Origin of the sequence: Flavobacterium sp. UBA4197 (assembly GCF_002379575.1) — a bacterium.
GTDB classification, from domain to species: domain Bacteria; phylum Bacteroidota; class Bacteroidia; order Flavobacteriales; family Flavobacteriaceae; genus Flavobacterium; species Flavobacterium inviolabile.
The window spans coordinates 175,329-232,999 of sequence record NZ_DFUB01000009.1 but is presented as its reverse complement, the minus strand read 5'-3'; the positions used below and the strand labels follow the sequence as shown (position 1 = coordinate 232,999).

Here is a 57,671-nt window from a genome sequence, read left to right as displayed (position 1 = left end):
TCAGTTTTGTTTTCGGACAGAATAATTTTATTATCAATTTCTTTACCGGGCAGCATTTATCACAACAAATGAATGGCAGTCTTTCAATTCCAAAAAGCACAAATGAAATCATATTTTCTTTATCTGCTAACAGTAAAGAAGAAGTTGAGCTATGGGTTGAAAAAGTCAGGTCTGCCAATGGTACCCTATTTTCCGAACCCCAAAATTTTGAACAGGGTTACACCTTTGGTTTTGCCGACCCGGATGATCACAAATTCAATGTTCTATATTGGCCGGGAATGTAAAACCGGCCTGCTTTTGTAAACCGCATCAAACATCTAACAAATAAAAAAACAAGTTATGCTACGAGTTTATATCCCAATTATTTTTTTCGCCGTTTTTATCGGTTGGATTTTATACCGACTGTTGGTAAAAAAAGACTTAAAACAGAATCTAACCACTTTGTATATCGGGTTAGCTTTTACAGTAATCTGGATCCTGATTTATTATTTCCTGCTTAAATAGCAGTAAAATCATTACCGGAATTAACACGAAACGGCTACCTTCCTTCTGAAACTGTTTTAACTGCCCTGCCCTACTATACCATCTCCTATTTTCCAGTCATATTTTTTTGACTAATTGACTGGCTTTTCATTTATACCGAACTTTGCTGTTCATCTTATCAATCAACATCCGGATAGTTTATACCGAATAGCAGTCCCAATCAATAGCTACATGAAACCTTTTTTAATCTTAATAATCCTGCTTGCCAACTTTGGTTGTCAGTCACAAACCAATAAAAAAATGAACGAAAACAACAACAGTAATCCGCTTTTGTGTAATCCGGAAACCGGTGTTTGTGAAATACCCGGCACCCCACAACAGCAGCACAATGGCTATGCACCGGAGCAGCAAAAACCGGTAAAAATCATTTATTTCACGGATCCGATCTGTTCTTCCTGCTGGGGTATTGAGCCGCAATTGAGAAAACTCAAACTGGAATACGGAAACAATATTGAAATCGAATACCGGATGGGCGGTCTTTTGCCCGACTGGAACTATAACAGCGGCGGTATCAGCAAACCATCGGATGTGGCACATCACTGGGATGAAGTCAGCGCGTATTATGACATGCCGATCGACGGAAATGTATGGCTGGAAGATCCGCTGAATTCTTCTTATCCGCCGTCTATTGCTTTTAAGGCAGCCCAAATGCAGGATGAGCAGAAAGCTGTTGCCTTCATGAGAAAAATCAGGGAAATGGTCTTTCTGGAAAAGAAAAACATCACAAAATGGGAACACATCAGCAAAGCTGCTACCGAAACCGGATTGAACACCGTACAGCTCAAAACAGACTATGAAAACAAAGCAAAAGAACTGTTTCAGGCAGATCTGGAACTGGCCAGACGACTTGGCGTCAGAGGATTTCCGACCTTATTTTTTATGGACAGCTCAAACAATCCGCAAACGGTATACGGCTTTAAGCCCTATACAGCATTTGAAGCCGCAGTACTGAAAGCTTTTCCAAAGGCAGCGAAAATGAATTATGATACTACCTGGACCGGTTTATTCGGCAAATATCCCACACTGACAACCCGGGAATTTTCGGAACTGTCCGGATCATCAAAAACAGAAAGCGAAACGCTATTGCAAAAGCTCACTAATGAAGGGACGTTAAATAAGATCGTCACTAAAAACGGAAATCTCTGGATAATCAATAATACCAATCGCTAAAAAAGATTCCCCGTTAAGATATTCAGCATACCGGACGCACCACATTCAGAACCGGATTATCCACTAAACACCAACAATTTAACAGGTTTCCTAAAAACTATTTTCAGCAACCGATAATTATAGTATCTTTGCGCACTATTATAAAAGCCATTCCAATATCGAATGGCTTTTTATTTTGTCACTTATGAACATGAAAAAAATTGTTGAGTACAGAAAGTTACTTGACGTTACCAAAACCGCTACGCTAAAAGAGCTGAAAACCATTTACCGAAACAGCATGAAAGACTGTCATCCTGATAAATTCAGTAATGATGAAGAACTGGCTGCTGCCGAAGAAAGAAGTAAAGAAATTATTGCAGCCTATCATTTTCTGGTAAGTATTGCTCCGGAAACACAGGAAAAAGACAAACCGGAATATATTAAAACAACCAGCACTTCAAACATTTTAGAGTTCTATATGGACAACAGTGTTTTGTACATTAACTTTTTAGACGGAAGTCAGTTTGAATATTTTGGTGTTCCGAAAGCGACCTATATCAAAATGATTAATGCCGAATCGCCAAGCCGTTTTGCCAGAAGACATATCTATAATGAGTTTTTATACAGAAGCGCCAGCAAATTAGTGGCTGCAGAATAACCTATAAAAAAAACCTCCACAACTGTTGGAGGTTTTTTTATATTATTTACTGATCCTATCAGCTGATTCTCTGCAATTCCGGGTTGACAATTTGTTTGATCTTCCCCACTCCCATAGTCACGGCTCCTTCACAAAATTCAAATTCCATTCCTTCCGTCAGTGCGTTTTTAAAAAAGTCGACAGCCACTACCTTAATAGCTGCATCTACCCTTTCGCCCGGAAAAACCAATTCTTTATTGATAAAATACTGCGCACCGGAAGTCTGTTTTTCTGCAAAATCAAATTTAACCTGCGGCCTGTATCCCGATGCTGCTGCAGTTGTCCGGTCTCCATGCTCGGTTGTCCGGTATTTTAATACTGCGATAAAATCTACTTTACTGGTATCCGCTGCTGATTCCAAACTATCAAATATTGTTATATCCATATTGCTATCCGGGGTGTTTTACGTTATATCCTATTGTTTTTTAATTGTTTATATTTTCAAATATCGCAAATCTGATGTATTTCCATCACATTATGGCGCTTTTTTTTCAATTTCATTAAAATCAATCAGATAGATAACGGTAAAATCGCGATAACATTGCAGGAAACCTGTTATTTAAAATTGTTCTCACAAAAACGAAGGGTTTAAAAAAAAGATACCCGATCCCTGCTTTTTACGGCATTGAATCGGGTTGTCATCGTAGTAATACTTATCGCAAATTTACCGCTACCACGCTTCCATCTTTTTCGACTTCTATAAACTTTTCCATTCGCTCATGCTGATCTTTGTAATAGGTCTTATTTCTGTAATAATTAATATTCCCATACGGCGTATAACCCGTTCCGGTATATTCCTGACCGTTCCGCGCAAATGTTGTCGACATCATTGCCTGCAGGAAATATTTACCCGGTTTCATTTTTTCAAAAACAAAACGTCCGTATTCATCTGTTTTAGCATCAATGCGGTAGCGAAATGCCGCATCAGACATATACACAAACGTTTTTTTGTTTTCCTTTGATTTCCGCATTTCATACCAGGCCTCAAAATAAGGGGTTACCGGGAAAAGCGACACCGTCAGATTAGTTCCGTATACTTTCCCGCCCATCAGCGGTTTAATCCCATAAACACCTTTTTGCCTGGTAAACAACACGCCTTTAATCGTCGCCTTGCCATAACCAATTGCTTTTTTAGCCTGGATACTGTCAAAAACAGCTTCCGGATATAAGGTTGTGATCTTATTTTTATTGGCTTTCCGGTCGGCCTCTTTTACAGCACTACAGGACCATCCCAAAACCAGCAGGGTGATTAATAACAGGGCATTAATTTTTTTCATGCTCAATATTTTAGCAACCACTTTCTCTTTGGTTTTAATGTGATGTTGTTGAAGACAATGCTTCTCCTGTTGATACGTTTTCTTTTACCACAGTTCCGTTTACAATAATCTGTACCGTAAGTGTTCCGGTTTGTCCGGATGTCACAACATGTCCGTTTGCTCCAAATGTAACTGCCGGAACAGAGGAAGGCATGTTTATTTCAGGACTTTCCCATGTGGTGGCATTTACAGCAGAATTTAACTGCGGATCACCCTGTGCGTTCGTATGAATTACCGTTGAAATTAAGGCGTTATCAGACGTAAATGCTTTGTATTTTACAACCCTGTTGCCTCCCGTTGTTGCAGCCGGTCCGTCGTCGCTGCCTCCACAGGAAGTTACCGAAAGACCTAAAGCTAACACGAATACCAATGTTGAAAATATTTTCTTTTTCATAATTTACAGTTATAAATGGTTTAACAATCTTTTACTTAACAAAAGTAGCGGCTTGCCAAAAGTGTCACAATCGCAGAAAACGAGTAATTTTTTCTACTGGTTTTCCGGTATTTTTAAATGGCTGCTTATAAATTCCCCTGTTTTTTTGTAATCTTTGACTGGAAATCCATTTTTCAAAAGTACTGCCCACAGGAAATTTGTATTTTGTTACCCCTTAATTTTTTATCATGAGCCGGATTGTTTCTCTCAAAAAAATAATATTCTTTATTGGTCTCTGGTTGTGTTTTTCATCGCCGTTAGGAGCCCAGCAGCTATTACCTGTAAATGAAAAAACGTATGCCGACAGCCTTTCCCATATTATACAGTCCAAAACAACCGACAGCGTCCGGGCAAATGCCAATCTTTTACTTTCCGATTACTGGCGCGCAAAAGACACCCTTAAAAGCAAATCTTACCTCACAGCGGGAAAACGCCTGTCGGCTAAATATCCTGTACTCAAAGCAGCAGCTTATTTTTACGAAGGCCAGTATTACAGCAGCCTGAATCCGGAAAAAGCCAAACTGTTATTACAAAAAGCTACAAAGGCCTTAGCTGTTTTTAAAGTCCCTTTCAGTAAAGAAATCGAGGCTGCCGCCTGGTATAACTATGCTATTACAGTCCGGAATGAAAAAGGCGACAGCTTTTTGATCAAGACATTACTCGAAAAATCCATTCCGTTAGCTACCCAATCCGGGAAACCGGAAAAAACAGCACATTATTATTCGCAGCTGGGAATGCTTCTCATGTATAATGCCCAGTTTGACAAGGCGGAAATCTATTTTAACAAAACCATCGGATTATTGGCAACCCAACATCCGAAATCGACCGTATTAATGCTCGCCTATTTGGGTGCCGCCAGCAACTATATCTACAAAGCCAACACTGATGAAGCGAAAATAATGCTGGACAAAGCCAAAAAGATACTGGAACCTTATCCGGAATCGTCCCATTATCCGAACTACTACTATACAGAAGGGCTGTATTACACTGCCAAAACATATTACAACAGCGCACTGAAAAGCCTGGACAACGGTATCCGGCTTGCAATAAACAACAATCAGAAAGTACTGTTACAAATGCTTATTTTCAGAAAGTATAACATTTATCTGGAGCAGAAAGAGTTTAAGAATGCCAAACAGTTACTCCTTTCCGTATTAAAAGAAGGAACTCTGGCTGCCGATGTGAACAATCGCAAAATGTTTTATACCCAGCTGGCAACCGTTAATGAGCACCTCAATGATATGGGCGAAGCCTATCTGTGGCAAAAAAAATACAGCAAATTAAGCGACAGCCTTAACGAAAGCAACCTGAAAGAGCGAATTAACGAAATGGAAATCCGCTTTCACAACGCCGAGAACCAAAAGAAGATTACGGCTTTGGAAACAGAAAAAAAACAGGTGGCCATGTCTGCCAAAAACCATCGTTTGTTTAGCTGGTTACTGGCTGCCATTTCCCTGTTCTTCCTGGTCATTGCAATGCTTTCGTTTGCTTTTTACAAAAATCAGAAAAGACTTTCCCGACAAAAAGAGATCAACCATTTACAGCAGCTAAAAGAACTGAAGCAGCAACAGTTGCTCTCCAATACAGAAGCCATGCTGGAAGGCGAAGAACGGGAGCGCCGCCGGCTGGCGAGTGACTTACATGATGGCCTGGGCGGTATGCTGGCCGGAGTCAAAATCAAATTGTCCGGTGCAACTGCTCACAAAGACCGCACACCCGATCCGGATGAACTGAACAAAATTACCGGACAGCTCGACAATGCCGTTACCGAGCTTCGCCGCATTGCCCGCAACATGATGCCGGAAACACTACTGCGCTTTGGTTTGCAAACCGCATTAAAAGACCTTTGCGAATCCCTGCAAACCAGCTCCTGCACTATTAATTATGAAGTCTTTAATATCGACAGCAATATGCCGCTTTCTACCCAGGTTATTATTTACCGGATTGTACAGGAAGCGTTGTCGAATGCTATCCGCCATTCGGAAGCCAATGTCATCCTGGTACAATGCAGCCAGAACGGCAACCTGTTTTTTATTACCGTGGAAGACAACGGAAAAGGGTTTGACAGCAGCATACTGGAACATAAAAAGGGCATCGGAATTACCAATATTGAAAACCGTATCAAATATCTTAGCGGAAAAATGGAGATCAATACCGCTCCAAACGAAGGAACCGCAATAAATGTAGAACTATATGTCTGAACCCGCTAAAATAATACTCGCCATTGTTGACGACCATCCTATCGTTATTGAAGGGTTAAAAACACTACTCAAAGGAGAAAAAAATATCACCGCTGTAAGCTTTACCAACGGAGCGTCTTTTCTTGACTTTTTACAAAGCAATAAGGTTGATATTGTTTTGCTTGATATTATGCTTCCGGATTATCACGGTATTGAGCTGTGCAAAATAATAAAGAAAGCGGCTCCCGAAACGGTAATACTTGGATTGAGCAACCAGTCCGAACGCAGCATTATGATGCAGCTGCTTCAAAACGGTGCCGGCGGTTACCTGCTTAAAAATGCCGATGCCGGCGAATTGCTGGATTGTATTGCTGAAGCACTGGAAGGCAAACTGACCTTCAGCAAGGAAGCCAAAGAAATCATGCTGAAACCTTCCCAAAACGAATGGAAGGCCATTCCGACACTTACTAAAAGGGAAAAACAGATTCTGGAAAAAATTGCAAACGGCGAAACCACCGCCACCATTGCCGAAGCGCTCTTTGTGAGCCCGCTAACGGTAGAAACACACCGCAGAAACCTGTTGCAGAAATTTGGCGCTAAAAATGTAGCAGAACTCATTAAAATGGCTGTGGAGTACAAGCTGCTCTAAAAGCCGCTTTTGTTTAAACAAGGCAGGAATTAAACGCATTCCTGTCCGGTATTATTTCAGTTGCCGGTAATATTCTTTTTCCGCGATATCAAAATGTTCGGTGGCATACCGCAACATCGTTCCGGGCATGGCCGCCGCATATACGTCTAAAAAGCGTTTCAGGCGGGTTTTATCGGTTTTTCCGGCCTGCCGGAGCCATCCGCCCACCGCTTTATGAATAAGGTCTTCCCGGTCGTTAACCAGAATAGCGGCAATGGCAAAAGTATCGTCTGGCTGTTTATTTCTTAAAAAGTAAGCGGTGCTCACTATTGCCGTACGCCTTGCCCACATATCGTCCGACTGTGCTAATTCGTATAGAATATCCCTTGGTTTATCCTCAAGATAGCGCCCGATTACATACTGGCAGCTCACATCTACCAGATCCCAGTTATTGATCCGGTCCAGGCGGCGTAAATACAATTCAAACATCGCCTTCCTTTCCGGTTCGGTTGTTTTTTTACTCCGTCCCTTTTTATCCATAATGCTCAATGCTCCTGCCCGGATTTCATGTATCGGGCTGTCCAGCAACAGCTCCACCTCGTCCAGCGGCAAAGCCATAAAGTCCGCTGCAATTTTAAAGAGTTCTCCCATGCGTATGCCCATAAAAACATCACCGGCACCATATTCTCCTTCTCCGGTTTTAAAATACCGCTGTAATTTTTCTTTTTCCGTATCCGACTGGTGAAGTTGTAACGCGGTTATAAAGTCTGCTGCTGTCTGGTTTTGCATCGCTTTGTAGTATCGCTTTCAAATATATAAAAACTACAGCCCCGATTATCCTTTGCTACCCAATAAAAAAGAGTGCCTTCCGACACTCTTTTCTAATCATGCTGAGGTACCCCGCCCGCCTGAACTAACTCCCCAATTAGCCAGACAATAATAAACACCACCCTTAAGTTGAGAAAGACCCTCACTGTTTGTATCTATCTTTATCCTTAAGGTACCTCATAACATACTAAAACCAATAAATTGGCCATGTCACTTTTCAGAACCACATTCCGAAAAATCCAAATGAAAAAAAACTATGAGCATTTTCAAATTTTTCAGTTGATAGCTCCTTTAATTCCTAACAAATCAAGGAGCATCAACATTAACAAAAAATTACCTTATGTAAGGAAAACAGGAAAACCATACTACTTTTCACTTAACGCAATTAACCTGTTTCACTTGAAGAACAATTCAAAGTAAAAGCAAAATGGACTAATTTGGATACCTGTCCGGTACGCATTTATACGCAACGCGCTTAAAAAAACACAATTGATTATTTATCAAACATATACAAAACGAACATTTCTCAGATTTGCGTGTCCGCGTATGGATTTGCGTGTTTTTGCGTATTGGAATTGCTGCTTTTCGGGTGTTTCTTAAAAAGCAAATCCGCAATATCATTACACAAAATCAACACTATAGCCCAAAAAAAGAAGCATTATCTATCAAAACACAAATAGCATTGTTAATTTTTTTAACTTTGACTAACCAAAAAACAAAAAACATGGAAATTAATTTTTTAGCATTAGTCTTAGCGGCACTATCCACACTTGTTGTTGGATTTATCTGGTACAACCCTAAAGTATTTGGTACGATATGGATGAAAGAGGCCGGAATGACCGAAGAGAAAATGAAAGGAGCCAATATGTTTGTTATTTTCGGAATGGCAATTGTATATGCTTTCTTTATTTCTTTTATTTTACAAATCCTTACGATTCATCAGTATGGCGCACTGGGAATGGTTGGTGGAGACCCCAGCCTTGCCAAACCTTCTTACCATGCTTTTATGGCCGATTACGGGGATGCTTTCCGTACTTTTAAACACGGCATGCTGCACGGTTTTATTTCCGGACTGTTTTTTGCACTTCCGGTTGTCGGAACCGGCGCCTTATTTGAAAGACGCTCGTGGCGCTACACGTTAATTGCCGGAGGTTTTTGGGTAATTAGCTGTATGATTATGGGTGGTATTGTTTGTGCTATGAAATAGAAAATTTTGTTTTAACATTTATTTTAATACTAATCGCTCTACATTTGTGGAGCGATTCTTTCTTTTGTGAATACAGACACTACGTACAAAATTTATCCGGCTGTTTCAGAAGTCCCAACAAACTGGGATACTATTGCCCATTCCAATATATTTCTTTCTACTGCTTATTTAAAAGCACTGGAAAAATCGGCTCCGGCAAATATGATCTGCCATTATATCGGTTTGTTTCAGAATCAAGAACTGGTCGGTATTGCGCTTTCCCAGTTTTTAGATCTCAATAAGGTAGGTTCATTCGGAGAAAGGGATAACTGCCTGAAAACTTCCGTCCGGAATTTTGTTTTTAAAAATTTCAGCTCACATGTATTGTTCATTGGCAACAACATGCTCACCGGGCAGAATGCCTACGCTTTGCTTGATACAATTAGCAATGCAGACGCTGTTGCACTGCTTTTCCAGGCATCGGAAGCACTGAAAGAGATCTTCCGCAAAAAGCGGTTAAAAATCCACTTAACGGTTTTTAAAGATTTCTCCGAAACGGAAACGGAATATTTTAAGACCCCGGATTTCGCTTCTTTTTATCGTTTTACGACCCAGCCGAATATGGTTTTCGATATTCCGGAATCCTGGCAGCATGAAACCGATTATATTCAGGCGCTGACAAAAAAATACCGGGACCAGTACAAACGATCTCACAAAAAGGCGGAAGCAATCCAAAAAAAGAAATTTTCACTGGATGATATTCAGGCTCATAATCCGGTTATTAACCGCCTGTATGAAAATGTGGCCAAAAATGCTCCTTTTAATACGTTCTTTCTGGCTGACAATCATTTTTATAAGCTGAAAAAACTACTCAAAGATCAATTCCTGTTTTACGGTTATTTCCTTGACGACAAGCTGATCGGTTTTAATACGCTGATTAAAAACGGAACTGCAATAGACACCTATTTCCTGGGTTATGACGAGGAACATCAACGGGAAAAAATGCTGTATCTGAACATGCTTTATGATATGGTAGCCTATTCCATTAACAAAGGGTTCTCAAAAATCGTTTTTGCCCGGACTGCCCTGGAGATCAAAAGTTCCATTGGTGCCAAACCTCAGGAAATGTACGGCTATATCAGGCACAGCAATCCTTTGGTAAACCGCCATATCGCCCGTCTTTTCAAATCGCTGGAGCCGGAAACCCTCTGGCAGGAACGAAATCCTTTTAAATAAAAAAAGAGGCTGTTTTCACAACCTCTTCTGTTTTTTTTAAGAGTTCACTTCTATTTCCTCCTGTACTTTTTCCCATTCTTCCAGGAACTGGTCCAGATCTTTTTTCTTTTTCTCATAGGCTGCGAAAAAGGAAGCATCCTGCATTAATTTTTCATAATTATCCGCCAGTGCCTTATCATCTTTCTGGATTTCTTTTTCCAGCTGCTGAATCTGGCTTTCAATTTTACTCAGCTTATTCTGCAGGCTTTTATTCTTTTTCTGTTCTTCGTAAGACAGTGCTTTATTTTCTTTCTGAACCGTTTCCTTTACCACATCTTTCTTCTCCACTTCCCGCATGTTCTGCACATTGCGCTGTTCCAGGAAGAAGTTGATATCGCCTAAATATTCGCGGATCTTCTGGTCTTTAAATTCATAAACAATGTTAGACATTCCCTGCAGGAAGTCACGGTCGTGCGATACCAATAACAGGGTTCCTTCAAATTTCTGTAAAGCGGCTTTCAGTACATTCTTGGATTTAATATCCAGGTGATTCGTAGGCTCATCCATTACCAACACATTAATAGGCTGTAACAGTAATTTACAAAGCGCCAAACGGTTTCTTTCTCCTCCGGAAAGTACTTTTACCTTTTTCTCCACATCATCGCCTCTAAACAGGAAAGCTCCCAGCATGTCACGCACTTTGGAACGGTTGGAATCTGTTGCCGCTTCCGTCATGGTATCCAATAAGGTTTTTTCACCATCTAAATACTCTGCCTGATTTTGCGCGAAATACCCCAACTGAACATTATGCCCCAATTTGATGGTTCCGTCATATTCAAATTCATTTACGATGGCTTTGATAAAAGTGGATTTCCCTTGTCCGTTCTGACCAACAAAGGCAATTTTACTGCCCCGTTCTACCAATAGCGATATTTCTTTTAAGATGGTTTTCTCACCGTAACTTTTCGTAACATGTTCCGCTTCAATCACCACTCTGCCCGGTGTCATCGAAACCGGAAAGGAAATGCTCATTACAGAGTTATCGTCCTCATCCACTTCGATACGTTCCACTTTATCCAATTTCTTGATTAAAGACTGCGCCATCGAAGCTTTGGAAGCTTTGGCACGGAATTTCTCGATCAGCTTTTCGGTTTCCTCTATTTTTTTAGCCTGGTTTTTTTGTGTAGCCAATTGTTTCTCGCGGATTTCCTGACGTAAAACCAGATATTCCGTATACGGCTTATTAAAATCGTAGGCTTTTCCTAACGAAATCTCAATGGTTCTGTTCGTTACGTTATCCAAAAACATTTTATCGTGGGAAACGATCACCACTACTCCCGGAAAGCTTCGTAAAAAGTTTTCCAGCCAGATGATACTTTCAATATCCAGGTGATTCGTTGGCTCATCCAGCAATAAGATATCGTTTGTTTGCAATAACAGCTTTGCCAGTTCGATACGCATTCTCCAGCCTCCGGAAAAAGTATCCGTCAGCTTGTCAAAATCCTCCCGTTTGAACCCCAGTCCTAACAGGATTTTTTCGGTATCGCCAATATAGTTATACCCTCCCAATATTTCATAATGGTGGGTAACATCGCTTAATTGTTCTATTAATTCCGAATATTCCGCGCTTTCATAATCGGTTCGCGTTGCCAGCTGATGGTTGATTTCTTCCATCTTGAATTCGGCATGCTTGATCTCTTCAAAAGCCTGATACGCTTCATCCAGAACCGTTCTTCCTTTTACAAAATCGATATCCTGTTTTAAGAATCCTATTTTTACTTCTTTCTCAGTAGCAATGCTACCGGAATCCGGCGCCAGCTCCCGAGAGAGAATTTTTAGCATCGTTGATTTACCGGCTCCGTTTTTTCCAACAAGTCCTACTCTGTCCCCCGCTCCCAATCGGAAAGTTACTTCTTCAAATAAATAAGTACCCCCAAAAGAAACTGATAAATTGTGTATATTTAGCATAATTTTATTACAAATGTTACAAAGGTAATTTTTTAAAAGATGTACCTTTACTAAAATTTATGCAAATGTTAAAAAAAGGATCCAAACTCAATAGTATTTTAACAGGAAGTTGTCCTAAATGCCAGGAAGAAAGCATGTATGTGGATAAAAACCCGTATAAATTGAGCAGCGTATTTAAAATGCATGATAAATGCAGCCACTGCGGCACCTATTATAAAATAGAGCCCTCATTCTTTTACGGAGCCATGTATGTGAGCTATGGAGTGGGTATTGCTTTTGGAGTGGCCGCTTTTGTGATCACGTATCTTTTTTTAGGTCTGAGCCTGAAAACGGCATTTATAGCAATCATTGCTACTTTAATTGTTTTTATGCCTGTCATTATGCGGTTGTCCCGGAATATCTGGATTAACTTTTTTGTGCATTATGACAAAGATTGGAAAAACAACATCCATTCATAATATTTTAGGAATCCAGACGGATTCCTAATTTTTTATAGCAGCGTTTAATATCGATCTGCGCATCCAAAGGGATGTTGTTTTCGATAGCATCGTATAAGGATTTTGCCAAAACAGGCCCCAGCATCACGCCTCGTGTGCCCAGGCCATTCAGGATATGAATATTGTTATGAATATGATGAGTACCCACTAACGGACGCCGGTCTTTTACCGTAGGACGAACACCGGCAAAATGTTCTACAATCTCAAAATCGCAGTCAATCAGTTCTTTCAGATTATCCAGTAATTCCTGCTTACCGGCTTCTGTAGGCAAATCGGTTTTATCTTCCCAATTGTAGGTGGCGCCCACTTTAAAAAGATCATTCCCTACAGGCAGGATAAAAATACTGGATTTTAAAACCACGTCAAGGTTTAAATCCGGTGCTTTAATGAGCAGTAGTTCTCCTTTGGTTCCATCCAACGGCAGCTGTTTGAAAAACGGATTATGGACCAATCCGAAGCCATCAGCAAAAATGATATGTTTTGCTTTCAGACCGCTATAGGAAACACCTTCTTCCAGGAATTCAATTCGGGAATAGTCGAAACGTTCTTTCCGCACCCAATTGTTCCGGTTTAAAAACTCCAGGTAGGAATCCAATAGTACTTTGGTATCGACATAACCGGTCATTAACACTTCACCAAAACCGAATTGAGAGGTAATGGACTGGTATTCCCGATGTATTATTGTTGTGGAAAGAAATGATGCCAGATTTGGTTTATCGGCAGCCTGGAACCAGTTGTTCTGTTCTTCAATGGAAGCAAACTTCCTGTAGATCGGAATCCTAAAGTCAAATTTAGCCGCTATTTTATCTTCTATAGCCGCATAAAAAGGCAATCCGTAATCCAATTGCTGTTTAGCATTCCAAACCTCACTAAATCGCTTTAAAATAACCGGGTTATACAAGCCTCCGGCCACCCGCGAAGAGGAAGAAGAGTTATCTTCAAAAACCATAATGGTTTTACCCTGCTGCAAGGCGGTTTCTGCAAAACAAATTCCGGCTATACCGGAGCCAACAATCAAATAATCTACCATAGTACAAAAATAAAAAACTCTTACCCAGGAAGGTAAGAGTTTTTCATAAAATTGGAGAAATTATTTTTTAGTAATTCCACATATCTTGTTCAAAGTTGCGGATTTTTTCTTTTACACGCTCAGATTCCAATAACTGCATTTGAGCATTTTCTTTTACATATTCTTCAATTTGTCTATCGCCGTAAACATTTTCTTCTCTGTAGATTACTCCACTAAAGCGTCTTGAGTTTAACAGGTGATCAAACGTAATCGGCATTGCTGAGTTTTTATCATTGAAGGCCTTGTTTGCATGTAACACATCTCTTGCAGACGGGAAGTAAACCCAGAATAATTCGATGTATTCTTTCTCCTCTTTGTCCATCGTATAAACATCCGGTACAATAGGACAGATTCCTAACATTCTGTATTTTAATTCACCTTGACGGGTATCAAAATACCAATAACCTACAATTTTATAATCAGAAACGTCCATTGCTCTGATTTCGGTTTTGTTGATATACTCTTCCGAAATTTTCGCTCCTGCTTTTTTCTGTTTTGCGGTAAAGCTGTTGTATTGTTCTTTACCAGCATCTGTTGTATCAATTCTAAACAACGACGCTTCGATATCTTTTAATGTTTTTTTAGTTGTAAAATAACTATCATCATAGATCTCAGTAAGCTTATTGCTTTTAATTCCTTCAACCAGAACATCGTAAAGCGGTCTTCTATCCGGACCTAAATTTCCTTCTACAGGATAATATAAAGGAAAATTAACTCTTTCATCAAGGTCAACAATTTCCCAGATTTTCTTCCCCATTAAAACATCACGATCATCAACATAACCATAAGGTAACGGCTTGTCATTATCAGCGTTTAATTGTGCTGCGGTTTTTTTACCGATATCAGCCGGGGATTTTGCATTCAAAAGATTAGACTGTGCAAAAGTTGCAATAGAACTAAAAGTAAATGCAATTACTAATGAAAAATTTCTCCAATTCATTTTTTATTCTTTATAAACTATTAAAGTAATTATAAACTCAAACTTGGTCGTTTTTATTGTACTTCAAATGTACAAGGTGCAACTCTTTTTGGCATTTGATCTAATCCAACGAATTTAGCTTTGATCTCAGAGATAACTACAACATCACCTCTACCCGCTTTAGCAATAGCAGCTTTAGCTCTTGCATCCATTTTGTTACCTGATACTACAATTGTAGGCTGACCTGGCACTTTAATGTTAAATTGTGTTACGTTAACAGAAACCGGGAAATCGAAATCTTCTAATTCAGCAGAGATTGTACAAACCTCTAAGTTCGATTTAGCTCCTTTAGCAGCAACCTCACCACGGATTTTTCCAGTTGGAGCAGGTAAACCTTTGATTCTGAAAACTTCTTTACTACTGAAAGATTTTCCATCAGGCATAGTAGCGCTAACATTAATGGTTACATCGCTTCCAGCTCCTGGTGTAAGGTTATATTGACCTGGTTTTCCAGTAGATGCCATTCCAGGTGCAGATGCTTTAACTTTATCAGAAGAGATACCTGGTACAGAAACCGAAATAGGGTTCGATACACCACGGTAAACAACTTTCATTTTGTCAGCAGATACAATTGCCTGGTTTGGTTTTGGAACCACAACGTAGTTTCCTGCAATTTCGATTTCAACTGGTTTGTTGTCTTCCATGAAAGTAAACTTACCTTTGATATCTTTTTCACCAACGCTACCAGCAGCCATTTTGAAAATAGCAGAACCATTTTCGATAGATGTTGAAGCACCGTTTACAGAAACTGCTTTTGGAACTGTAGACTCGTCATAACGACCTAATACTACACGTCCTGTAACTTGCTCTCCCTGAAAGAAAGCTGATTTATCCATCATTACGAAAGCTTTATAGTTTTTCATAGACGCAGCCGCCATTGCAGTGTTACCCATGAAAGCATTATATAAGCTTGCTTCAATTCCTTTAACGTCATTTTGCATAGCCGTTAATTTTGTTAAAGAAGCGATAGATGGGAATCCTTTATAATGATAATCTAAGAATTTTTTAGTAACTCCTTCTCCGTCTTTTACATCAGCTGTATTGAATTTAGAATCAATCTCTCCAACAATAGCTTTGTATTTTGCGTCGTTTCCAATTACAGTTTTCATATCAGCTCTGTACTTGTCGATAGCAGCTACAATTTCTTTTCCTTTTTTAGAATAACCGTCACCTTCAAACCAACCTTCGTCGATTTTGTCACCTTTATCCATTGCCTCATAAGGTAGTTTTCCATTCTCACCTTTTTCAATTCCTGTTGTTACATCAGTTTTAAGTTTACCGATATAATCGTAGAAATTTTTAGTGATAACAGCTACTTCATCAGCCATTTTTTTTGCAGCACCGAATTGAGACGGGTTATCAGCTGCTTTAGTACCAAGTGCGCTTAAAATCTGTGAATTCGTTTCTACTGCAGCAGAGTTTGCTGTTTCGAATTTTTCATTCATCAAACCAAAAGCTGATAGAACTTCTTTTGACATGTTTAATGCCAACATCGCGATGAAAACCAAGTACATCAGGTTAATCATCTTCTGTCTAGGGGTTAATTTTCCTCCTGCCATTTCTTCTAATTAGTTTTTAAATAGATTAATAAATGCAACTAATTAGTTTCTGTTGCTCATTGCAGAAAGCATTCCGCCATATACGTTGTTTAAAGAAGATAAATTTGCAGTCAATGATTGCATTTGATCTTTTAATTTCAAGTTGTTTTCAGCAACTTCTTTGTTAATTTCAGCATTACGGGTAGCGCTTTCTAACTGAACTTTATACATACTGTTTAAAGATTCCATTTGAGCAGCTGCCATTGACATTTCTTCAGCATATTTTTTAGTAGAAGCAACTGAATCAACTGTTGGAGCAATTCCTTTAGCTGCAGCTTCGAAGTTTTTGATGCTGTTTCCTAAGCTAGACATTAACTCACCGTCAATTTTAGCTTCTTTTAACATGTTGTCTAATTTTTGAGATAAAAGACCTTGAGCTTCTGTTGGGTTTTCTGCTTTTTTAACGTCTCTTTTCTTAGCGTCTCCACCTGCTAATTCAGGGTAAACCAATGACCAGTCTAATTCTTTTTCAACTGGATCGAAAGCAGATAATGCGAAGATAAATGCTTCAACTCCAAGACCGATAATAAGCATCGCGCTTGCACCTGGCCAGTGCATTAATTTGAATAACGCTCCGATGATTACCACTGCTGCCCCCATACCATAGGCAAAATTCATAACTTTTTTAGGTAGTGCCATAATAAAATAAAATTTTAGTTAGTTAAGTTAATTATAATTAAAAATTGGTTAAATTTTAAAATTGAGTTAAGTTGAATGATTCTGATAATTAGTTGGGTCTGTTTCCGGTTGCCTGAGCTCCCATGTAATCCTGAACTGTTCTGAATCCGATGTAGCTTCTTGCCGTATCTGCATATTCGAAGTTACGGGTACCTACCTGTAAGTAGTAAGAAACATCTTTCCAGGATCCACCACGTACCACTTTACGTTGGTTTTTAGCATCCGGTACATTTGGATTCATTGTCGATACATAATCATAAGCTGCAGCATCATAAGATGAATCTGTCCACTCGGCTACGTTACCAGACATGTTGTAAAGGTTGAAATCATTCGGCTCGTATGATTTAGCTTCAACAGTATATAAAGCACCGTCTGCTGCATAATCTCCACGGCTAGGCTTAAAGTTTGCCAAATAACATCCTCTATCATTGTGAGTATACGGTCCACCCCAAGGATAAGCTGCAGATTCCAGACCACCTCTTGCAGCGTATTCCCACTCTGCTTCAGTTGGTAAACGGAAAGAGTTTACCTGATCTCTTCCTTTTTTCTTTTTGATGTAAGAGTTTTTATTTAATGTTCTCCAAGCACAAAAAGCTTTAGCCTGTTTCCAGCTAACTCCAACTACAGGGTAATCCCCGTAAGCCTGGTGCCAGAAATAGTCATTATGCATTGGCTCATTATAAGAATACGCGAAGTCTTTAATCCAAACGGTTGTATCCGGATAAATCAACTGGTTTTCTGTTTTAATGAATTTACCTCTTTTAGATCTGCTGCTTGTAGTGCTCTTATCTTTAGCAGCCGCCTGAATGTCCATCCAGGTATAACGGAATTTTAACTTCGACACGTCGAAAGTTCTCAAACCGTTGTATGATTCACTCGCTGGTAAATAAAGTGAATCCATTACCTCAACATAATACTCATCCGGGTATTTCTGAGGGTCAGCATGCAACTTCACTTTTCTGTTAAGACGTCTTCCAGCATACGGATCTTCATCTGTACCTACGCTGTAATAATTCTCATACATATATTTGTCGTATGCAGACATTTTTGCAGGATCCTGGTCACTGAAAGCAAAGTCACCGATGCTTCCTCCTTTGTTACCACCAGTACCTGGCTTCATCCCTTGCTCATCAGCTAAAATAGCCAATCTCACACGGATTGTAGAATCTTTTACCCATTCGACAAATTGACGATATTCACTATTCGTAATTTCCGTCTCATCCATGTAAAAGGAACGAACTGTTACCGTTTTTGTCGGTGCGTCCTGAACGTTAGCTAAATCATCATCTGACTTACCCATGATAAAAGCGCCACCAGGAACTAAAGTCATACCATACGGCTTTTCCGGATGCCATTTCTTTCCTTTAACTCCTACCAGCTCACCTCTGTCGTTAGAACCACAGCTGAAAAACAATGATACAACAGCTGTTAATGCAATGAACTTCTTCATATAAATTTGGGTTAATAGTATTTATATTTTTAAGGGCGTAAACCTATTTATTTATTTTCTAAAAAACAAAGATTTTATTAAAAAAAACTTAAAAAAAACAATAAAACACAATTTAGGCTTTAAATAACCGTTTTTTAAACAATTATACCATATTTTTCTTTTGCGCCTTCCACCAACGCTCTGGAATCTCATGGTTTGTGGCACCTAGATAATCCTCATATGTGCAAGGTAATAACGTGTTTCTTTTTAATTTATTGTTAAAACTTGTTAAAAAAGGTATTTCTATCCACCAACGCTCCGTTTTATCGCTTTTATAGAAGATTAACTCTTCGTCTTCCAGCGGCACGATATACTTCAAATAGTCCTCACGGCTGCCAAAAGGATATTCTTTCGAACGGTAGTGAAATCCTTCAATAAAATACCAGATAATCTGTCCGATTAGAACGGCTTCACTCTTCGAATTATTGTGGTTAAAAACACCAAAAGAAGTTACCTTATCGCTAATTCCCGCATAACGCGAAAGCACGCAGATTTCCTTACCGTTAAATCCATTCGGAATAAACTGTGTGAAGTTCCCGGAATCGCTTGATTTTACCGATGTAAGATCAAGACTTACCAGATCGGCATCCCTGAAAACTGGTTCTGCAATGGTTGAGTTATTACAAATCTCACCCAGGCGGTAGGCATCGAAATACAGTTTTTCAATCAGATCAATTTCTTCCTGTGAGTTAAAATAGGTCTGATAACCGACATTACTATAGTTAAACAAATTATTAGGCTCTTCCACGATCATTTTGGTCAGAAAAGAATGCGCCGCTAATTGCTCCTCGTCTTTTTCAAAGTCAAACTTACTGTCAATTGCCACTACATTTACCATTTGTTCCAACTGGTCGTAGGCTCTGTAAATGGCATAGGTCAGGTCCTGAGAACCGCCTATAACGATCGGGATAACACCGTTTTTTATCAAATGTGCCACCGCAGTACGCAGCACATAATAGGTATCTTCAGAAGAACTTCCTGCCACCACATTTCCTAAATCTACGATCTGTGCATCCCAGTTTCCCGGGAAAAGGCTGTAAAATTCTTTTCGGATAGCAGTCAGATCCGTATGTTCATTATGACCTTCAAAGCCTCTGTTTTCATGCACTCCGATAATGGCAATGGCAGCGTTTTCAATATTCGGAAAATCCGTTTCTGTATGAAAAACCACTTTTCTCCCCAACGTTTGCACGTTAAGGCCCTGAATAAATTCTAAAAAGTCAGCATCAACCGGCTGAATATAATCAAATGCCATTTTTATTTCTTTTTAGTAGTTGTTTTTTTAGCTGCCGGTTTTTTCGCCGCAGTCGTTTTCTTCGCTGCTGTTTTTTTAGCCGGTGCTTTCTTCTCAATCAACTCCTTCACTTCTTCCAGTGTCATTTTTCCGGCATCGACATCTTTGGAAAGCTCAATCTTAACCTTTCCTTTCAGGATTACAGAACGTCCCCATCTTGCTTTTTCAACACGGATTCCTTCTTCTTCCCAATTGTGAATTACCTTATCGATATCTTTCTGTAATTTCTCTTCAATCAGCTCCACAAGATCCGATTGTGATAAATTATCAAAATTGTATTTTTTATTAACGTTGATAAACATACCGTTCCACTTGATAAAAGGTCCGAAACGGCCCACTCCTTTTTGTACCGGCTCATTTTTATACGTCCCGATAGGAGCATCTGCCTGTTCTTTCTCTTTGATCAGTTCCATAGCGCGCTCTAACGTAACATCCAAAGGTTCTTCGCCTTTTGGCAACGAAATAAAAGCACTTCCGAAACGCACATACGGTCCGAAACGACCGTTATTTACCTCTACTTCTTCTCCTTTATAGGTACCTAAATTTTTAGGCAGTAAAAACAGGTTAAGCGCTTCTTCCAGCGTTATGCTTCCGATATTCTGCTCCGGACGCAAGCTTGCAAATTGTTTGTTATCGTCATCGACATCGCCAATCTGAGCCATCGGACCGAATTTCCCTAAACGAACACTCACCGGTTTACCGGATTTCGGATCCGTTCCCAGGATCCGTTCCCCGGATTCTCTCTCGGCGTTTTCTTCTACATTTTTAACGGTAGGATGGAAATGATTATAAAAATCACGCATCATCATCGCCCAGTCTTCATTTCCGGCAGCAATCTCATCGAAGTCCTGCTCTACTTTTGCCGTAAAATTATAGTCTAAAATGGTTTCAAAATTCTTAACCAGGAAGTCATTTACAATGATACCGATATCGGTAGGAACCAGTTTCCCTTTGTCAGAACCGAAGTTTTCTTTTAATTCCTGACTTTTTACCTCACCGGCTTTTAAGGTTAACAGGGCATATTTACGCTCCTGACCTTCAAAGCTTCCTTTTTCTACATAATTTCTATTAATAATCGTAGAAATTGTCGGCGCATAGGTAGACGGACGTCCAATGCCAAGCTCTTCCAGTTTTTTAACCAGCGAAGCTTCCGTATAACGTGCCGGCGGACGGGTGAAACGCTCCGTAGCAGTGATATAATTGTTGGTCAGCTTTTCATTTACTTTTAAAGCCGGCAACATTCCTTCCTGTTCTTCTTCCTCATCGTCATGTCCTTCCAGATACACTTTCAGGAATCCTTCAAAAAGCAATACCTCTCCGGTTGCCCCGAATATTTCTTTATGATTGCCTGCTTCGATCTTCACATTCGTACGCTCTAATTGCGCATCACTCATCTGGGAAGCCAATGTTCTTTTCCAGATCAGATCATACAAACGTGCCTGGTCTCTGTCAATATTCACAGTATGGCGCGACATATCCGTCGGACGGATAGCTTCGTGCGCTTCCTGTGCTCCTTTGCTTTTGTTAGCGTAATTTCTGGGCTTGCTGTATTCCTTACCATACGATTTGATGATTTCTGCTTCTGCAGCAGCCATCGCTTCCTGCGACAGGTTCACACTGTCCGTTCTCATATAGGTAATTAATCCGGCCTCATACAGACGCTGCGCCATCATCATTGTAACACCAACCGGGAAATACAGCTTTCTTGCCGCTTCCTGTTGTAATGTTGATGTGGTAAAAGGAGCTGTTGGTGATTTTTTAGTCGGTTTTGTTTCCAGGTCCGATACTTTATACTGGGAACCGATATTTTGTTTTAAGAAAGCTTCCGCTTCCTGTTTGGTTGCAAAGTTGTGTGGTAATTTTGCTTTAAAGGTTTTTCCGGCTTCGTTTGCAAATTCAGCAGTAACGCTATACGATCCTTCGGCTTTAAAGCCCTGGATTTCACGCTCACGCTCTACAATTAAACGTACGGAAACCGACTGAACACGTCCGGCAGATAGTCCGCCTTTTACTTTTTTCCATAAAACAGGCGATAATTCATATCCTACCAAACGGTCTAAAACTCTTCGCGCCTGCTGGGCATTCACTAAGTTATAATCAATACCTCTCGGGTTCTCAATTGCCTTTTGTATTGCCGTTTTGGTAATTTCATGAAAAACAATACGTTTTGTTTTGCTCTGGTCCAATTTCAATTCTTCTGCCAAATGCCATGCAATAGCTTCTCCCTCACGGTCCTCATCGGAAGCCAGCCAAACGGTTTCTGCCGACTTCGATAGATCTTTAAGTTTTTTAACCAGAGCCTTTTTATCGGAAGAAACTTCATACTTTGGTTTGAAATTATTTTCAACATCCACCCCAATTTCTTTAGAAGGCAAGTCGGCTATATGCCCGTAACTTGATTCTACCTGATAATCCTTTCCTAAAAATTTTTCTATAGTTTTTGCCTTTGCAGGCGACTCAACGATCACTAAATTCTTTGCCATACTTCTACTGTTTGTCCGGCAAAAGTATATGATTTTTTTAAATATTACATTTTTGGTTTTCTAAAACACAATTATTTTATGAGGATACAACACCTGTAACAGGCATAATCTTCTTTTTCTTTAAGAAATAAATTACGGCTTCTGTCTTAAAACAAACCCGGTTTTTAAGGCATCGTTTCCACCGGCCGGCATTAGCCAATAAAATACTATATTCCAACAGTATAAATCTAAAAAGCGCTGTTACAATCCAATTTCTCCCACTGTAAAAACCGCATCCAGGCCTGGTTTTTCACGGTCTTTTTCGTTTCTTATTTCTAAAATATACAGAAATAATCAAAAAAATTAACATTTAAAATTTTGGAGCCACGCACTTTATGATGATTTTTGATAAAACAATTCTCACTTATTACTAAAATAATCACGATATGCACTCTTTTTTAAATCTTATAAATGATTTCCTAAATAAAAATCTGCATTTCTTAGACAAAGAGGATTTAAACCTTCAGTTGTTATCCCATGAAGATTATCCGAGTTTTCGTTCGGTTTCCGACACTTTCGACTATTTCGGAATAGAAAATCTGGTAGCCAATGTGCCGGTGGATGCTTTGGAACAGTTACCGGAATATTTTATGGCTTTAATCAACGTGGACAAAAAAGACGTTATTGTTTCCGTTCACAAGACCAAAAGCCATATTAAATGCAAAAGTGCCGACGGTAAAAAATCGGCCTACAGCTATCCCGATTTTAAAAAGATCTGGCCCGGAACGATAATCGCTGTTGAAAAAAACGAAAAACCGGAATCCAAAAGAGAAACGTTCGCACTTCTTGCCTTCGGCTGTGCGCTGGTGTTGTCCTTATTATTATTTGTCTTTCCGTTTTCCTTACCGGTTACAGCATTAGGAGCGCTTTCTGCTTTAGGTATTTTTTTAAGCGTCCTTATTATTAAGGAAGAACTCGGAATTCACGATAACCTGTCTTCCAGAATATGCAGTTCCCTTAACGAGAAAGGAAGCTGTTCCAAGATCATTACCTCATCGGTACAATTTTTAGGGGTGATTTCACTGAGTAATGCCACAGCGGTTTTCTTTATTTCACAATTCCTCATACTGCTTTTTGCCGGTTTTGACAGTATCTTTTTTACGGCACTTTTACTTTCCTCCATACCGGTATTGCTTTTTTCGCTATACAGTCAGGCGTTTATTCTAAAACAATGGTGTGCTTTGTGCCTGGGTATTGTTTTAATATTACTGGCCGAAATTGCAACCGTTTTTAGCAACATCGCTCCTTTTGAGATTAATAGCAGCTATATTCTTAAAGCACTCCTTATTATAACACTTACCTATTTAGGGGTCTTTTATGCCAAAGCGCTTTTAACCAAAAGTATTGCGCTTAAGAAAACAAAAATCGATTTCCTGAAATTCAAACGAAATCAGGGTTTATTTTTCACTTTACTTCACAAGAAACAACTGGAAAAGAACAACAGTATTCCGCAGGAGTATATTTTAAGTTTTGGGTCAAAAAACCCGGTATTAACCATAAACGCCGTTACCAATCCGCTTTGCGGCTATTGTACGGATGCCTTTAAGGCATATTACAATCTTTTGGAAAAACACGGAAACGATATTCAGATCAATTTTGTTCTCAGTGTTCCGTTTGAACGAACGGATAATGTCGCGACAAAAATCGCAGCCAGTTTTTCGGAAGCCTATTCCGGTAATAAAGACACCGCGCTCTCCATTTTAAAAGAATGGTTTGATGAAAAAGATATTCCGCAATGGGAGAACAGATCTGTACCGGTTCCTCAGCACACACTGGATTTACTGACCGCGCATCGAACCTGGTGTGACAACCACAGTATTCATTATACACCGGCAACTTTTATAAACGGTTACCATTATCCTGCCGAATATACCTTACAGGAGTTTTCTTTATTTGCTGAGCAAATGATCGAACAGCTTCGTGAAGACACGGTTTTGGTTTATCAGAATTAAGGATTTTCACCAACAATTTTGACACGATCAGTACAATTCATAAATATTTAAAAGAAGAAATCACAATTGACCACTTTCCTTAACAATATTTATATATTTGTCAATACAGAATTATCCTCAAACCAAAGAAAACAATAATTATATCTCACATCTTGTGCAATAATTTCAATAAATAATGTCGCAATTCCCATTCTACAAACAAGCCGATTCCAAAGACTGTGGTCCCACGTGTCTTAAAATAATTGCCAAGTATTACAAGAAAGTCATCAACATTCAGGAATTAAGAACATTAGCGGAAACAACCCGTGAAGGAAGTAATCTTTTGTCGCTGAGTGATGCGGGAGAAAGAATCGGATTTCGCACCTTAGGGGTTAAAATTTCACTGGAGCGCCTGCAGGAAGTTCCGCTTCCCTGTATCCTGCACTGGAATAACAACCATTATGTTGTACTGTATAAAGTCAAAAAAAACAAACTTTATGTTTCCGATCCGGCACACGGTTTATTAGAATATGACAACGAAGAGTTTTTAAAATTCTGGATCGGCAATAATGCAACACCTTCAACAGAAGAAGGGATTGCGCTGTTAATCGAACCGACTCCTAAGTTTTACAATACCGAATTTGACACCAACGACAGCAACAGCGCTTTTGGCTTTGGCTTATTGTCGCGTTACGTCCTTCGCTATAAATCCTTTTTATTACAGCTGATTGTCGGATTACTGGCGGGCAGTATACTGCAGCTGATTTTTCCTTTTATGACACAAAGTGTCGTGGACGTTGGTATTCAGAACCAGAACATCCACTTCATTTACCTGTTATTAATCGCGCAGCTCTTTCTGTTCTTCGGAAAAACTGCCCTGGAATTTATCCGAAGCTGGATTTTACTCCATTTATCGACACGTATTAATATCTCTTTAATATCCGACTTTTTCATCAAGCTGATGAATCTGCCGATCTCCTTTTTTGATGTCCGGATGACCGGAGACATCATGCAGCGAATCAGCGACCATCACCGGATTGAACGAATACTGACCACCTCCTCTTTGAGTGTGTTATTTTCGTTTATCAACATGCTTATCATGGGTGCCGTTCTGGCCTATTATAACCTGACAATCTTTATGGTATTCTTTGTTGGCAGTTTTTTCTATTTCGGCTGGGTTATCCTATTCCTGAAAAGACGTGAGGCATTAGACTACAAACGCTTTTCGGAAGTGAGCCAGGAACAAAGCAAAGTAATTGAGCTCATCAACGGGATGCAGGAAATCAAACTGCACAATGCCGAAAAGCAAAAACGCTGGGGCTGGGAATACATACAGGCACGTTTGTTTAAAGTTTCAATGAAAAGCCTGGTGCTGGAACAAACGCAGAGTATCGGTTCCAATTTTATCAACGAATTAAAAAACATCCTGATTATCTTTTTGTCGGCTAAATTAGTTATCGACGGACAGATCACTCTGGGGATGATGATGGCGATAAGTTCTATTGTAGGAAACCTTAACGGACCGATCGTACAGCTGATCGGATTCATCCGGGAAGCGCAGGATGCCAAAATATCGCTGGCGCGTTTATCGGAGATTCATGACAAAGAAGACGAATCGCAGGATGAAGACGAAAAAACACATGACTTCCCGAAAGACGAAACCCTTTCCATTAAAAATGTGTCGTTCCGATATACCGGTTCCGACCTGCCGGTACTGGAAGATGTCACCTTAACCATTCCGGCTAAAAAAGTAACGGCCATTGTAGGGGTCAGCGGAAGTGGTAAAACAACCTTAATGAAAATACTGCTGAAATTCTACGAACCAAACAGCGGTGAAATATTACTGGGCAGAACCAACCTGAAAAACATGTCACAAAAAACATGGCGGGCACATATTGGCGCGGTAATGCAGGAAGGTTATATTTTCAATGACACTATTGCCAATAACATTGCTTTGGGTGCCGACAAGGTCGACAAGGCAAAATTATTATACGCAACCGATGTTGCCAATATCAGGGATTTTATTGACGAACTTCCTTTGGGTTTCAATACTAAAATCGGGATGGAAGGTATCGGAATGAGTACCGGGCAAAAACAACGTCTGTTAATCGCCCGTTCCGTATATAAAAATCCGGAAATGCTCTTTTTTGACGAGGCGACTTCGGCATTGGATGCCAATAACGAAAAAGTAATCATGGAAAAACTAGATGTGTTTTTTAAAGATAAAACGGTAGTGGTTATTGCCCACCGTTTGAGTACCGTTATGAACGCCGACCAGATTGTCGTTTTAGACAAAGGCCGGATCATCGAAGTGGGAACCCATGAAGAATTAGTCAGCTTAAAAGGCAATTATTTTGAACTGGTAAGAAACCAGCTTCATTTAGGATCATAAAAAGATATTGCAACAAACAAAAAGACACAATGCCTCAAAAAAAGAGAACCGATTTAGAATTAAGAAGCGAAGAAGTACAGGAAATACTGTCTGAAGTGCCACATTGGATGATCCGATGGGGAAATATCGTTATACTTACTATTATTGTATTGTTAATCATACTGGCATGGTTTATCCGTTATCCGGACATTATTACAACAGAAATCGCGATAACCACCCAAACACCGCCTGAAAAACTGATTGCCCGTTCTACCGGTAAAATTGAAAAGATATTCATTGAAAACCGCAAAATGGTCAAACAGCATACGCCTCTGGCAGTTATTGAAAACACTGCAAATTATAAAGACGTATTTCTTTTAAAAAGCATCACGGATTCCCTGAAGATGAACAACAGCTTTAGCTTTCCGTTCGAAAAATTAACCGCCCTGCAGTTGGGTGACATTTCCAGCGTGTTTGCCATATTCGAAAAAGACTATGCCACCTACGAACTGAACAAAGACTTACAGCCTTACCGAGTGGAAGACACTGCCCAGCGATTTGAATCGGTGCAGCTAAAAGAACGTATGGAACTTTTAACCCAGCAGGTTTCTATTGCCCAAACCGAATTACAGCTGAAGAAAAAAGAACTGGAACGCTACAAACGCCTGTACGAAAATGGCGTTATTGCCTCACAGGAATGGGAAACCAAAAACATTGATTACCTTCAGAATGAGAAAAACATCAAAAGCCTGAATTCCCAGATTTCCCAGATTCATTCCTCCTTAAATGAATTGAACCGAAGCAACAAAACGACCAAAATAAACGAAACAAAAGACCAGATCACTTTCTTCAGAAACATGGCACAATCGTACAATCAGCTGAAAAAAGCGATTAGCGACTGGGAACTGGCCTATGTGCTTCGTGCTTCCATTCCGGGAGAAGTGTCCTATTTACAGATCTGGAAAGAGAACCAGACCATCACAACCGGTGATAATGTTTTTACCGTTATCCCGGATTCCAAATCCCGCTATATCGGAAAAGTAAAAGCCAGAACAACCAATTCCGGTAAACTGAGAATCAACCAGAACGTGAACATCCGCTTGTTAAACTATCCGGACCGCGAATTCGGGATTGTAAAAGGAAAAGTAAAATCCATTTCCTTAACGCCGGACAAAGAAGGTTTCCTTTTAATTGATGTCTCACTACCAAAAGGACTGGAAACATCCTATAAAAAGAAGATCATCTTCCAGCAGGAAATGAGCGGAACGGCAGATATTATCACGGAAGATTTACGATTACTGGAACGATTGCTGTACCAGTTCCGGGACATCTTCAAACGTTCCTGATCCCCGAAAGCGCTTTTCATCCTTTTTTAAAAGCTTCGCCAACAGCAAAAATCAGATTAAAATTGATGTTAAACAAAGCTGTCATCTTGTCAGAAAACAAAATTTAATAGTATCTTTGCCGATTAGAAGATTTACACTCTTATAGCGATATATGGAAAAGGTTATTGAAGAAAACAAGCAAGGTACCAGTCTTGTTTTAGAACAAAAAGAAGGAAATACAAAAAAGCTCTTTATCGAAAGTTACGGTTGTGCGATGAATTTTTCCGATAGCGAAATTGTCGCGTCAATTTTAGCTAACGAAGGATTTAATACGACCCAGAAACTGGAAGAAGCCGATTTGGTTTTGGTAAACACTTGTTCGATTAGAGATAAAGCAGAACAGACTGTTCGTAAACGTCTGGAAAAATACAATGCCGTAAAAAGGATTAATCCGGGAATGAAAGTGGGTGTTTTGGGCTGTATGGCCGAACGTCTGAAAAATCAGTTCCTGGAAGAAGAAAAAATCGTTGATATGGTTGTTGGTCCGGATGCCTATAAAGACCTGCCAAACCTTTTAAAAGAAGTCGAAGAAGGCCGTGACGCCATCAATGTAATCTTATCCAAAGATGAAACCTACGGCGACATCTCCCCTGTTCGTCTGCAAAGCAACGGGGTAACCGCTTTTGTTTCCATTACCAGAGGATGCGACAACATGTGTACCTTCTGTGTCGTTCCGTTTACCCGTGGCCGCGAACGCAGCCGTGAACCGCAAAGTATATTAGAAGAAATAGCCGACCTGGCAGACCGTGGCTTTAAAGAAGTAACGCTTCTAGGTCAAAACGTTGACAGCTATTTATGGTATGGCGGCGGATTGAAAAAAGATTTCGAAAAAGCAACCGAAATGCAAAAGGCAACCGCTGTAGATTTTGCACAGTTGCTGGACATGTGTGCTACGGCACATCCGAAAATGCGTTTCCGCTTCTCAACGTCCAATCCTCAGGATATGCACGAAGAAGTGCTGCACGTAATTGCCAAGCATTATAACATCTGTAACTATATTCACCTTCCGGTACAATCGGGAAGCACCCGAATCCTGAAAGAAATGAACCGCCAGCATACCCGTGAGGAGTATATGGCTTTAGTTGATAAAATTAAAACAATCCTTCCGGGTTGTTCCATATCGCAGGATCTTATTTCCGGTTTCCCTACAGAAACGGAAGACGATCACAAAGATACCCTGAGCCTGATGCGCTATGTACAATACGACTTCGGCTATATGTTTTCCTATTCGGAAAGACCGGGAACCCTTGCTGCCAGAAAAATGGAAGACGATGTTCCGGAAGAAGTTAAAAAACGCCGTTTACAGGAAATTGTTGATTTACAACAGGAATTAAGCTACGAGAGAACTTCCCGATTCTTAGATCAGACCGTGGAAGTATTAATCGAAAAGCCTTCCAAGAAATCCGACGCCCATTGGTCCGGAAGAAACCCGGAAAATACCGTGGTGGTTTTCCCAAAAGAGCATTATAAAGTAGGTGATTTCGTTATGGTTAAAATCAACAGCTGTACTACAGCCACACTAATTGGCGAGCCGGTAGGTTATTCGGAGATGAATTAAACCGCAGCCCGCCCGACCCAAACTATCACCCAAAACAACACTGTTATCACCATGGAAAGTATTCAAGCCATAAAACAACGATTTGAGATTATCGGAAACGATCCGAAACTCAACCGTGCCATTGAAAAAGCCATTCAGGTTGCCCCGACGGATATATCAGTACTGGTAACCGGAGAAAGTGGTGTTGGTAAAGAAAGTATTCCTAAAATAATTCATTCCCTTTCTCACAGAAAGCATGGGAAATATATTGCCGTAAACTGTGGTGCCATTCCGGAAGGAACCATCGACAGTGAACTTTTCGGCCACGAAAAAGGAGCGTTTACCGGAGCGACTTCAACCCGTGAGGGATATTTTGAAGTAGCCGATGGCGGAACCATTTTTCTGGACGAAGTCGGAGAACTTCCGTTAACCACCCAGGTACGTCTTTTGCGTGTTCTGGAAAACGGAGAATTCATTAAAGTGGGATCTTCCCAGGTACAGAAAACAAATGTCCGCATCGTTGCCGCAACAAACGTAAACATGTTTGAGGCCATCGAAAAAGGAAAATTCCGGGAAGATTTATATTACCGTTTAAGCACTGTGGAGATCATGCTGCCGCCTTTGCGGGAACGCAAAGAGGACATTCATCTTCTTTTCAGAAAATTTGCTTCCGATTTTGCCCATAAATACAAAATGCCGCCATTAAAACTGGACGACGGTGCCGTACAATGGCTTATGAAATACCGCTGGGGCGGTAACATCCGTCAGCTGCGCAACGTAGCCGAGCAGATTTCTGTATTGGAAACATCCCGCGACATTTCGCTGGCAACCTTACAGTCCTATCTGCCAATGGAAGGCAACAACCTGCCTTCGGTAATAAAGGAAAAAAAATCCGAAAGCGATTTCAGTACCGAACGGGAAATTTTGTATAAGATCCTTTTTGACATGAAAAGCGATCTGAATGATTTAAAAAAGCTCACTTTAGAGCTCATGCAAAACGGCAACTCAAACAAAGTACAGGAAAGCAATAAAAACCTGATTCAGCGCATTTACGGCTCCAAAGAAGAGGAAGAAATTCCGTTTGAAAGCCAGGCAAGCCTCGAAGCGATTCCTGTGCCGGTACAAAACATTCAGGAAGAATTTGACGATGATGATGACCAGAATTATCTTTTTGCCGAAACCGTTGAAGAAGAAGATTCCCTGCGTTTAGACGAAAAAGAAATCGAACTCATCAAAAAAGCACTGGAACGCAACAAAGGAAAAAGAAAAGCTGCCGCAGACGAATTAGGCATTTCCGAAAGAACCTTATACCGAAAAATAAAACAATTCGATTTGTAATTGATAACGCCCGTATGAAAAATATAAAATACATCATCACCCTTTCCTTAGTACTGATTTTAAGCAGCTGTTCTGTGTACAATTTTACCGGAACCGGAAAGATTGACGCCAAAACATTCCAGGTAAATTATTTCCAGAACAATGCCGCATTGGTAGAACCGGGAATTGAAAGAACGTTTACATTAGAGCTACAAAAAATCATTCAGAACCAGACCAATCTGAGTCTTACCAATACCGGAGGTGATTTGATTTATGAAGGGGAAATTACCGATTACCGGATTACGCCAATGGGTTCAACTGCCGATCAGCGTGCTTCGCAAAACAGGCTTTCCATTACCGTAAATGTACGTTTTACCAACAAAAACAAAGCTGATGATGATTTTGAGAACAAGAAATTCTCTTTTTATTATGATTACCCGGCCGATACACAATTAATCGGTGCCAAATTATCAGAAGCCTTAACGGTGATTTTCGAAAGAATAACACAGGATATCTTTAATCAGTCCTTAGCAAAATGGTAAACCTTTAATTCAGACGATTTGAACGTAAACGATTTAACCTATTTACTCAACAAGCCGGAAACCATAGGCAGTAAGCAAACCATCAGTTTAGAGGGTATTTTGCACCAGTTCCCCTATTTTCAGTCGGCAAGAGCCATTCACCTGAAAGGGCTGTACAATGAAAACAGTTTTCGTTACAATTACGAATTAAAGAAAACAGCTGCTTATACGACAGACCGAAGCATCCTGTTCGAATTTATCACATCAACGAATTTCACGGCTATCCAGAAGGCTTTCTTTGACGAAAAAGAAGCCGTTATTAATGATATTATCGTTAACCAGCATAAAGTGGTTATACCGGAAGAAGAAAAACCGCTTCCGAAAGTAGATCCGTTAGAACAGTCTATCCTAACCTCTATTAAAGTAGCCGAACCGAAGGCTCCGGAACAACCTGAAGCAACACTTCCGGAACCGGTACAGCCTGAAATTCCAACGGCAACTGTGGAAGAAAAACTCGAAATCGGAAAACCATTAGAATTCTCCAAAGAGGAGAAACATTCTTTCCAGGAATGGCTGCAATTGGCAAAATTCAGCCCGATTGACCGTGAAAATACCGTTAGTGAAGAAGAAATTGACGAAGAAAAAAAGAAAAAATCAGAATTGATTGATAAATTTATTGAAGCCAATCCGAAAATAGTTCCGAACCGGAATTCTCCTGTAACGCCTTTAAATATTGAGAAAACGCCCCAGGACAACTCCTATTTAATGACCGAAACTTTGGCAAAAGTTTATCTCGAACAAAAAAAATATCAAAAAGCGATACAAGCTTATGAAATATTAATTTTGAAATATCCAGAAAAAAGTCATTTCTTTGCAGACCGAATTTCGGATATTAAGATATTACAACAAAATAACAATTAAAAAATTATAATATGTTTTCAGTTTTTTTAGTATTAATAACAATTGTATGTTTTTTACTTATCATCGTAATCATGGTTCAAAACCCTAAAGGTGGAGGTTTATCTTCAAGCATTGGTGGTTCGCAAATGATGGGAGGCGTTCAGAAAACAAACGACTTTCTTGATAAAAGTACCTGGACATTAGCAACTTTATTAATTGTATTGATTTTATTATCCAGCTTAAGCTTCACAGGAAGTATGGGTGATAACGGATCGAAACTTATTGACAACAGTACACCTGCTCCGGCGGCTCCGGCAACAAAACCGGCTGCAGCAACAGGAACAGCAGCTCCGGCTACAGAAAGTGCAGCGACGCCAGCTACAACTGACGCAGCAGCTACAACACCGGCAGCGACTGAAGAAGCAAAAAAATAATTACTATAAACAGTATATAAAAAATGTCAGCCTGTCAGTGCTGGCATTTTTTTTTGACAAAAACCTGCCATTTTTTTGATTGGCATACTTTCTGAAAAGTAATCAGCATCTATACAATAATAACATAAAATATATATAATTATGGCATTAAACATTAAACCACTTTCAGACCGCGTTATCGTGGAACCTGCAGCTGCAGAAACGCAGACAGCTTCCGGAATTATCATTCCTGATACAGCCAAAGAAAAACCTCAAAAAGGTACTGTGGTAGCTGTAGGAAACGGTAGAAAAGATGAGCCTTTAACCGTAAAAGTAGGCGACACGGTTCTATACGGAAAATATGCTGGAACTGATTTAAAATTTGAAGGTAAAGATTACCTGATTATGAGAGAAGATGACATCCTTGCGATCATCTAATCCCTTAACAAAAATCACCCTTAAATCCCCTGAATAAAGGATTCAACAAACTAAAAAGAGATTAAAAAATGGCAAAAGATATAAAATTTGATATTGAAGCACGTGACGGATTAAAACGTGGTGTTGATGCATTGGCAAATGCTGTAAAAGTAACATTAGGACCAAAAGGACGTAATGTAATCATCAGCAAATCATTTGGCGGACCAACCGTAACAAAAGACGGTGTTTCGGTTGCAAAAGAAATAGAATTAAAAGACACTCTTGAAAACATGGGTGCTCAGATGGTTAAAGAAGTTGCTTCTAAAACCAATGATTTAGCCGGTGACGGAACAACTACAGCAACGGTATTAGCACAGGCTATCGTTAAAGAAGGCTTGAAAAACGTAGCTGCCGGAGCAAATCCGATGGATTTAAAAAGAGGTATCGACAAAGCTGTTGAAGCTATCGTAGCCGATTTACAAAAACAGGCACAGGAAGTGGGAAGTTCTACCGAAAAAATCAAACAGGTAGCTTCTATCTCTGCCAACAATGACGACGTTATTGGTGATTTAATCGCTACTGCTTTCGGTAAAGTTGGAAAAGAAGGTGTTATCACTGTGGAAGAAGCAAAAGGAACCGATACTTATGTGGACGTTGTGGAAGGAATGCAGTTTGACAGAGGGTATTTATCGCCTTACTTCGTGACCAATCCGGAAAAAATGGAAGTGGAATTAGAAAGACCTTATATCCTTTTATACGACAAAAAAGTATCTTCTCTAAAAGAGTTGTTACCAATATTAGAGCCGGTGGCACAATCCGGAAAACCGTTATTGATCATCGCTGAAGATGTAGACGGAGAAGCTTTATCGACATTAGTTGTAAACAAATTAAGAGGTGCTTTAAAAATCGCTGCTGTTAAAGCTCCCGGATTCGGAGACAGAAGAAAAGCCATGTTGGAAGACATCGCTATCCTGACCGGAGGAACAGTAATCGCGGAAGAAAGCGGATACACTCTTGAAAATGCAACATTAGAAATGTTGGGTACCTGCGAAAAAGTAACGATCGACAAAGACAATACGACTATCGTTAACGGTGCTGGTGAGGCTGACATGATTAAAAACCGTGTAAACCAGATCAAAGCACAGATGGAAACTACTACATCTGATTATGACAGAGAAAAACTTCAGGAGCGTTTGGCAAAACTTGCCGGAGGTGTTGCAGTATTATACGTAGGTGCTGCTTCGGAAGTGGAAATGAAAGAGAAAAAAGACCGTGTGGATGATGCCTTACACGCTACCCGTGCAGCAGTAGAAGAAGGAATTGTTGCCGGTGGAGGTGTTGCTTTACTAAGAGCAAAATCGGTTTTAACCAATATTAAAGCAGACAATGCTGACGAAGCTACCGGTATTCAGATTGTATCCCGTGCAGTGGAATCGCCTTTAAGAACTATTGTAGAAAATGCAGGTTTAGAAGGATCGGTTGTTGTGGCTAAAGTTGCAGAAGGTGAAGGAAACTTCGGTTACAATGCTAAAACAGACGAATATGTTGACATGCTGAAAGCCGGAATCATCGACCCTAAAAAAGTAACCCGTGTTGCCCTTGAAAATGCAGCTTCGGTTTCGGGTATGATCTTAACTACAGAATGCGCTTTAATCGAAATTAAAGAAGAAAATGCCGGAGGCGGAATGCCAATGGGAGGCGGAATGCCTGGGATGATGTAATATCACCTACTCAAGTATACTCAAAACCGCCTGAAATATCTCAGGCGGTTTTTTTTATAACTATAAAAAGCTATTTTTGAGCATTAATGATTTCCGCTATGATAAAAAAAATACTTTCCTTTCTAATCATCGTACTGTTTTTCACACCACATTACACCTTTGCACAGGCAGGCAATGACAAACTGCAGGAAAACATCACGAACCATTTTGAAAATTATTTCAAAGCAGACCGTGAAAAAATTCACCTGCATTTAAATAAAGCAACCTATCTGACCGAAGAATCCGTCTGGTTTAAAGGCTATATTATTGAAGAAAAACTAAAAGTACCTTTCCTGAAAACCACTAATGTTTACGTAGACTTGTTTGACGGCAATTCCAATAAAATTGCAACCCAGTTATGCTATACCCAAAACAGTGTATTGCAGGGGTATATCAACCTTCCTGCCGGTTTATCATCCGGTAGCTATTACATCCGGGTCTACACCAATTTTATGAACAACTTTAAGGAAGACGAATCCAGTGTATATGCCATTACCGTTTTAAATCCGACAGATACGGATTATAAAAACAGGAATACCATTGACTACAATAACGTAAGCGCTTCTTTTTATCCGGAAAGCGGTGTTTTTTTAGAAAACAGTTCTAACACCATAGCCGTTAGAATTACCGACTGTAACGGAAAGGGAATCGCCGTTAAAAATGCTGCCGTTAAAGATGCCAAAGGAACCGTAGTAACGAATTTTTCGACCAATGCATTCGGCATCGGTAAATTTGATCTGCTGCAAACCACCAGCCAGCTTTACAAAGCTGTTACCACCATCAATAACAAAGAGATGATTTTTAACCTTCCGCCGGCAGCTCCGGCAGGAACGTCATTCACGGTAAACAACTATACCTTTAGCGACAAAACCATCATCAAAATAAAAACAAATACGCCCACACTAACCGATATGCCGCTGCTGTTAATCATTCAACAGGATGATGCCGTATCTTTTATTGATCTTGTCCTTAAAAAGAACACCAGGGAAGACACTTTCTCCATTAACAGCGATCATTTTAACGAAGGGATTAATAACCTTATTCTGACCGACAAAAATGCGGTAAAACTGGCGGAAAGAATGATCTTCAAACCGTACAACATCAAAAAGGAACTCGACCTTTCCGTGACCAAAACACGGAAGGATTCTATTCATATTACCGGAAAATCCAATATTGTTTTGGGAAGCTTAAGCATCTCTGTTTTGCCTGAAAAAACCATTGCCGCAAACGACAGCAAATCCATATATGATGCGTTTATCTTTTCTCCCTATACGGACACCGATACTAAAGATGCCGCTTATTACCTGAATAATTTCACCAAAAATAAACATTACGAACTGGACACCTACCTGATTACACAAAAGCCAAAATATGACCTCAACACGATATTAACCACAAAACCGGAAAACAAATTCGAATTTGAAACAGGAATAGCCATTAAGGGTACCATCAATAAAGAACTTACAGACCGGAACAACTATCTTGTCGAGATGAGTTCCTTGTATTATAAAATCACGGAAGAATCAAAAATTAACGAAAAGAATGAATTTTACTTTAAAAATTTAATTGTCGCCGATTCCACCGTGATGCATTTTTCGTTATTTAACAATAGCGGAAAAAGACAGGAATTGAAAATGTATCCGCAGGTTATAAAAAACAATACCGCTTTTTTAAAACCGCTTCGCAAACCGGTATTACAATGTCCGGAAAACGCAACTGCCGGATCCGGCACTCCTGACAAAACCGAGGAACTGCCTTACTTTACAAAGATGAAAATGATCCATCTGGATAGTGTAAGCGTAAAAGCAAAGAAAAAAGAACCCAAACTAAACCACAACAGAAAGTTTTCCAACAATATGGCCCGGGAGTTCAAGATCAGTGAAGGTGATTTTGCTTCCTACAGAGAAGTCCTGCCTTTTATAGGTGCCCACGGTTATGATGTTGGTTATGTAAACGGCAGTGTCTATATCAGTGGCCGGATCAGAAAATCTTTAAGAGGCGGTGCGTCTCCGGCAGTTTTTATTGACGACATACCGGTAACCGACCTGAATCAGCTGCAAGGCATGAGCCTTGAATTTGTTGATGAAATCTACCTTAACAGGCATGGTTTCGGTATGGGATCGGACGGTGCTAACGGTACCATCAGGATCTACACTAAAAAAGTATTAAACCCGGGAGCCAGTGCTATAAGGGTTAAATCCCAGCAGTTTTTAATTACCAACGGTTTTCAGGCACCCAAAAGCTTTAAAAACCCGGGATATTCCGATTATAATTCCCCCGGCTTCTACAATTACGGTACAATTTACTGGCTACCTGAGGTAGAAACCGATGAGGACGGTGCTTTCCGTTTTTCAATCCCGAATTACAGCCAGCAATCGGTTAAACTAAAAATCGAGGGAATCGGCACCAACGGCGAACTCATTTCAGAAGAAAAAACAATTGCCTTTTAAAAATAAAAACCGAAGCAGATGCTTCGGTTTTTTTATGGTCTTAATTAAAAAAGACCTGATACTGGGCAATGAAAGCCCCTTTTCGCTCTATCTGGTCCCCGGTAGTGTTATAAACCGGACGGTTCTGATAGGAAAGGGTCAATTTTGACGTATGGCTTGCCAAAAGCCAGTTCACGCCTATATCATAAAATTTCATAGACTCGTTTAAGCGGTCGTATTGGGCATGCTGCATGGCTACATAGGGCATTATTGTTGTTTTACCAATCAGGTTATCCTTTAACTTATACCCTACCTGTCCGTATAAAACCGTTCCCGTTCCATACATTGGAAACCCGTTGCCGCTTCCGTTTAAAATCGCCGGATTATTACTGCCGGTAGCCGGATTCATAACTGCTGCATTACGGATATAGTTTTTGCCAAAATCATAATGCGTGATATTCCCGTAGGCACTGATTGCCTGTCCCCGGTCACCCGTTGGCGCATCATAAAAGATATCGGCAGCCAGGTGAACCATATTCTCCCGAATCGTATCGTTAGCTGTACCCAAATGCCACATCGCATCTTTCTGGTAGATAAATCCGGCTCCGATATTGAATACTTTTTTCTTCCCCAGATACGTTCCGGTCATATAAGGAGTCAGGTTGGACTCCTGGTCTTTGAACTGGTACTGAAAATACCCGTTCCACTGCATGTCCGGCGGATCGGCTGAGAACGTAGCATTTGGAGTAACTGCCGGATTATAATTGGCTGATTTTTGTATTGCCATTGGCTTTGCCATCGCAATGCGGTAGTCGAGTTTCCCTAATTTACCTTTCGCAAACACCGACAATTTTCTTAAAAACTGATCGGTCACATCATTTGTTGACTGTTGGAAAAGCGGGGCATCCACGCCCAGTATCGTTCCGGCAGAAGGCGCGGCAAATCGTGCCAGTCCGCTCCATCCGGACAATCCCATCCCTAAGGACAATTTTTCCTTCTCCACCGCATAATCTCCCATTACATCATGCACAAAAAAACCCTGTTTTCTGTCGGAAACATTGTTGAAATTGTTTTCACCAAATTGTGTATAAATGAATACACGGTCTGTTAGCTGGCTATACATCTGAACCCGGTAACGGCGAATACCAATATCTGTCCCGTTGTCCTGCGGAACACCATTAATAGTTGTTCCCGGATTATAATCCTGATTGCGCAGCCAGGCCTGAGCCATAAAGGTAAACTTCACATAATTAGACCCGTCTTCGTTTAAATATAATTTCCTGTCTTTAAAAAAATCCTGAGCCTGGGCTCTTTCCGGTGTAAATAATCCCAGCAGCATTAACGTTGCTGCTAAAAATGTAGTTATTCTCATGATAAAAAAATTGATTTTATGCTCTTGTATAAACAAATACTGCTTTGCTTTTTACGATAGTGCCTGCGGCGCTGTCTTTTTAAAAAAAATCCTGATTGTTCAAAATCAGGATCTTTATTTTTATTTACCTTTCATATTGACAACAGCTGTGCAGCTTGCCATAATCGTCGGTGTTTGCCTTTACTTTTTCGGTGTCATGTCCTGCTTTGGCAATGGATTCCTGTACCAGTAAAGGATTGGCTTTTTCTTCATTCAGCAACAAATGCAGCGACTGATTATCGGCAGTCCAAACAGCCGATTTCACTCCCGAAACTGCGTAAGCCGCTTTTTCAATCCGCTTTTTACACATCTCGCAATTTCCTTTTACTTCAATGTCGTATTTCGCATTTTTGTTTTTCTTTTCCTGCGCCTGAACAGCAAAACCTATTAAGGTGATGATAAAGGCTAAAAGTATTTTTTTCATTGTATTTCGTTTTTTAATGTTCTTATTTAATTTTAAATCGTATTCCGGCATAATACATCTGTCCGAATACCGGAGCATATATAATGGAACTGTCAAATGACGGGCCAAAAGGGTTTTCGGCACCTAATATTGCTTTGCTCTGTTTGTAGTTTCCGATATTTTCACCACCAACGTAGGCTTCAAAGGTACTGGAAAATGTTCTCGTAATCTGCGCATTCATTACCGAAAAAGAAGGTGAGTAATCCGGTAAACGGTCTCTCAACAAGGCATTGTCGGCTGTATTGGGCAGTCGTTGTGCTCCCATCCAGTTATAGGTAAAATCGAATTTCCATTGCTGCCCTTTCTCTTTTATATGGGTTTCATAGGCAAGATTGGCAAACACACGGTGCTTAGCCTGCAACGGACGTTCTTTCGGCCCGCTAAGGTAATCTGTCTGGATGTCGTAGTATTTATAGGCCGTACGCAGATTCAGGTGTTTGATGAATTCATAATTAAATTCCAACTGTAAGCTGTTTGCGTATGATTTTCCGTCCAGGTTATAGAACAATACCTGCTGCGGACTGGCATACAAATCGACCACTGCCTGATTTTGGAAATCGGTCCGGTAAAAGTCCAGACTCACTTCGGCTGTTTTTCCAAACAGGGTGAATCCCTGCATAAAGCTCAAACCGTAATTCCACGCAATTTCCGGATCCAAACCATAAATTTTTCCTCCGGTATTCAGGATCTGGAAAGCTCTTGATGTCGCAAAAAGCTGCTGGTTTTCTGCAAAGATATTTGCGCTGCGTTTTCCTCGTCCGGCAGAAGCCCTGATAACCGCTTTTTCCCATGGATTGTATCGCATGTGCAATCGCGGTGTAAAGAAAGATCCCAAACGATTATGTACATCAAAACGGGCTCCGGCAACCAGACTAAAGTTATCGGTATTGTCATAGGTATATTCAAAAAAGGCTCCAACGGAGTTGTCTCTTCTGCTCACGTCCATTGCGGAACCGACATTTACATATTCGTTATAATCATCGGACGTAAAGTTCAGTCCTGTTGAAAATTTATTCAGGGTATTGCTGATGATCGAATTGAAAATCAGGTTCGAATAAAAACTATTCTGCTGGATGTTGTATTGGTTTAACCCAAAATAAGATTCCTGTTTGTGATAATTAAAGGAATTTTGGAATCCGATGCTCTGATAAGGCATATCGGGAAACACATAACCGATTTTTGAAGAAACATCCACTTTATCGGTGTTGATTTCGGAACCCCAGTAATTTTTAGTGAACTTGTCCCGGTCCGGATCAAAATCCACCTGCCCGGTTTGTTTCTCATCTCTCATATACCGGAAATTGATAAAACTCACCCAGCCTTTTTCGGCATTGTTATATTGCCAGCGGTTCAGCACGTTAATTTGTTTTCCCAGCGGATTGTCCAAGAAACCATCGTGATTCATGTCGTTTTTGGCCACTCTCGCATTTCCGTGAAGGAAAAGACTGCTGCTCCATTTATCGGATATTCTTTTATTAAAATGGGTATTCAGCTCAAACCGACTGTCTGTAGAACCGTAAGCATTTAAAAAGAACGGAATGTCGTTTGCCGGTTTTATCAACTCGGTATTGATCTGTCCGGAGATACTTTCATATCCGTTAATAACGCTTCCGGCGCCTTTCGTTACCTGAATGCTTTCCACCCAGGTTCCCGGGGTAAAAGACAGTCCGTATGCCTGTGAAGCACCGCGAACCGAAGGGATGTTTTCTTCCGCAATTAAAATATACGGACTGGTTAATCCCAGCATTTTGATTTGTTTGCTTCCGGAAATCGCATCGGAGAAATTCACATCGATCGAAGGATTGGTTTCAAAACTTTCCGAAAGGTTACAACAGGCTGCTTTGAGCAATTCTTTGCTGCTCATCGTAACCACATTGGCTGTTTTTACATAGGATTTTTGCAGACTGTTTCGTTTGGTGGTAACCACAACCTCTCCCAATGTTTTGGAAGGTTTTATTTTCTGTTTGATTGTTTGAGGCGCATTGATTTCCAGCGTTACGGCTTCATAACCGATATAACTGATGAGCAGCTGGTTGTTTTCTTTTGAAAAAGGCAGGCTGAAAAAGCCATTTTCGTTGGTGGTTACACCAATAGTAGTATTCTTCCATGATACGGAAGCTCCAATTACGGGCAGATTCTGTTCATCTGTTACAGTACCCGTTACATTCTCTTGTGCTGTCATGATGTTTACACACAGCAAAAGAAAAACCATAAAGTATTTATGCATGATTTTAATTTTTAATGTTTGAATAATCGGTTTGCCAAAGGCAAAAATTTCAAAGCATTAAAAATTAGGCGTAGAATATGTACTGGCAATAGAGCTTAAAGAGCGGCGGCGCATTGCTGTCACAGTAAAAAGACGGAGCGTCACTGTTTACCACAGCCGTTTCCACAGCCTCCGTAATTTCCGGTTTCCAGCTGTCTGCAAATGTGAAGGCTCCCAAATCCAGCTGGAAGCTCTTAACAATAATGTTATCGGTAGTATTTTTCTTTAAATCGACTTTACTGTTTGAGCAGCAGTCGTCTTTTTTCCCGGTAGCAGCACAACAGGAGTTTTCCTCCTCTGCAATTTTTACGCAGGGTACTTCCGATTTGTAAGCCAATGAAACGGAAGCAATTTCTCCTCCACAGTAATGCACATTAAAAGCCAGTCCGACATTGGAAACCAATATCAGCATCGCTAACAGTAAACTTATGTGCCTGTTTATTTTCATCAACGCAAAAATAGTACTTTTTTTAATCCTGCAAACCAAAATTGTCTTAAGGTTTTTACAATTCAATTATTTGCTCCAATTCGGGAATGACACATTCCAGATGTAATTTTGCTTCTATTTTTTCTTTCAGCACGGTAAATCCGTCTGCTTCGCCATGCATTAAGAATACTTTCCGGGGTTTGTCTTTCAATTCCGATACCCAGTTGATCAGGTCTTCCTGATCGCCGTGGGCCGACAATCCTTCAATTTCTATTATCCGGGCCGCAACCGGGTAATATTTCCCGTGTATCTTAATTTCTTTTTCGCCTTCAAGCAATTTCCGTCCGCGGGTACCTTCTGCCTGATAGCCCACAATAATAACGGTTGTTTCCGGAAGTTCAATATAACGCTCCAGATAGCTCAGCACCCTGCCTCCGGTTATCATGCCGCTGGCGGCAATAACCACTTTCGGCCGGTTGTCATAAATGGCTTCAATGGTATCTTCATACTCGGTTATCATCGTAAACATACTGCACATTTCTGCACTTTCTTCCAGCTTCATTTTATGCCATGCCGTATTTTCGGTAAAAATATCCAGGACTTTAAGCCCCATAGGCGTATCAATAATATAAGGCATATCCGGTATTTTTCCTTCTTTTTTCAGCTGCCAGATCAGGAACATGATGGTTTGTGCCCTTTCTACTGCAAAACTGGGAATCACCACATTGCCGTTCTTGTTAAATGTATCATTAATACAGGCTTCCAGTTCTGCTTTAGGATCGTTATCCGGATGCAGTTTATTACCGTAAGTACTTTCCAGGAAAACATAATCGGCCTGTTTCGGTTTTACCGGAGGAAACATCAGTACATCATTATCCCGCCCTATATCTCCGGAAAAAACCAGCTTCTTCCCTTCTATCGTTATGGCTATCGAGCAGGCTCCGATGATATGACCGGCATAGCTGTACTCGACAAAAATATCCTCTTCTAATGTAAACGGTTCATCTATGTAAACGGTACGAAACAGCGGAAACACTTTTTCGGCCTGTTCAACCGTATAAAGCGGTTCTGCCGGATTGTGTTTCGAATAATGTTCTTCGTTTGCCTTTTCGGCTTCTTCTTCCTGAATCTTCGCACTGTCTAAAAGGATCAGCCGGCTGACATCTTTGGTCGGATTGGTACAAAATATCTGCCCTTCAAATCCCTGGTGCACCAGCCGCGGCAACCAGCCGCAGTGATCGAGGTGTCCGTGTGTGAGCAGTACATAATCTATTGTGGATGGCAACACCGATATCGGGTTCCAGTTTAAATCCCGCAACGCTCTTTCGCCCTGAAAAAGACCACAGTCCACCAATATCCGGATTCCGTTGCTCTCAATCAAAGTTTTTGATCCTGTAACGGTTCCTGCACCTCCTAAAAACTGAATTTTCATAGTCTAATCATTAAAAATTACACATTTATTTCCGATGTATTCACACAACTCGGAAGCTTCCCTTATAATATTTCTGATTCTGTTCGAATGGACATTAATATCCGAAAGCAGCTGGCTGTTCTCGATAAGTTCGGATGCCAGCAATACGTTACTGATCAGTAGTTTTTCTTTTTCGGCCTGCGTGAGTGTCGTCAGACAGGTTATCGGAAACAATCCGCTCTGCTCGATTTTATATTTCAGACTTTCCTTATCCGGATAGTCCCAACTGATCATTTTCAGATCGGAACAGCGGCCAAACTGCAAAGCTTCCGAAGTGAACCGGTTATTTGTAATCACCCAGCATTTGCTAATGGTGTCACTCTGACTGAATACGGAATGGGTTTTATTTTTCAGGTCATTAAACCGGGAAAGGATGTACATGGGTATTTTAACATCGGATTTTACATCGTTGCGGCTGTGAAATTTACATTCCACCATACCTACTTTCAGGTCTTTTTTTACCAGCACATCGATTTCGTGTGTCACACATTTCCCGTTAAGTATCAAATTGGTTTTGGCTGTATATCCTTCTGTTTCGAAAAGTAACGCCACATATTTTTCAAAGAAAAAACCGGCCGGACCCAAAGCCTGAACTGCCGCTTTCAGATTGTAGCGCGCCGCATGTACTTTGGATGATTTTTTGAGTAACTGAAAAGCCAGTCTGTATATCTTTTTGGTGGGCATACCATCGTAGATCTCCTGTTCGATAATGTTCAGGATTTCATTTATCTTCTCTGTACCGGCACCTGACAGATGAAGTGATTTCCGAAGCTTCTCACTGTCAAATTTTACAATATCCCCGGACTGCTTTACAACTTTCATCCTTTTAAAAAAGTTTGGTTACTTCCTTAAAGGTACAAAAAATATTATGAATTTTTCTGCTGATAATAAAACGCCGGAATAAACAAAACCAGAAATAACGGCTGAATCAAAAACCTCCGGATATAAAAAAGGAGCATATAATCCGGTTTATCCGAACTGAGCAATACCGCAAAAAACGCCGTGAGAAGTACTACCAAAAAGAAAACGTATAAAAGAGCGGCCAGTTTTACCAATGACACGTCTTTAAAGATAAAATAAATAATGAGCAGGGAAAGTACCGTATTTAAAAAGTACCGTAAAAACAGTCCTCCGAATAAGGCTCCGGTATGGTATTCCGGCAAAACGGCTGCCTGGAATTCTCCTTTAAAAAAATCCAGGAACGGATCATAAAAAAGTGCGGCTTCAAAAGCCCGGATACAAACCAGTAAAAAAATCAAAACGGCAACAACCAGCCATCTTCCTTTATTTTCCGATAGTTTTTTTAGCATAACCTGAAAATTTTTGAACCCACAATACCCATAACACAAAAACTACTCCGTAAATAAAAAGCGGAAAAATCACGCCATGCAATAAATGTTCCTGCTCCGGATAGCTGTTTAAAGCAATCGTAATGAGTGCAATCCTAATAACATTCAGGATGTGGATCAGGAGTATTCCAATTACAATATAAAGTCCTGTTTTGAGCCATCGGGACGAAAAGGCGAAGATAAAGGCGGCAAACAAAATCATAATGCTAACGGCATTACAACCTTCCACTACCCGCACCACCGATTTGTTATGCAGTAAAATATTGACCGAAGCTTCCGTAGGATTGGGTTTTGCAGAAGCCTCCTGGTTGAGGAACAGCAAGGTCTTTTCCACCTGGGAAGCAACCGCTTTTGTAATACCGTCTGTTTCTCTGTTTTGTGCATCATACTGACTCAGATAGCACTTGTAGCCAACCGTGAGTCCTATATATAGGAGTAGGAATTTTATCAAAAAGATAAAAAAGGGTTTGTATTGTAGCAATAGATTTTTCAAACCGTTTATTTTTAACAAAAATATAAAAATTAAAAGACCTCAAATAAATACTTTTGCAAAAAGAATGTTATGAAATTTCAAGAATTAGAGCCAAAAATAACCGCTATCGTTTCGCAAACGGAACTTAACAGAGCGGAAAAGTTAACAAACATCTGTCAGTTACTCAAAGACAATGTCGATTATTATGACTGGGTTGGTTTTTACTTCCGCAACGGTGAAAAAGAAGAATTGATTCTGGGACCTTATGTAGGTGCGCCTACAGACCATACGGTAATTCCTTTCGGAAAAGGCATCTGCGGTCAGGTTGCCGTTTCAAACCAGAATTTTGTGGTTCCCGATGTACAGGCACAGGACAATTACATTGCCTGCAGTTTTACGGTAAAATCGGAAATTGTGGTTCCTTTATTTGTAAATGGTGCGAATATCGGGCAGATTGACATTGATTCCAACGTACTTGATCCGTTTACAGCAGCCGACGAACGCTTTCTGGAGTTTGTAAATCAAGAAGTTGCAAAACTTTTTTAACGATGTTTGGTCATTTTATTTGTCAATTAAAAAAATAAATCTACCTTTGCACACGAATAGGAAAATCCTAATTCACTACATAATAATCATTTAAACAATATTAGCATGTATTTAACTAAAGAAGTTAAAGCGGAAATTTTCGCAAAACATGGTGGAAACGCTGTTAACACAGGTTCGGCTGAAGGGCAAATTGCTTTATTCACATTCAGAATTAGCCACTTGACTGAGCACTTGAAAAAAAATCGTCACGATTTTAACACAGAGCGTTCACTAGTTCTTTTAGTAGGTAAAAGAAGAAGCCTTCTTGACTACTTAAAGAAAAAAGATATCAACAGATATCGTGAGATTATCAAAGAATTAAACATCAGAAAATAATCACAAGAAAAGAGGTGCCCGCGCGCCTCTTTTTGTTTTGTATATTTTGACAGAAAAAGTTTGGTTTTTCATTGGGTATTAGACAACTACACAACAACAACGACAACAACACAACTAAAACCCATTTGTCTAATTAAGAATTAAAATTAATTTTATGGTTCCTAAGGTTACCCAAGAAATTATCGATTTAGGAGATGGTAGAACCATTTCTATCGAAACAGGAAAACTAGCCAAACAAGCAGACGGTTCTGTCGTGGTTCGTATGGGCGATGCAATGCTTTTAGCTACTGCTGTATCTGCCCGTACTGCCAGTCCAGGCATTGATTTTCTACCGCTAACTGTAGATTATCGCGAAAAATTTGCTGCAGCTGGTCGCTTCCCTGGCGGATTTTTTAAACGTGAAGCACGTCCAAGTGACCGCGAAGTATTAACGATGCGTTTAGTAGACCGTGTATTACGTCCGCTTTTCCCGGATGATTATCATGCCGAAACTCAGGTAATGATTCAGTTAATGTCGCATGATGAAAATGTGATGCCGGATGCATTAGCCGGATTAGCAGCATCAGCAGCATTGGCAGTTTCTGACATCCCGTTCACAACTTATATTTCTGAAGTTCGTGTGGGACGTGTAGACGGAAAATTAATCATCAACCCAAGTAAAGAACAATTAGAGCAATCTGACATCGACATGATGATTGGTGCTTCTAAGGATTCTGTTGCGATGGTTGAAGGTGAAATGAAAGAAATTTCCGAAAAGGAAATGGTTGAAGCAATTAAATTTGCTCACGACGCGATCAAATTACAGGTTGAAGCACAGGAAAAATTACGTCAAGCTTTAGGTTTAACTGAAGTACGTACTTATGAAGAGGAGAAAAATGACGAGGCTATTTATGCCAAAGTAAAAGAAGCGGCTTATGCACAATGCTATGCTATTGCACAAGAAGGTACTTCCAAACAAGAAAGAGGCGAGAAATTTGCCAACGTTAAAGAAGAAGTAAAAGCTTTATTTACAGAAGAAGAATTAGCTGAAAATGGCGATCTAGTATCGAAATACTTTTCAAAAACACAAAAAGAAGCGGTTCGTAATGTAATCTTAGATTTAGGACTACGTTTAGACGGTAGAAAAACTACAGAAATTCGTCCAATCTGGTGCGAAGTAGATTATTTACCATCGACTCACGGATCGGCAATATTTACCAGAGGTGAAACTCAGGCATTAGCAACTGTAACTCTTGGAACATCAAGAGAAGCTAATATCATTGATTTACCATCAGAGCAGGGAGAAGAAAGATTCTATTTACATTATAATTTCCCTCCATTCTCTACAGGTGAAGCAAAACCATTAAGAGGAACTTCCAGAAGAGAGGTAGGACATGGTAACTTAGCACAACGTGCTTTAAAGAACATGATTCCTGCAGATTGTCCTTACACTATCCGTGTGGTATCAGAAGTATTGGAATCTAACGGTTCTTCTTCGATGGCAACGGTTTGTGCCGGAACATTATCGTTAATGGATGCCGGAGTACAAATCTCAAAACCGGTTTCCGGTATTGCCATGGGATTAATTTCCGATGACAAAACAGGACGTTGGGCGGTATTGTCTGACATCTTAGGTGATGAAGATCACTTAGGAGATATGGACTTTAAAGTTACCGGTACAGCTGACGGTATCACTGCTTGTCAGATGGATATTAAAATTGAAGGTTTAGCATACGATATTATGGAGAAAGCATTAGAGCAGGCTCGTGATGGACGTCTTCATATTTTAGGAAAACTAACGGAAACATTAGCAGCACCAAATGCAACTGTTAAACCAAAAGCACCAAAAATCATCAAAGTTGAAATCCCTAAAGATTTCATCGGAGCTGTTATCGGACCTGGAGGTAAAAACATTCAGGCGCTACAGGCAGAAACCGAAACAACTATCGTTATTAACGAAGAAGGTGATTTAGGTATTATTGAAATTTTAGGTACAAATGCTGCCGGTATGGACAGAGCAATCAGCGCTATCCAGAACACGATATTCTCTCCTGTTGAAGGTGAAACATACAACGTTAAGGTTGTTAAAGTTTTAGAATTCGGAGCTGTTGTAGAATTTGTTCCTGGTAAAGAAACATTACTTCACGTTTCGGAAATTGACTGGAAACGTATTGAAAACGTAGCTGACGTTATTAAAGTTGGTGATGTTTTTGACGTGAAATATATGGGTATTGATCCAAAAACCAAAAAAGCTAAAGTTTCTAAAAAAGCTTTATTGCCAAGACCTCCAAGAGAAGACAAAAAGGAGGATAAAAAAGACACTACTCAACAAGGTTAATTTTTTATAGAAATTAATTCATAAAAGGCCCCGTTTCTTAACTGAGACGGGGCTTTTAAATTTTAACCTGCACATCTTTTTATACCGGAACCATTTCCCCTGAGTGCCCCTGTTTTTATTTCCGTTTATAAAACAAATTCACTTTTTTAGTTTTTTTCTTTCATTTTTAAATTTAAATTCTACATTTGTAGAGACAACTCTAAAAACATAGAGCAAAAGTTTTTACCAACTGTACGTTTCACAGTTAAACTAACTAAACCCAAAAACCCACTAAAACCTACCTGAACTTATGACCAATTTACAGAAAGAGAACTAACCAAGACCGGGACCACTCCACCATGAACAGAACAGCCGGCTGAACAGGAATACCGGAAATCTATGACGAATAACAGCCGTTAGTTAAAAGTTTATTACTTCAAACATGCGGATAGCATCATTAAGGATTTCTTCAATAATACCGCTTCTCAATTTGCCTCTTAAAATTTAACACTGTTCCTAAATGTTAATTTTTTCAAAAAGCATTTTCTATAGGATATTATTTATACTTTTGACGCCTTTGTTCATTATCAATTTATCAATCAATCCACTATTTTTATAAATGATATTCAAAAACCCACTTAAACCATTATGCATTATACTGCCATATTCTTTATTTCTTAGCTTTTTACAATTACAAGCCCAATCCGGCGAAATACAATTGGCAAAAGCGTATGACAGCATTGCAGGAATTCAGGGCCTCAGCATTAGCAACGGTCTGATCCACTCTAATCCTTATCCCGTTCAAAACGGTAAATACCGGTATTTTCGCTCCGATAAATTCGAAAAAGGAACCGTCATTTACAATGACCAGTATTATTATGACATCGATGTTAAATACGATCTCTACAATGATATTTTAATCTTCAAACCCGTAGGTGAAACCAACAATGTGGGAATTGAACTGATTCCGCAAAATGTCAATGCCTTTCTCATTAACGGCAAACGCTTTGTCAATCTCAACAAGGTTGTTTCTCCCCTGTTCACTTTTATCAAAGGCTATTATGAAGAAAACATCAGCGGTAAAAACTTTACGTTTTATATCAAACGTCATAAAGACCGCCGTGAAACTGTAACCGGAACAAGGATTTACAATGAATTTGAAAACAATGACGAATATTACGTTTACAGAGACAATAATTTCTACAAAGTAGCTTCAAAAAGTGATGTTATCGCATTATTTCCCGATCTCAAGAAAAAAATCAATGACATCTACAGCATGAACAAATCCATCGAAAAAGAAGACAAAACACAATTTTTTGAAGAGTTAATGCAAAAAATAAACAATTTACTCGAAAATAAAACCCATTAATAATGAGGAAATTTCTACTTACCCTATTTATTATAACTTTTAGCCAGTTATTGTTTGCCCAGGAAAAACAAAAATTATCAATAGAATTCAACAATACTGATATTCAGTCTGCTTTAAAAAAGATTGAAACAACCACTAATTATAAGTTCTATTTTGACAGCAGTTGGCTGGACGCATACAAAACACCCATTACTAAAAGCTATACAGACACCGCTGTAGACGAAATCTTAAGCGATATTTTTGCCAATACGGATCTCAACTTTTTTATAGACAATAAAAACATCATCCTGACCAACAACAGCATCATTTATGACAAGCTGGTGGACAATTATTTTGGAAATACTACAAAATCAAATCCAAATGAAGTAGTGATCCAGGGTGATCCTGTTTTTTATCAGCAATATGACGATGCGCAGGGAAATCCTGACACGCGAAGCAATTCTGTATCTTTAATTGGAAAAGAAGGCAAAAAAACAGGAAAGAAAACATTTGAACTTTCCGGTTATATCAAGAACACTAAAAACGGAGAACCGATATCGAATGTTGTTGTTAAGACTCAAAACAATGAGGCTACCGCAATTACCGATGAAAAGGGTTACTATAGCATGCAGGTACCTTCCGGCTTGAACATTGTTGAAATCGAATCTTTTACACACAAAAAAGTTTCCCGAAAAGTAATGATGTACAACAACGGTACACTAAATATGAGTGTAACCGAGAATGTAACCCAGCTGGAGGAAGTGAATGTGCGCGGAAAAAGACGTGAAGGAGCAAAAGGCAACATTGCCGGTGTAACCACAATCAATCTTAGAGATTTAAAGAATGTCCCTACTGTTTTGGGAGAAAGAGACATCCTTAAGATCGCGACAACAATACCGGGAATCAAAACTGCCGGTGAAGGATCGTCCGGAGTAAATGTCAGAGGAGGAAAAGAAGATCAGAACTTATTCCTTTTAGACAATGCCACCCTGTATAATCCGTCTCACTTCTTTGGTTTTTTCTCGGCAATCAACCCGTACACCATTGATAAGGCAGATATTTATAAAGGTAGTATCCCGGCAGAATTCGGAGGAAGATTATCGTCTGTATTTGACATCAGCACTAAAAAAGGCGATGTAAACAAAGTAACCGGTGAAGCAGGAATTGGTCCGGTAACCAGCAACGTGACCGTTAGTACCCCTATCGTTAAAGGTAAATCGAGTTTATTGGCCGGCGTACGTGCTACTTACTCTGACTGGATTTTAAAATCACTGAATGAAGAATCTTTAAAAAACAGCAAAGCCGGTTTTTATGACGGAATTTTAAAATACAGCCATCAGATCAACGATAACAACAGTATTGAAGCAATGGCTTATTACAGTCATGATTCCTTCAGTATCACGTCGGATTCACTATACAAATACAGCAACCGACTGGCTTCTTTGAAATGGAATCACAAGTTCAATGAAAAGCACAAAGGGGATTTGATCTTAACCAATACCCAATACAAGTTCAACATTGATTTTGATGAAGACACAACCTTAAAATCGTTTGATTATGGTTATAAAATCAACGAAACGCAGTTACAGTTAAAAATGGAATATGCCCGTGACAAAAAGCATACTTTCAGCTACGGACTGTCCAGTAAATTATACGGAATCGACCCGGGATACCTGTCGGTTAAAAATCCGCAGTCACCACTGTTACCGGTCACTATAGCCAGTGAAAAAGGATTGGAATCGGCTTTATTTGTTGGCGATGCTTTTAAAGTAACAGACAAGTTGTTATTCAACATTGGTTTACGTTATTCTATTTTTGCCGCTTTAGGTGCTTCATCACAAAGAATATACGAAGACAATTTACCGAAAAGCGATGCTACCGTTAAGGAAGTACAGGCTTTTGGCAGCAATGAAGTTGTAAAAACCTATGGTGGTTTTGAGCCGAGAATTTCAGCTAAATATTCATTTACCGAAGATTTTTCAGCAAAAGTGAGCTATGACAAAACCTACCAGTACATGCATTTACTATCCAGCAACACGACACAGTCGCCAATGGACAGCTGGAAATTATCAGACATCAATGTAAAACCGCAAAATGCACAACAATTCTCCTTAGGTTTCTACAAAACACTGAGCGAAGGCTTGTTTGAAGTGAGCCTGGAAGGTTATTATAAAAAGATGAACAATATCCTGGATTATAAAGTAGGTGCCGAACTGGTATTAAATGAACATATCGAAACCGAACTGTTACAGGGTAAAGGAAAAGCTTACGGGGTGGAATTATTACTAAAGAAAACCACCGGAAAATTAAACGGCTGGGTTGGCTATACCTACTCCAGAACTTTTATCAAGTTAGACAGTCAGTTTGACGAGGAAAAAGTGAATAACGGGGATTATTTTGCTGCCAATTTTGACAAGCCACATGACTTTAGCGCTGTTTTAAATTATAAATTTACCAAGCGTTACAGTTTGTCGATGAACTTTATTTACCAGACCGGAAGACCGATTACCTATCCGGTAGGAACTTACCATTACGGAAATGCAGAATATACCTTGTATAGTGATCGAAACAAATTCAGAATTCCGGATTATTACCGTTTGGATATCGGACTGAATATTGAAGGAAATCATAAAATCAAAAAATTTGCACATAGTTTCTGGAACATATCCGTTTATAATGTGTTAGGAAGAAATAACCCATACTCTGTTTATTTTGTTACCAAAGAAGGAGAGATCAAGGCTTACAAAACCTCTATTTTCTCTATTCCGGTACCAACGGTAACCTATAACTTCAAATTTTAACAGCATAAAAGAATTCGATGAAAACATCCATTTTAACAAAACTCGTTTCATTTCTTCTTGTTTGCCTGAGCATAATGAGCTGTACGGATCCGTATCAAATGAAAACCGATACGTTTGAAGACGCCATTGTTATTGAAGCGACAATAACGAATGTACTGGAAAAACAAACCCTGAAATTATCCCGTACCTATCGTTTTGAAGATGCAGGACCTGTATTTGAAGAAGACGCAACCGTTACCGTTACTGACAGTGATGGCAACGTGTACAACTTCGTTGAAGAAAACGAAACGTATGTGTCCACAACTGCCTTTCAGGCGGTTGCAGGCAAACAGTACCAATTATCCGTTACCACCAGCGACGGCAGAAAATATGTGTCCAATCAGGAAATCTTACCGGCTGTAAACAATATTGAAAGTGTTGCGGCCAGCGTGCAAACGCAGGACAATGTGAGAGGTGTTGAGATCCGGGTAAAAAGTTTCGATCCTACGAACAGTTCCAAATACTACCGCTACGAATATGAAGAGACCTATAAGATTATCTCTCCTAAATGGAGACCTTATAAAGCAGTCATAACCGGTCCGCAGGAAATTGAAATCGTTCCAAGAACGGAAGAGGCACAAACGTGTTACAGCACCGATAAATCAACCGATATTATTTTAGTAAATACAAATGAAACCCAGGAAGACCGCGTCGATTTTGCAGTACGCTTTATTAGTGCCAAAAACTACATCATCAGTCATCGTTACAGTATTTTAGTTCGTCAGTATGTTCAGAATTTACATGCTTTCACGTTCTATAAAAACCTGAAAAAAATATCGGGATCCGGAAATATACTCTCTCCGAATCAGCCCGGATTTCTGAGCGGTAACATTAAATGCGTTAACAGTCCTAACGAAAAAGTAATTGGTTTTTTTGATGTAGCATCCGTTTCCAGCAAACGAATTTTCTTCAATTATGCCGATCTTTTCCCTGGCGAACAACTGCCTCCGTTTAAGGTGAACTGTAACGAGATGGAACAAAATTTGTGCTTTAGTCCTGTCCCGACCTGTCATGGTGGTTCCATTATGTCCTATTTAGGCTCCAACACCATGGCTGTATATGAATATATGAGTGCTCCGGTATATGTTCTTATACCGACACCTTGTGCTGATTGCACCTCGTTTTCTTCAAATGTAATACCTCCGTTTTGGGAATAGAAATGTATTAATAAGGCTTTAAGGATATATAGCTGTTACTTACCATTTCTTACATCGGATTATAGAAAATTATAATTTTATGAAAACAAAAGAAATACTCAAACTGATGTCGCTTCTGCTGATGTGCTTAGGCATATTAAGCTGTACAGATCCGTATCAGATGAAAACGGATACCTTTGAAGAAGCTATAGTTATAGAGGCTACAATAACCAATGTTTTACAAAAACAGGTTATCAAAGTATCCCGCACCTATCGTTTTGAGGATAACGGACCTGTATTTGAACAAGGCGCACAGGTAATTATGACGGATAGTGACGGAAACCTGTACAATTTTGTTGAAGAAAACGGAGCTTATGCTTCCGCAAATGCATTCCAGGCAGTTCCCGGAAAACAATATCAATTAACGGTAATTACCAGTGATGGTAAAAAATATGTTTCCGATCAGGAAATACTATCGCCCGTTAACAATATAGAAAGTGTAACTGCAAGTGTAGAAACACGGGATCAAAAGAGAGGTGTTGAAATTAAAGCACAATGTTTCGATCCTACAAACAGTGCGAAATATTACCGATACGAATATGAAGAAACCTATAAAATTGTAGCACCCAGATGGCGATCATACAAAATCCTTATTACCGGTCCTCAGTCGTTTGAACTTGTTCCAAGAACTGAAGAAGCACAAACATGTTATAGCACAGACAAGTCAACAGATATTATTCTATTCAGCACTGATGATAGTGAAGAAGCCCGTGTAGACTTTGCGTTTCGTTTTATCAGTGACCAGAATTATATCATCAGTCATCGCTACAGCGTTTTAGTACGCCAGTATGTTCAGAATCTGAATGCTTACAATTATTATAAATATCTAAAAAAAATATCCGGAACCGGAAGTATATTTTCGCCTAACCAACCCGGTTTTTTAAGTGGTAATATTAAATGTGTAAACAACCCTAACGAAAAAGTAATTGGTTTTTTTGATGTATCATCCGTTTCCAGCAAAAGGATTTTCTTCAATTATGCCGACCTTTTTCCGGGCGAACATCTGCCACCTTATAAAATTAATTGCGACGGAATAAAACAAATTTTTTGTTTTACCCCCGGTTCCGGTTGTAACGGTGCACCTATGATGAACTGGTTCTATAATAATCTAATGTGTGTGTATGATGATGAAGAAGCTCCTAAATATCATTTAGTACCCACTCCATGTGCTGATTGCACCTCATTTTCGTCTAACTTAATACCTCCTTTTTGGGAATGAAAAAAAATATCTTATATATAGCACTATTAACGTCTTGCTTTTTTACACAAAATGTAGCCAGTCAAGGCAGTTCAAAAAGTAGCAATCTGATTGCTACCGCTAAAGAAACCGTATATCTTCACGCTAACACAACAACGCTTTTAACTGGGGAATCCTTTTACTACAGCTTGTACTGTGTGAATATGAATAATTATACCGCAAGTCCTATAAGCAAAATCGCTTATATTGAATTAATCGATGCCGGTCGTACCAGTGTTCTAAAACAGAAAGTGCTCCTTAAAAAAGGGATTGCCCAGGGCGATTTCTTTATCCCGACAACACTTAAAACCGGTAATTACAAACTGGTTGCCTACACTAACTGGATGCTGAACGGAGCATCGTCTGAAATCTCTCAGACAGACATTGCGATCATCAATCCGTTCCAGCCTTCGAAAGAATTTTCAAACCAGGAACTAAACAGTATTTTTCCGGTTGAAAAACGCAATCCTGAAAAAACTTCCAACGATGTTTTAACCATTGAAACCAGTAAGAAAACATTTGCCAGCAGAGAGCAGGTGAACATTACGGTAAAGCCGGCAGCAAACATAAAAGGAAACTATTCCCTGTCTGTACGAAAAATTGATGCCTTAGAAATGGCTGCCAGAAAAAGTACTGAAGAGCTTCTTTCACAAAATAAAAACCATCCGGCGGCAACAGCTTCCAATGTTTTTTATATTCCGGAATACCGGGGAGAAGTACTGACCGGAAAAATAGTTTCAAAAAGTAAAACAACTGATGTTTACGACAAATCCGTTGCCCTGTCTGTTCCCGGAAAATCTTTTGGGTTTAAAATCGTGAATACGGATAAATCCGGTAAATTTATTTTTACGCTTGATGAACATCCGAACACTTCCGGTGTTATTATTCAGGTGGTGGCCGATAACCGCGAGGATTATGCTATTGAAATGGAAAATTGGAAAGGCTTTGATCTTTCGCAGTTAAACTTTCCTCCAAACTTCAGTTTAAACGCAAATTATAAAAAAGCAATAGAAAACCGTTCTACAGCTAATCAGATCGAAAATGCTTACTATACCAGAAAAAGAGACAGTCTTGAAGCAGCACCAAAGCAACTGCCTTTTTACAATCCGCTGCAAAAAGACTATATCCTTGACGATTACGAACGATTCAGCTCTTTTAAAGAAACCATTATTGAAATCACAAGAGAGTTATTTTACAGAGAGAAAAACGGCAAATATTCTTTGCATATCAGAAACAACACAACTAACGACGGTTCATTAGACATTCCGCTGGTTATGGTGGACGGGTTAATGATTCAGGACAACAGCGAGCTTTTTAATTATAACACGAGCAATATTTATAAAATCTCGATTATCAGCAAACCGTATATCTATGGTTCGATGTCTTTTAGCGGTATCATCAGTATCATTACCAAAAGTTATGATTACCAGACCAAAGCTTCGGGTGATTTTATCAAAAAAACGGAGATTTCAAGACCTGTAAAAAACAAAAAATACCACAGCCCTAAATATGACGGTAGCCACAACCTGGAACGAATTCCGGACTACAGATACCAGTTATTATGGCTGCCGGAGCTGGCTGTTGCCAACGAACCTGCCAACGTTTCTTTTTACACTTCCGATGTTAAAGGAACTTTTGAAGTAATCCTGGAAGGTTTTACAGAAAACGGCAAACCGGTTTCCCTGAGAGATTATATAGAAGTGCAATAATTTTTAACCGCTGCATTATCCTGAATATTTGATTCTGAAATGCACAACAAACTTTAAAAGGCTATTACCATGGTAATAGCCTTTTTTTTGCTTATTCCGATTCATGAAAAAGGGTATTCCTTTTAAATGGTATCCCTTTCCGGATCAGGTAGGCATGGTAAAAACTGGGAACATCATACGTCCATTTGGGCAATAACAGTATGATCAGAAAAACATCCAGATGGGATATCAGTCCAAAAAACACCGCTGTTTTCATCGCCCAGCCGCCATAACTGAAACCGATTATCGCAACAAAAACCGCGAGCAAAGTCAGTCCCCATAGTTTGGACAGCAAGGCATGCGTACAGGTTTCTTTTCCAAACTTTGCAATACTGACCACATAAGTCATCGCTTCCATTACAAAAACAACCGTTATCGGAATTTTATAGGCCAGGATAACTTCCGGATTTAACAGCCAGGAACACCAGCCCACACACAGCCAGAAAACCAGATCCGTCTGACTGTCCATCCGCCGTAATTGCGGCGACGACACGCCTGCTTTTCGTGCTGCGATGCCGTCAAAAATATCCGACAGCAGCCCTAAAACCATCAGGCCAACCAGCTCAAAACGTATTGCTGCTCCAAAACGATAGGTCAGCGCGATCATAACAGGCCCTAAAAGAAGCCTGAATATGATGAGTACAATAGGAATCCTTTTCATCATCTAACTTTTAAATTGCCAGTTCACAAAAGGAAGCCTTCTTTTGCCGTTCGTATTCCACAATCCCAGCTGAACCCCTCTCAGGTTTTTAGCATTATTAAACAAACCGATCTGTACGCCGCGATACTCCCGGGATACATTTGAAACAGCCAGCTGCAAACCGCTCCCGGCATTGATCATGTTGGCAATCCCGCAAACCGAAATACCGTTCATATTTTCGGTACTCAAGATTGCCGCGGTAACAGAAACACCGTTCATTTTATTCATCACAGAAACAACACAAATATTCAGTCCGTTAACCTGTGCTCCTGTCAA

The 57,671-nt window shown here is 39.8% G+C and carries 49 protein-coding genes (2 of these 49 cut by a window edge); 27 read left to right on the top strand and 22 right to left on the bottom strand.

Features of this window, described 5'->3' with window-relative positions; translation table 11 throughout:
- From B3394_RS05800 to B3394_RS05790, 3 genes are all read left to right on the top strand, one after another.
- Positions 1–284: the 3' portion of a VOC family protein gene (locus B3394_RS05800; protein WP_286913992.1), read on the top strand. It extends 115 nt beyond the left edge of the window; the window shows 284 of its 399 coding nt (coding positions 116–399); the start codon falls outside the window, past its left edge; the stop codon is at positions 282–284.
- A gap of 499 nt (positions 285–783) precedes the next feature.
- Positions 784–1,713, top strand: coding sequence for a ClpXP adapter SpxH family protein (locus B3394_RS05795; protein ID WP_273245166.1), 930 nt, complete (start codon positions 784–786; stop codon positions 1,711–1,713).
- A 190-nt stretch (positions 1,714–1,903) separates the two neighbouring features.
- Positions 1,904–2,350, top strand: coding sequence for a KTSC domain-containing protein (locus tag B3394_RS05790; protein WP_177736098.1), 447 nt, complete (start codon positions 1,904–1,906; stop codon positions 2,348–2,350).
- A 58-nt stretch (positions 2,351–2,408) separates the two neighbouring features.
- Here the strand turns inward: B3394_RS05790 and B3394_RS05785 are convergent, their stop codons facing one another.
- The 3 genes from B3394_RS05785 to B3394_RS05775 form a co-directional block, all read right to left on the bottom strand.
- A complete protein-coding gene (locus B3394_RS05785) occupies positions 2,409–2,750 on the bottom strand; it encodes a hypothetical protein (RefSeq protein ID WP_286913988.1) in 342 nt (113 codons plus the stop codon).
- Positions 2,751–3,042: 292 nt separating this feature from the next.
- The gene (locus tag B3394_RS05780) at positions 3,043–3,666 is read right to left on the bottom strand and encodes a hypothetical protein (RefSeq protein WP_286913983.1); all 624 of its coding nucleotides are present in this window, start codon (positions 3,664–3,666) and stop codon (positions 3,043–3,045) included.
- 34 nt (positions 3,667–3,700) lie between these two features.
- Entirely contained in the window at positions 3,701–4,099 is a 399-nt protein-coding gene (locus B3394_RS05775) for a hypothetical protein (RefSeq protein WP_177729954.1), read from the bottom strand.
- A 227-nt stretch (positions 4,100–4,326) separates the two neighbouring features.
- On the opposite strand from B3394_RS05775, the gene B3394_RS05770 reads away from it, so the two are divergent.
- Both B3394_RS05770 and B3394_RS05765 read left to right on the top strand, forming a co-directional pair.
- Positions 4,327–6,339: a tetratricopeptide repeat-containing sensor histidine kinase gene (locus B3394_RS05770; protein ID WP_286913978.1), complete on the top strand. Its 2,013-nt coding sequence runs from the start codon at positions 4,327–4,329 to the stop codon at positions 6,337–6,339.
- The gene (locus B3394_RS05765) at positions 6,332–6,967 is read left to right on the top strand and encodes a response regulator transcription factor (RefSeq protein WP_177729956.1); all 636 of its coding nucleotides are present in this window, start codon (positions 6,332–6,334) and stop codon (positions 6,965–6,967) included. The genes B3394_RS05770 and B3394_RS05765 overlap by 8 nt, the downstream gene beginning before the upstream one ends.
- A 51-nt stretch (positions 6,968–7,018) precedes the next feature.
- Here B3394_RS05765 and B3394_RS05760 read toward each other — a convergent pair whose 3' ends face one another.
- Positions 7,019–7,735, bottom strand: a complete 717-nt coding sequence (locus B3394_RS05760) for a DNA alkylation repair protein (protein WP_286913971.1) — start codon at positions 7,733–7,735, stop codon at positions 7,019–7,021.
- 763 nt (positions 7,736–8,498) lie between these two features.
- On the opposite strand from B3394_RS05760, the gene B3394_RS05755 reads away from it, so the two are divergent.
- Together B3394_RS05755 and B3394_RS05750 are read left to right on the top strand one after the other, a co-directional pair.
- Positions 8,499–8,981 carry a DUF1761 domain-containing protein gene (locus B3394_RS05755; protein WP_177729958.1) on the top strand — a complete coding sequence of 161 codons (483 nt, stop codon included), beginning with the start codon at positions 8,499–8,501 and terminating at the stop codon, positions 8,979–8,981.
- Between the two features lie 66 nt (positions 8,982–9,047).
- Complete coding sequence (locus tag B3394_RS05750; protein ID WP_273245155.1) at positions 9,048–10,196, top strand: 8-amino-7-oxononanoate synthase; 1,149 nt, start codon at positions 9,048–9,050, stop codon at positions 10,194–10,196.
- Between the two features lie 36 nt (positions 10,197–10,232).
- Here B3394_RS05750 and B3394_RS05745 read toward each other — a convergent pair whose 3' ends face one another.
- Positions 10,233–12,143: an ABC-F family ATP-binding cassette domain-containing protein gene (locus tag B3394_RS05745; RefSeq protein ID WP_273245153.1), complete on the bottom strand. Its 1,911-nt coding sequence runs from the start codon at positions 12,141–12,143 to the stop codon at positions 10,233–10,235.
- A gap of 65 nt (positions 12,144–12,208) precedes the next feature.
- On the opposite strand from B3394_RS05745, the gene B3394_RS05740 reads away from it, so the two are divergent.
- On the top strand, positions 12,209–12,601 hold the full coding sequence (locus tag B3394_RS05740) for a DUF983 domain-containing protein (RefSeq protein ID WP_177729961.1): 393 nt from the start codon (positions 12,209–12,211) through the stop codon (positions 12,599–12,601).
- A 4-nt stretch (positions 12,602–12,605) separates the two neighbouring features.
- Here the strand turns inward: B3394_RS05740 and B3394_RS05735 are convergent, their stop codons facing one another.
- The 7 genes from B3394_RS05735 to topA all read right to left on the bottom strand — a co-directional run bounded on the left by B3394_RS05735 (position 12,606) and on the right by topA (position 22,230).
- Positions 12,606–13,670 carry an NAD(P)/FAD-dependent oxidoreductase gene (locus B3394_RS05735; RefSeq protein WP_286913969.1) on the bottom strand — a complete coding sequence of 355 codons (1,065 nt, stop codon included), beginning with the start codon at positions 13,668–13,670 and terminating at the stop codon, positions 12,606–12,608.
- Positions 13,671–13,737: 67 nt separating this feature from the next.
- The gene (gldN, locus tag B3394_RS05730) at positions 13,738–14,649 is read right to left on the bottom strand and encodes a gliding motility protein GldN (protein ID WP_286913968.1); all 912 of its coding nucleotides are present in this window, start codon (positions 14,647–14,649) and stop codon (positions 13,738–13,740) included.
- 53 nt (positions 14,650–14,702) lie between these two features.
- Positions 14,703–16,247, bottom strand: coding sequence for a gliding motility protein GldM (gene gldM, locus B3394_RS05725; RefSeq protein WP_286913960.1), 1,545 nt, complete (start codon positions 16,245–16,247; stop codon positions 14,703–14,705).
- 42 nt (positions 16,248–16,289) lie between these two features.
- A complete protein-coding gene (gene gldL / locus B3394_RS05720; protein WP_273245180.1) occupies positions 16,290–16,928 on the bottom strand; it encodes a gliding motility protein GldL in 639 nt (212 codons plus the stop codon).
- A gap of 85 nt (positions 16,929–17,013) precedes the next feature.
- The gene (gldK, locus tag B3394_RS05715; protein WP_177729966.1) at positions 17,014–18,414 is read right to left on the bottom strand and encodes a gliding motility lipoprotein GldK; all 1,401 of its coding nucleotides are present in this window, start codon (positions 18,412–18,414) and stop codon (positions 17,014–17,016) included.
- A gap of 142 nt (positions 18,415–18,556) precedes the next feature.
- The gene (locus tag B3394_RS05710) at positions 18,557–19,708 is read right to left on the bottom strand and encodes a formimidoylglutamase (protein ID WP_177729967.1); all 1,152 of its coding nucleotides are present in this window, start codon (positions 19,706–19,708) and stop codon (positions 18,557–18,559) included.
- 2 nt (positions 19,709–19,710) lie between these two features.
- Positions 19,711–22,230, bottom strand: coding sequence for a type I DNA topoisomerase (gene topA / locus B3394_RS05705; RefSeq protein WP_286913955.1), 2,520 nt, complete (start codon positions 22,228–22,230; stop codon positions 19,711–19,713).
- A 425-nt stretch (positions 22,231–22,655) separates the two neighbouring features.
- Here topA and B3394_RS05700 point away from each other — a divergent pair, with 425 nt between their 5' ends.
- The 11 genes from B3394_RS05700 (at position 22,656) to B3394_RS05650 (ending at position 37,271) form a co-directional block, all read left to right on the top strand.
- Positions 22,656–24,221 (top strand): vitamin K epoxide reductase family protein, encoded by a 1,566-nt coding sequence (locus B3394_RS05700; RefSeq protein ID WP_286913954.1) that lies wholly within the window; start codon positions 22,656–22,658, stop codon positions 24,219–24,221.
- Between the two features lie 175 nt (positions 24,222–24,396).
- Positions 24,397–26,592, top strand: coding sequence for a peptidase domain-containing ABC transporter (locus B3394_RS05695; protein WP_286913953.1), 2,196 nt, complete (start codon positions 24,397–24,399; stop codon positions 26,590–26,592).
- A gap of 29 nt (positions 26,593–26,621) precedes the next feature.
- Positions 26,622–27,917, top strand: a complete 1,296-nt coding sequence (locus B3394_RS05690) for an HlyD family secretion protein (protein ID WP_177729979.1) — start codon at positions 26,622–26,624, stop codon at positions 27,915–27,917.
- A gap of 151 nt (positions 27,918–28,068) precedes the next feature.
- Positions 28,069–29,514, top strand: coding sequence for a tRNA (N6-isopentenyl adenosine(37)-C2)-methylthiotransferase MiaB (miaB, locus tag B3394_RS05685; RefSeq protein ID WP_286913952.1), 1,446 nt, complete (start codon positions 28,069–28,071; stop codon positions 29,512–29,514).
- Between the two features lie 51 nt (positions 29,515–29,565).
- Positions 29,566–30,831 carry a sigma-54 interaction domain-containing protein gene (locus B3394_RS05680; RefSeq protein ID WP_286913950.1) on the top strand — a complete coding sequence of 422 codons (1,266 nt, stop codon included), beginning with the start codon at positions 29,566–29,568 and terminating at the stop codon, positions 30,829–30,831.
- Positions 30,832–30,845: 14 nt separating this feature from the next.
- Entirely contained in the window at positions 30,846–31,352 is a 507-nt protein-coding gene (locus B3394_RS05675; RefSeq protein WP_177729982.1) for an LptE family protein, read from the top strand.
- Between the two features lie 18 nt (positions 31,353–31,370).
- Positions 31,371–32,252: a tetratricopeptide repeat protein gene (locus tag B3394_RS05670; protein ID WP_286913942.1), complete on the top strand. Its 882-nt coding sequence runs from the start codon at positions 31,371–31,373 to the stop codon at positions 32,250–32,252.
- 11 nt (positions 32,253–32,263) lie between these two features.
- Positions 32,264–32,665 carry a preprotein translocase subunit SecG gene (gene secG, locus B3394_RS05665; protein ID WP_177729984.1) on the top strand — a complete coding sequence of 134 codons (402 nt, stop codon included), beginning with the start codon at positions 32,264–32,266 and terminating at the stop codon, positions 32,663–32,665.
- A 141-nt stretch (positions 32,666–32,806) separates the two neighbouring features.
- Complete coding sequence (locus B3394_RS05660) at positions 32,807–33,082, top strand: co-chaperone GroES (RefSeq protein WP_177729985.1); 276 nt, start codon at positions 32,807–32,809, stop codon at positions 33,080–33,082.
- Between the two features lie 68 nt (positions 33,083–33,150).
- Positions 33,151–34,782, top strand: a complete 1,632-nt coding sequence (groL, locus tag B3394_RS05655; RefSeq protein ID WP_177729986.1) for a chaperonin GroEL — start codon at positions 33,151–33,153, stop codon at positions 34,780–34,782.
- 98 nt (positions 34,783–34,880) lie between these two features.
- Positions 34,881–37,271, top strand: coding sequence for a hypothetical protein (locus tag B3394_RS05650; RefSeq protein ID WP_286913937.1), 2,391 nt, complete (start codon positions 34,881–34,883; stop codon positions 37,269–37,271).
- 40 nt (positions 37,272–37,311) lie between these two features.
- On the opposite strand, the gene B3394_RS05645 is transcribed toward B3394_RS05650, so the two are convergent.
- The 8 genes from B3394_RS05645 to xrtF all read right to left on the bottom strand — a co-directional run bounded on the left by B3394_RS05645 (position 37,312) and on the right by xrtF (position 45,118).
- Positions 37,312–38,622 carry a hypothetical protein gene (locus tag B3394_RS05645; protein ID WP_286913933.1) on the bottom strand — a complete coding sequence of 437 codons (1,311 nt, stop codon included), beginning with the start codon at positions 38,620–38,622 and terminating at the stop codon, positions 37,312–37,314.
- A gap of 124 nt (positions 38,623–38,746) precedes the next feature.
- Complete coding sequence (locus B3394_RS05640; protein ID WP_286913931.1) at positions 38,747–39,085, bottom strand: heavy-metal-associated domain-containing protein; 339 nt, start codon at positions 39,083–39,085, stop codon at positions 38,747–38,749.
- 22 nt (positions 39,086–39,107) lie between these two features.
- Positions 39,108–41,351 carry a TonB-dependent receptor plug domain-containing protein gene (locus tag B3394_RS05635; RefSeq protein ID WP_414654258.1) on the bottom strand — a complete coding sequence of 748 codons (2,244 nt, stop codon included), beginning with the start codon at positions 41,349–41,351 and terminating at the stop codon, positions 39,108–39,110.
- Positions 41,352–41,415: 64 nt separating this feature from the next.
- On the bottom strand, positions 41,416–41,838 hold the full coding sequence (locus tag B3394_RS05630; protein WP_273245129.1) for an HYC_CC_PP family protein: 423 nt from the start codon (positions 41,836–41,838) through the stop codon (positions 41,416–41,418).
- A gap of 55 nt (positions 41,839–41,893) precedes the next feature.
- Positions 41,894–43,249, bottom strand: coding sequence for an MBL fold metallo-hydrolase (locus B3394_RS05625; RefSeq protein WP_177729992.1), 1,356 nt, complete (start codon positions 43,247–43,249; stop codon positions 41,894–41,896).
- 3 nt (positions 43,250–43,252) lie between these two features.
- Positions 43,253–44,110 carry an ATP cone domain-containing protein gene (locus tag B3394_RS05620; RefSeq protein ID WP_177729993.1) on the bottom strand — a complete coding sequence of 286 codons (858 nt, stop codon included), beginning with the start codon at positions 44,108–44,110 and terminating at the stop codon, positions 43,253–43,255.
- A gap of 44 nt (positions 44,111–44,154) precedes the next feature.
- Positions 44,155–44,598 carry an exosortase F system-associated membrane protein gene (locus tag B3394_RS05615; RefSeq protein WP_177729994.1) on the bottom strand — a complete coding sequence of 148 codons (444 nt, stop codon included), beginning with the start codon at positions 44,596–44,598 and terminating at the stop codon, positions 44,155–44,157.
- Positions 44,573–45,118, bottom strand: coding sequence for an exosortase family protein XrtF (xrtF, locus tag B3394_RS05610; RefSeq protein ID WP_286914003.1), 546 nt, complete (start codon positions 45,116–45,118; stop codon positions 44,573–44,575). Before xrtF ends, B3394_RS05615 begins: the two co-directional genes overlap by 26 nt.
- Positions 45,119–45,199: 81 nt before the next feature.
- On the opposite strand from xrtF, the gene B3394_RS05605 reads away from it, so the two are divergent.
- The 8 genes from B3394_RS05605 (at position 45,200) to B3394_RS05570 (ending at position 56,656) form a co-directional block, all read left to right on the top strand.
- Positions 45,200–45,655, top strand: coding sequence for a GAF domain-containing protein (locus B3394_RS05605; RefSeq protein WP_177729996.1), 456 nt, complete (start codon positions 45,200–45,202; stop codon positions 45,653–45,655).
- Between the two features lie 105 nt (positions 45,656–45,760).
- Positions 45,761–46,030 carry a 30S ribosomal protein S15 gene (rpsO, locus tag B3394_RS05600; protein WP_177729997.1) on the top strand — a complete coding sequence of 90 codons (270 nt, stop codon included), beginning with the start codon at positions 45,761–45,763 and terminating at the stop codon, positions 46,028–46,030.
- A gap of 154 nt (positions 46,031–46,184) precedes the next feature.
- Positions 46,185–48,347: a polyribonucleotide nucleotidyltransferase gene (locus B3394_RS05595; protein WP_177729998.1), complete on the top strand. Its 2,163-nt coding sequence runs from the start codon at positions 46,185–46,187 to the stop codon at positions 48,345–48,347.
- Between the two features lie 598 nt (positions 48,348–48,945).
- Positions 48,946–49,695, top strand: a complete 750-nt coding sequence (locus B3394_RS05590) for a hypothetical protein (RefSeq protein ID WP_273245127.1) — start codon at positions 48,946–48,948, stop codon at positions 49,693–49,695.
- Positions 49,696–49,697: 2 nt separating this feature from the next.
- Positions 49,698–52,475, top strand: coding sequence for a TonB-dependent receptor (locus B3394_RS05585; protein WP_286913929.1), 2,778 nt, complete (start codon positions 49,698–49,700; stop codon positions 52,473–52,475).
- Positions 52,476–52,492: 17 nt separating this feature from the next.
- Positions 52,493–53,671, top strand: a complete 1,179-nt coding sequence (locus B3394_RS05580; RefSeq protein ID WP_273245126.1) for a DUF4249 domain-containing protein — start codon at positions 52,493–52,495, stop codon at positions 53,669–53,671.
- 79 nt (positions 53,672–53,750) lie between these two features.
- On the top strand, positions 53,751–54,929 hold the full coding sequence (locus B3394_RS05575) for a DUF4249 domain-containing protein (RefSeq protein WP_286913925.1): 1,179 nt from the start codon (positions 53,751–53,753) through the stop codon (positions 54,927–54,929).
- Complete coding sequence (locus B3394_RS05570; RefSeq protein ID WP_286913923.1) at positions 54,926–56,656, top strand: hypothetical protein; 1,731 nt, start codon at positions 54,926–54,928, stop codon at positions 56,654–56,656. The genes B3394_RS05575 and B3394_RS05570 overlap by 4 nt, the downstream gene beginning before the upstream one ends.
- A gap of 91 nt (positions 56,657–56,747) precedes the next feature.
- Here B3394_RS05570 and B3394_RS05565 read toward each other — a convergent pair whose 3' ends face one another.
- Both B3394_RS05565 and B3394_RS05560 read right to left on the bottom strand, forming a co-directional pair.
- Complete coding sequence (locus B3394_RS05565) at positions 56,748–57,356, bottom strand: CDP-alcohol phosphatidyltransferase family protein (protein ID WP_286914000.1); 609 nt, start codon at positions 57,354–57,356, stop codon at positions 56,748–56,750.
- A gap of 3 nt (positions 57,357–57,359) precedes the next feature.
- On the bottom strand, positions 57,360–57,671 hold the end of the coding sequence (locus tag B3394_RS05560; RefSeq protein WP_286913921.1) for an LA_2272 family surface repeat-containing protein. 474 nt of this gene lie beyond the right edge of the window; the window shows 312 of its 786 coding nt (coding positions 475–786); its start codon lies off the right edge, out of view; it ends in the stop codon at positions 57,360–57,362.

Excerpts from the sequence above, each read along its gene's own strand:
- B3394_RS05795 (WP_273245166.1), top strand. The coding sequence starts at position 784 with ATGAACGAAAACAACAACAGTAATCCGCTTTTGTGTAATCCGGAAACC.
- B3394_RS05790 (WP_177736098.1), top strand. The coding sequence starts at position 1,904 with ATGAAAAAAATTGTTGAGTACAGAAAGTTACTTGACGTTACCAAAACC.
- B3394_RS05780 (WP_286913983.1), bottom strand. The coding sequence starts at position 3,666 with ATGAAAAAAATTAATGCCCTGTTATTAATCACCCTGCTGGTTTTGGGA.
- B3394_RS05775 (WP_177729954.1), bottom strand. The coding sequence starts at position 4,099 with ATGAAAAAGAAAATATTTTCAACATTGGTATTCGTGTTAGCTTTAGGT.
- B3394_RS05770 (WP_286913978.1), top strand. The coding sequence starts at position 4,327 with ATGAGCCGGATTGTTTCTCTCAAAAAAATAATATTCTTTATTGGTCTC.
- B3394_RS05765 (WP_177729956.1), top strand. The coding sequence starts at position 6,332 with ATGTCTGAACCCGCTAAAATAATACTCGCCATTGTTGACGACCATCCT.
- B3394_RS05760 (WP_286913971.1), bottom strand. The coding sequence starts at position 7,735 with ATGCAAAACCAGACAGCAGCAGACTTTATAACCGCGTTACAACTTCAC.
- B3394_RS05755 (WP_177729958.1), top strand. The coding sequence starts at position 8,499 with ATGGAAATTAATTTTTTAGCATTAGTCTTAGCGGCACTATCCACACTT.
- B3394_RS05745 (WP_273245153.1), bottom strand. The coding sequence starts at position 12,143 with ATGCTAAATATACACAATTTATCAGTTTCTTTTGGGGGTACTTATTTA.
- B3394_RS05740 (WP_177729961.1), top strand. The coding sequence starts at position 12,209 with ATGTTAAAAAAAGGATCCAAACTCAATAGTATTTTAACAGGAAGTTGT.
- B3394_RS05735 (WP_286913969.1), bottom strand. The coding sequence starts at position 13,670 with ATGGTAGATTATTTGATTGTTGGCTCCGGTATAGCCGGAATTTGTTTT.
- gldN (WP_286913968.1), bottom strand. The coding sequence starts at position 14,649 with ATGAATTGGAGAAATTTTTCATTAGTAATTGCATTTACTTTTAGTTCT.
- gldM (WP_286913960.1), bottom strand. The coding sequence starts at position 16,247 with ATGGCAGGAGGAAAATTAACCCCTAGACAGAAGATGATTAACCTGATG.
- gldK (WP_177729966.1), bottom strand. The coding sequence starts at position 18,414 with ATGAAGAAGTTCATTGCATTAACAGCTGTTGTATCATTGTTTTTCAGC.
- B3394_RS05710 (WP_177729967.1), bottom strand. The coding sequence starts at position 19,708 with ATGGCATTTGATTATATTCAGCCGGTTGATGCTGACTTTTTAGAATTT.
- topA (WP_286913955.1), bottom strand. The coding sequence starts at position 22,230 with ATGGCAAAGAATTTAGTGATCGTTGAGTCGCCTGCAAAGGCAAAAACT.
- B3394_RS05700 (WP_286913954.1), top strand. The coding sequence starts at position 22,656 with ATGCACTCTTTTTTAAATCTTATAAATGATTTCCTAAATAAAAATCTG.
- B3394_RS05695 (WP_286913953.1), top strand. The coding sequence starts at position 24,397 with ATGTCGCAATTCCCATTCTACAAACAAGCCGATTCCAAAGACTGTGGT.
- B3394_RS05690 (WP_177729979.1), top strand. The coding sequence starts at position 26,622 with ATGCCTCAAAAAAAGAGAACCGATTTAGAATTAAGAAGCGAAGAAGTA.
- miaB (WP_286913952.1), top strand. The coding sequence starts at position 28,069 with ATGGAAAAGGTTATTGAAGAAAACAAGCAAGGTACCAGTCTTGTTTTA.
- B3394_RS05680 (WP_286913950.1), top strand. The coding sequence starts at position 29,566 with ATGGAAAGTATTCAAGCCATAAAACAACGATTTGAGATTATCGGAAAC.
- B3394_RS05675 (WP_177729982.1), top strand. The coding sequence starts at position 30,846 with ATGAAAAATATAAAATACATCATCACCCTTTCCTTAGTACTGATTTTA.
- secG (WP_177729984.1), top strand. The coding sequence starts at position 32,264 with ATGTTTTCAGTTTTTTTAGTATTAATAACAATTGTATGTTTTTTACTT.
- B3394_RS05660 (WP_177729985.1), top strand. The coding sequence starts at position 32,807 with ATGGCATTAAACATTAAACCACTTTCAGACCGCGTTATCGTGGAACCT.
- groL (WP_177729986.1), top strand. The coding sequence starts at position 33,151 with ATGGCAAAAGATATAAAATTTGATATTGAAGCACGTGACGGATTAAAA.
- B3394_RS05650 (WP_286913937.1), top strand. The coding sequence starts at position 34,881 with ATGATAAAAAAAATACTTTCCTTTCTAATCATCGTACTGTTTTTCACA.
- B3394_RS05645 (WP_286913933.1), bottom strand. The coding sequence starts at position 38,622 with ATGAGAATAACTACATTTTTAGCAGCAACGTTAATGCTGCTGGGATTA.
- B3394_RS05640 (WP_286913931.1), bottom strand. The coding sequence starts at position 39,085 with ATGAAAAAAATACTTTTAGCCTTTATCATCACCTTAATAGGTTTTGCT.
- B3394_RS05635 (WP_414654258.1), bottom strand. The coding sequence starts at position 41,351 with ATGCATAAATACTTTATGGTTTTTCTTTTGCTGTGTGTAAACATCATG.
- B3394_RS05630 (WP_273245129.1), bottom strand. The coding sequence starts at position 41,838 with ATGAAAATAAACAGGCACATAAGTTTACTGTTAGCGATGCTGATATTG.
- B3394_RS05625 (WP_177729992.1), bottom strand. The coding sequence starts at position 43,249 with ATGAAAATTCAGTTTTTAGGAGGTGCAGGAACCGTTACAGGATCAAAA.
- B3394_RS05620 (WP_177729993.1), bottom strand. The coding sequence starts at position 44,110 with ATGAAAGTTGTAAAGCAGTCCGGGGATATTGTAAAATTTGACAGTGAG.
- B3394_RS05615 (WP_177729994.1), bottom strand. The coding sequence starts at position 44,598 with ATGCTAAAAAAACTATCGGAAAATAAAGGAAGATGGCTGGTTGTTGCC.
- B3394_RS05605 (WP_177729996.1), top strand. The coding sequence starts at position 45,200 with ATGAAATTTCAAGAATTAGAGCCAAAAATAACCGCTATCGTTTCGCAA.
- rpsO (WP_177729997.1), top strand. The coding sequence starts at position 45,761 with ATGTATTTAACTAAAGAAGTTAAAGCGGAAATTTTCGCAAAACATGGT.
- B3394_RS05595 (WP_177729998.1), top strand. The coding sequence starts at position 46,185 with ATGGTTCCTAAGGTTACCCAAGAAATTATCGATTTAGGAGATGGTAGA.
- B3394_RS05590 (WP_273245127.1), top strand. The coding sequence starts at position 48,946 with ATGATATTCAAAAACCCACTTAAACCATTATGCATTATACTGCCATAT.
- B3394_RS05585 (WP_286913929.1), top strand. The coding sequence starts at position 49,698 with ATGAGGAAATTTCTACTTACCCTATTTATTATAACTTTTAGCCAGTTA.
- B3394_RS05580 (WP_273245126.1), top strand. The coding sequence starts at position 52,493 with ATGAAAACATCCATTTTAACAAAACTCGTTTCATTTCTTCTTGTTTGC.
- B3394_RS05575 (WP_286913925.1), top strand. The coding sequence starts at position 53,751 with ATGAAAACAAAAGAAATACTCAAACTGATGTCGCTTCTGCTGATGTGC.
- B3394_RS05570 (WP_286913923.1), top strand. The coding sequence starts at position 54,926 with ATGAAAAAAAATATCTTATATATAGCACTATTAACGTCTTGCTTTTTT.
- B3394_RS05565 (WP_286914000.1), bottom strand. The coding sequence starts at position 57,356 with ATGAAAAGGATTCCTATTGTACTCATCATATTCAGGCTTCTTTTAGGG.